Annotated in this window: 56 protein-coding genes and 1 tRNA gene (1 of these 57 cut by a window edge); 20 read left to right on the top strand and 37 right to left on the bottom strand. The window is 62.3% G+C overall.

Features of this window, described 5'->3' with window-relative positions; all coding sequences use genetic code 11:
* The first annotated feature begins 23 nt into the window (after positions 1–23).
* Complete coding sequence (locus FJ977_RS15400; RefSeq protein ID WP_019861565.1) at positions 24–1097, top strand: ABC transporter ATP-binding protein; 1074 nt, start codon at positions 24–26, stop codon at positions 1095–1097.
* On the opposite strand, the gene FJ977_RS15405 is transcribed toward FJ977_RS15400, so the two are convergent.
* The 5 genes from FJ977_RS15405 to FJ977_RS15425 all read right to left on the bottom strand — a co-directional run bounded on the left by FJ977_RS15405 (position 1061) and on the right by FJ977_RS15425 (position 6173).
* Entirely contained in the window at positions 1061–2371 is a 1311-nt protein-coding gene (locus FJ977_RS15405) for a flavin monoamine oxidase family protein (RefSeq protein ID WP_140772659.1), read from the bottom strand. The two genes, FJ977_RS15400 and FJ977_RS15405, sit on opposite strands and share 37 nt — an antisense overlap.
* Positions 2368–3444 carry an extracellular solute-binding protein gene (locus FJ977_RS15410; RefSeq protein WP_140772661.1) on the bottom strand — a complete coding sequence of 359 codons (1077 nt, stop codon included), beginning with the start codon at positions 3442–3444 and terminating at the stop codon, positions 2368–2370. The genes FJ977_RS15405 and FJ977_RS15410 overlap by 4 nt, the downstream gene beginning before the upstream one ends.
* A gap of 110 nt (positions 3445–3554) precedes the next feature.
* Entirely contained in the window at positions 3555–4637 is a 1083-nt protein-coding gene (locus FJ977_RS15415) for an ABC transporter substrate-binding protein (RefSeq protein WP_140772663.1), read from the bottom strand.
* A 48-nt stretch (positions 4638–4685) separates the two neighbouring features.
* Positions 4686–5351 carry a transcriptional regulator BetI gene (gene betI, locus FJ977_RS15420; RefSeq protein ID WP_244494125.1) on the bottom strand — a complete coding sequence of 222 codons (666 nt, stop codon included), beginning with the start codon at positions 5349–5351 and terminating at the stop codon, positions 4686–4688.
* Positions 5352–5378: 27 nt separating this feature from the next.
* Entirely contained in the window at positions 5379–6173 is a 795-nt protein-coding gene (locus tag FJ977_RS15425) for a methyltransferase domain-containing protein (RefSeq protein WP_140772665.1), read from the bottom strand.
* A gap of 277 nt (positions 6174–6450) precedes the next feature.
* Between FJ977_RS15425 and FJ977_RS15430 the strand changes: the two genes are divergently transcribed.
* Genes FJ977_RS15430 through FJ977_RS15445 form a run of 4 tightly spaced genes read left to right on the top strand, consistent with a single transcriptional unit; the run spans position 6451 to position 11160 of the window.
* Entirely contained in the window at positions 6451–8070 is a 1620-nt protein-coding gene (locus FJ977_RS15430; RefSeq protein WP_140772667.1) for an NAD(P)/FAD-dependent oxidoreductase, read from the top strand.
* Positions 8057–9637, top strand: coding sequence for an NAD(P)/FAD-dependent oxidoreductase (locus FJ977_RS15435; protein ID WP_140772669.1), 1581 nt, complete (start codon positions 8057–8059; stop codon positions 9635–9637). The genes FJ977_RS15430 and FJ977_RS15435 overlap by 14 nt, the downstream gene beginning before the upstream one ends.
* A gap of 3 nt (positions 9638–9640) precedes the next feature.
* Complete coding sequence (locus FJ977_RS15440) at positions 9641–10900, top strand: aminomethyltransferase family protein (RefSeq protein WP_140772671.1); 1260 nt, start codon at positions 9641–9643, stop codon at positions 10898–10900.
* A 2-nt stretch (positions 10901–10902) separates the two neighbouring features.
* Entirely contained in the window at positions 10903–11160 is a 258-nt protein-coding gene (locus FJ977_RS15445; RefSeq protein ID WP_140772673.1) for a hypothetical protein, read from the top strand.
* Positions 11161–11280: 120 nt separating this feature from the next.
* Here FJ977_RS15445 and FJ977_RS15450 read toward each other — a convergent pair whose 3' ends face one another.
* From FJ977_RS15450 to FJ977_RS15465, 4 genes are all read right to left on the bottom strand, one after another.
* Positions 11281–12339 carry a dipeptidase gene (locus FJ977_RS15450; protein WP_140772675.1) on the bottom strand — a complete coding sequence of 353 codons (1059 nt, stop codon included), beginning with the start codon at positions 12337–12339 and terminating at the stop codon, positions 11281–11283.
* Between the two features lie 144 nt (positions 12340–12483).
* A complete protein-coding gene (locus FJ977_RS15455; RefSeq protein WP_140772677.1) occupies positions 12484–12783 on the bottom strand; it encodes a GNAT family N-acetyltransferase in 300 nt (99 codons plus the stop codon).
* A 2-nt stretch (positions 12784–12785) separates the two neighbouring features.
* Complete coding sequence (locus FJ977_RS15460; protein WP_140772679.1) at positions 12786–13421, bottom strand: alpha/beta hydrolase; 636 nt, start codon at positions 13419–13421, stop codon at positions 12786–12788.
* Between the two features lie 4 nt (positions 13422–13425).
* On the bottom strand, positions 13426–14358 hold the full coding sequence (locus FJ977_RS15465; protein WP_140772681.1) for a VOC family protein: 933 nt from the start codon (positions 14356–14358) through the stop codon (positions 13426–13428).
* A gap of 203 nt (positions 14359–14561) precedes the next feature.
* Here FJ977_RS15465 and FJ977_RS15470 point away from each other — a divergent pair, with 203 nt between their 5' ends.
* Entirely contained in the window at positions 14562–16148 is a 1587-nt protein-coding gene (locus tag FJ977_RS15470; protein WP_181179844.1) for an alkaline phosphatase family protein, read from the top strand.
* Between the two features lie 78 nt (positions 16149–16226).
* On the opposite strand, the gene FJ977_RS15475 is transcribed toward FJ977_RS15470, so the two are convergent.
* Positions 16227–17543 (bottom strand): PRC-barrel domain-containing protein, encoded by a 1317-nt coding sequence (locus tag FJ977_RS15475; RefSeq protein WP_140772685.1) that lies wholly within the window; start codon positions 17541–17543, stop codon positions 16227–16229.
* A 283-nt stretch (positions 17544–17826) separates the two neighbouring features.
* Here FJ977_RS15475 and FJ977_RS15480 point away from each other — a divergent pair, with 283 nt between their 5' ends.
* On the top strand, positions 17827–18747 hold the full coding sequence (locus FJ977_RS15480) for a diacylglycerol kinase family protein (RefSeq protein WP_140772687.1): 921 nt from the start codon (positions 17827–17829) through the stop codon (positions 18745–18747).
* A gap of 92 nt (positions 18748–18839) precedes the next feature.
* Here FJ977_RS15480 and FJ977_RS35795 read toward each other — a convergent pair whose 3' ends face one another.
* Positions 18840–19013, bottom strand: a complete 174-nt coding sequence (locus tag FJ977_RS35795) for a hypothetical protein (protein WP_181179846.1) — start codon at positions 19011–19013, stop codon at positions 18840–18842.
* A 154-nt stretch (positions 19014–19167) separates the two neighbouring features.
* Between FJ977_RS35795 and FJ977_RS15485 the strand changes: the two genes are divergently transcribed.
* Positions 19168–20700: an HWE histidine kinase domain-containing protein gene (locus FJ977_RS15485; protein WP_140772689.1), complete on the top strand. Its 1533-nt coding sequence runs from the start codon at positions 19168–19170 to the stop codon at positions 20698–20700.
* Positions 20701–20730: 30 nt separating this feature from the next.
* Here FJ977_RS15485 and FJ977_RS15490 read toward each other — a convergent pair whose 3' ends face one another.
* The 3 genes from FJ977_RS15490 to FJ977_RS15500 all read right to left on the bottom strand — a co-directional run bounded on the left by FJ977_RS15490 (position 20731) and on the right by FJ977_RS15500 (position 22541).
* Positions 20731–21189 carry a hypothetical protein gene (locus tag FJ977_RS15490; protein ID WP_140772691.1) on the bottom strand — a complete coding sequence of 153 codons (459 nt, stop codon included), beginning with the start codon at positions 21187–21189 and terminating at the stop codon, positions 20731–20733.
* Positions 21190–21200: 11 nt separating this feature from the next.
* Entirely contained in the window at positions 21201–21527 is a 327-nt protein-coding gene (locus FJ977_RS15495; RefSeq protein WP_140772693.1) for a DUF883 family protein, read from the bottom strand.
* A gap of 252 nt (positions 21528–21779) precedes the next feature.
* A complete protein-coding gene (locus FJ977_RS15500; RefSeq protein WP_140772696.1) occupies positions 21780–22541 on the bottom strand; it encodes a Crp/Fnr family transcriptional regulator in 762 nt (253 codons plus the stop codon).
* Positions 22542–22692: 151 nt separating this feature from the next.
* On the opposite strand from FJ977_RS15500, the gene FJ977_RS15505 reads away from it, so the two are divergent.
* Complete coding sequence (locus tag FJ977_RS15505; protein WP_172352833.1) at positions 22693–23073, top strand: response regulator; 381 nt, start codon at positions 22693–22695, stop codon at positions 23071–23073.
* Between the two features lie 42 nt (positions 23074–23115).
* Here the strand turns inward: FJ977_RS15505 and FJ977_RS15510 are convergent, their stop codons facing one another.
* On the bottom strand, positions 23116–23667 hold the full coding sequence (locus tag FJ977_RS15510) for an RNA polymerase sigma factor (protein WP_010911883.1): 552 nt from the start codon (positions 23665–23667) through the stop codon (positions 23116–23118).
* 3 nt (positions 23668–23670) lie between these two features.
* Positions 23671–23874 carry a NepR family anti-sigma factor gene (locus FJ977_RS15515; RefSeq protein WP_056575812.1) on the bottom strand — a complete coding sequence of 68 codons (204 nt, stop codon included), beginning with the start codon at positions 23872–23874 and terminating at the stop codon, positions 23671–23673.
* 222 nt (positions 23875–24096) lie between these two features.
* Here FJ977_RS15515 and FJ977_RS15520 point away from each other — a divergent pair, with 222 nt between their 5' ends.
* The 6 genes from FJ977_RS15520 to FJ977_RS15540 all read left to right on the top strand — a co-directional run bounded on the left by FJ977_RS15520 (position 24097) and on the right by FJ977_RS15540 (position 27675).
* Positions 24097–24891, top strand: a complete 795-nt coding sequence (locus tag FJ977_RS15520) for a response regulator (RefSeq protein WP_064990804.1) — start codon at positions 24097–24099, stop codon at positions 24889–24891.
* Between the two features lie 207 nt (positions 24892–25098).
* Positions 25099–25263: a DUF1328 domain-containing protein gene (locus FJ977_RS15525; RefSeq protein ID WP_027031438.1), complete on the top strand. Its 165-nt coding sequence runs from the start codon at positions 25099–25101 to the stop codon at positions 25261–25263.
* Between the two features lie 188 nt (positions 25264–25451).
* Positions 25452–26486, top strand: coding sequence for a sensor histidine kinase (locus FJ977_RS15530; RefSeq protein ID WP_140772698.1), 1035 nt, complete (start codon positions 25452–25454; stop codon positions 26484–26486).
* A gap of 136 nt (positions 26487–26622) precedes the next feature.
* Complete coding sequence (locus tag FJ977_RS35800; RefSeq protein WP_181179848.1) at positions 26623–26799, top strand: hypothetical protein; 177 nt, start codon at positions 26623–26625, stop codon at positions 26797–26799.
* Positions 26800–26993: 194 nt separating this feature from the next.
* Positions 26994–27320: a hypothetical protein gene (locus FJ977_RS15535; RefSeq protein ID WP_140772700.1), complete on the top strand. Its 327-nt coding sequence runs from the start codon at positions 26994–26996 to the stop codon at positions 27318–27320.
* A gap of 109 nt (positions 27321–27429) precedes the next feature.
* Positions 27430–27675, top strand: a complete 246-nt coding sequence (locus tag FJ977_RS15540) for a YMGG-like glycine zipper-containing protein (protein ID WP_140772701.1) — start codon at positions 27430–27432, stop codon at positions 27673–27675.
* Between the two features lie 102 nt (positions 27676–27777).
* On the opposite strand, the gene FJ977_RS15545 is transcribed toward FJ977_RS15540, so the two are convergent.
* The 4 genes from FJ977_RS15545 to xylF all read right to left on the bottom strand — a co-directional run bounded on the left by FJ977_RS15545 (position 27778) and on the right by xylF (position 32923).
* Positions 27778–29418 (bottom strand): CHASE domain-containing protein, encoded by a 1641-nt coding sequence (locus FJ977_RS15545; protein WP_140772703.1) that lies wholly within the window; start codon positions 29416–29418, stop codon positions 27778–27780.
* Positions 29419–29567: 149 nt separating this feature from the next.
* Entirely contained in the window at positions 29568–30371 is an 804-nt protein-coding gene (locus tag FJ977_RS15550; protein WP_140772705.1) for an ATP-binding cassette domain-containing protein, read from the bottom strand.
* Between the two features lie 13 nt (positions 30372–30384).
* Positions 30385–31737 (bottom strand): sugar ABC transporter permease, encoded by a 1353-nt coding sequence (locus FJ977_RS15555; RefSeq protein WP_056576524.1) that lies wholly within the window; start codon positions 31735–31737, stop codon positions 30385–30387.
* A 145-nt stretch (positions 31738–31882) separates the two neighbouring features.
* Positions 31883–32923: a D-xylose ABC transporter substrate-binding protein gene (xylF, locus tag FJ977_RS15560; RefSeq protein WP_140772707.1), complete on the bottom strand. Its 1041-nt coding sequence runs from the start codon at positions 32921–32923 to the stop codon at positions 31883–31885.
* A gap of 271 nt (positions 32924–33194) precedes the next feature.
* Between xylF and FJ977_RS15565 the strand changes: the two genes are divergently transcribed.
* Positions 33195–34439 (top strand): ROK family transcriptional regulator, encoded by a 1245-nt coding sequence (locus FJ977_RS15565; RefSeq protein WP_140772709.1) that lies wholly within the window; start codon positions 33195–33197, stop codon positions 34437–34439.
* A gap of 338 nt (positions 34440–34777) precedes the next feature.
* Here the strand turns inward: FJ977_RS15565 and phoB are convergent, their stop codons facing one another.
* The 7 genes from phoB to FJ977_RS15600 form a co-directional block, all read right to left on the bottom strand.
* Positions 34778–35467: a phosphate regulon transcriptional regulator PhoB gene (gene phoB, locus FJ977_RS15570; protein WP_010911896.1), complete on the bottom strand. Its 690-nt coding sequence runs from the start codon at positions 35465–35467 to the stop codon at positions 34778–34780.
* A gap of 122 nt (positions 35468–35589) precedes the next feature.
* Positions 35590–36297, bottom strand: a complete 708-nt coding sequence (gene phoU / locus FJ977_RS15575; protein WP_140772711.1) for a phosphate signaling complex protein PhoU — start codon at positions 36295–36297, stop codon at positions 35590–35592.
* A 25-nt stretch (positions 36298–36322) separates the two neighbouring features.
* Positions 36323–37126, bottom strand: a complete 804-nt coding sequence (gene pstB, locus FJ977_RS15580) for a phosphate ABC transporter ATP-binding protein PstB (RefSeq protein ID WP_056575782.1) — start codon at positions 37124–37126, stop codon at positions 36323–36325.
* Positions 37123–37974 carry a phosphate ABC transporter permease PstA gene (gene pstA, locus FJ977_RS15585; protein WP_140772713.1) on the bottom strand — a complete coding sequence of 284 codons (852 nt, stop codon included), beginning with the start codon at positions 37972–37974 and terminating at the stop codon, positions 37123–37125. Before pstA ends, pstB begins: the two co-directional genes overlap by 4 nt.
* Positions 37975–37977: 3 nt before the next feature.
* On the bottom strand, positions 37978–38961 hold the full coding sequence (gene pstC, locus FJ977_RS15590; RefSeq protein WP_140772715.1) for a phosphate ABC transporter permease subunit PstC: 984 nt from the start codon (positions 38959–38961) through the stop codon (positions 37978–37980).
* 67 nt (positions 38962–39028) lie between these two features.
* Positions 39029–40084 carry a phosphate ABC transporter substrate-binding protein PstS gene (gene pstS, locus FJ977_RS15595; protein WP_140772717.1) on the bottom strand — a complete coding sequence of 352 codons (1056 nt, stop codon included), beginning with the start codon at positions 40082–40084 and terminating at the stop codon, positions 39029–39031.
* 532 nt (positions 40085–40616) lie between these two features.
* Positions 40617–44780 carry a PAS domain-containing protein gene (locus FJ977_RS15600; protein WP_140772719.1) on the bottom strand — a complete coding sequence of 1388 codons (4164 nt, stop codon included), beginning with the start codon at positions 44778–44780 and terminating at the stop codon, positions 40617–40619.
* A 216-nt stretch (positions 44781–44996) separates the two neighbouring features.
* Here FJ977_RS15600 and FJ977_RS15605 point away from each other — a divergent pair, with 216 nt between their 5' ends.
* Positions 44997–45317, top strand: a complete 321-nt coding sequence (locus FJ977_RS15605) for a hypothetical protein (protein ID WP_246683118.1) — start codon at positions 44997–44999, stop codon at positions 45315–45317.
* A 35-nt stretch (positions 45318–45352) separates the two neighbouring features.
* Here the strand turns inward: FJ977_RS15605 and FJ977_RS15610 are convergent, their stop codons facing one another.
* Together FJ977_RS15610 and FJ977_RS15615 are read right to left on the bottom strand one after the other, a co-directional pair.
* Entirely contained in the window at positions 45353–45589 is a 237-nt protein-coding gene (locus FJ977_RS15610) for a hypothetical protein (protein WP_140772723.1), read from the bottom strand.
* A 122-nt stretch (positions 45590–45711) separates the two neighbouring features.
* On the bottom strand, positions 45712–46665 hold the full coding sequence (locus tag FJ977_RS15615) for a DUF2865 domain-containing protein (protein ID WP_246683108.1): 954 nt from the start codon (positions 46663–46665) through the stop codon (positions 45712–45714).
* Positions 46666–46946: 281 nt separating this feature from the next.
* On the opposite strand from FJ977_RS15615, the gene FJ977_RS15620 reads away from it, so the two are divergent.
* The gene (locus FJ977_RS15620) at positions 46947–47162 is read left to right on the top strand and encodes a hypothetical protein (protein ID WP_140772725.1); all 216 of its coding nucleotides are present in this window, start codon (positions 46947–46949) and stop codon (positions 47160–47162) included.
* A 155-nt stretch (positions 47163–47317) separates the two neighbouring features.
* Here FJ977_RS15620 and FJ977_RS15625 read toward each other — a convergent pair whose 3' ends face one another.
* The 5 genes from FJ977_RS15625 to FJ977_RS15645 form a co-directional block, all read right to left on the bottom strand.
* On the bottom strand, positions 47318–47689 hold the full coding sequence (locus tag FJ977_RS15625) for a hypothetical protein (RefSeq protein WP_140772727.1): 372 nt from the start codon (positions 47687–47689) through the stop codon (positions 47318–47320).
* Between the two features lie 276 nt (positions 47690–47965).
* A complete protein-coding gene (locus tag FJ977_RS15630; RefSeq protein WP_140772729.1) occupies positions 47966–48865 on the bottom strand; it encodes a glutathione S-transferase family protein in 900 nt (299 codons plus the stop codon).
* A 28-nt stretch (positions 48866–48893) separates the two neighbouring features.
* Positions 48894–49475: a VOC family protein gene (locus tag FJ977_RS15635; protein WP_140772731.1), complete on the bottom strand. Its 582-nt coding sequence runs from the start codon at positions 49473–49475 to the stop codon at positions 48894–48896.
* Between the two features lie 914 nt (positions 49476–50389).
* Positions 50390–50785, bottom strand: coding sequence for a hypothetical protein (locus FJ977_RS15640; RefSeq protein WP_210243841.1), 396 nt, complete (start codon positions 50783–50785; stop codon positions 50390–50392).
* Between the two features lie 870 nt (positions 50786–51655).
* Entirely contained in the window at positions 51656–51892 is a 237-nt protein-coding gene (locus FJ977_RS15645; RefSeq protein WP_140772733.1) for a hypothetical protein, read from the bottom strand.
* A 1327-nt stretch (positions 51893–53219) separates the two neighbouring features.
* On the opposite strand from FJ977_RS15645, the gene FJ977_RS15650 reads away from it, so the two are divergent.
* Complete coding sequence (locus FJ977_RS15650) at positions 53220–53798, top strand: hypothetical protein (RefSeq protein WP_140772735.1); 579 nt, start codon at positions 53220–53222, stop codon at positions 53796–53798.
* Positions 53799–54055: 257 nt separating this feature from the next.
* Positions 54056–54832 (top strand): class I SAM-dependent methyltransferase, encoded by a 777-nt coding sequence (locus tag FJ977_RS15655; protein ID WP_140772737.1) that lies wholly within the window; start codon positions 54056–54058, stop codon positions 54830–54832.
* A gap of 214 nt (positions 54833–55046) precedes the next feature.
* On the opposite strand, the gene FJ977_RS15660 is transcribed toward FJ977_RS15655, so the two are convergent.
* From FJ977_RS15660 to FJ977_RS15670, 3 genes are all read right to left on the bottom strand, one after another.
* Positions 55047–55121, bottom strand: a tRNA-Glu gene (locus tag FJ977_RS15660).
* Positions 55122–55211: 90 nt separating this feature from the next.
* The gene (locus FJ977_RS15665; protein ID WP_140772739.1) at positions 55212–55619 is read right to left on the bottom strand and encodes a VOC family protein; all 408 of its coding nucleotides are present in this window, start codon (positions 55617–55619) and stop codon (positions 55212–55214) included.
* A 29-nt stretch (positions 55620–55648) separates the two neighbouring features.
* A protein-coding gene (locus FJ977_RS15670; RefSeq protein WP_140772741.1) for a fimbrial protein crosses the window boundary here: on the bottom strand, positions 55649–55776 show its final stretch. 256 nt of this gene lie beyond the right edge of the window; only the last 128 of its 384 coding nucleotides appear in the window; its start codon lies off the right edge, out of view — the gene reads right to left on this strand; the stop codon is at positions 55649–55651.

Raw genomic sequence — 55776 nt, forward strand, 5'->3', positions numbered from 1 at the left:
ATCGAGCCCAGTCCGATCGAGCGATGATCGAGATCCGCAACGTCACCCGCAGCTATGGATCGTTCAAGGCGCTGGACGATGCGTCCCTGACCATACGGGAGGGCGAATTCTTCTCGCTGCTCGGGCCGTCCGGCTGCGGCAAGACCACGCTTTTGCGCATGATCGCCGGCTTCGACAACCCGACCAGCGGATCGATCGCGGTCGGCGGCCAGCCGATGGAAGGCATCCCGGCCAACCGACGGCCGACCAACATGGTGTTCCAGAGCTATGCGATCTTCCCGCATCTCAATGTCGAGCAGAATGTCGCCTATGGGCTGAAGCGGCTGAAATTGCAGGGCGGCGAAGAGAAGCGCCGCGTCGAGGAGGCATTGGCGCAGGTTTCGCTGACCGGCCTTGGCAAGCGGCTGGCCACTGAACTGTCAGGCGGCCAGCGCCAGCGCGTCGCGCTGGCCCGCGCATTGGTGATGCGGCCCAAGGTGCTGCTGCTCGACGAGCCTCTGTCGGCGCTCGACAAGAAGCTGCGCGAGCAGATGCAGGTCGAACTGCGCCGCCTGCAGCAGGCCGTCGGCATCACCTTCGTGCTGGTCACCCACGACCAGTATGAGGCGCTCGCCATGTCCGATCGCATCGCCGTCATGTTCGGCGGCAGGATCGCCCAGGTCGCCTCGCCCAAGGAGATCTACCAGCGGCCAGTCAATCGCCAGGTCGCCGACTTCCTCGGCGGCATGAACTTCGTCAAGGCGGAGATCGTCGAGGAGAACGGCGCCTCATTGATCGTCGACACGTTGGGCTTCGGCCGCGTCAAGACCGACAAGCCGAAGGCCTTCGTGCGCAATGGCGGCGCCGCAACGCTCGGCATTAGGCCCGAGCGCCTGCGTGTTTTGTGGGACAATGCGACGGCAAAATTCGAGGTTGCCGGCAAGGTGGTCGAACGCCACTATTTCGGTGAGATCACCCATCTGATCGTCGAGATACCGGGTCTGGAAAAGCCGCTATCGGTGACCGAAACCAACGATTTCGGCGCCGACGACATTCCCGTCGGCACCCCGATCCGCCTTGCCTACGATCCCGAGGCGCTGGTGGCGATGGGGGATTGAAGCAGCGCCAAGATCTTGCGCGCCGCAATGCGCCCCGCGACGATCGCCCCTTCGACATAGCCGGGGAAAGACGGCGACAGTTCCGAAGCGGCGAAATGCACTGGCGGCGCACCCGCCAGAATCGTCCTCTCGGCATCCCTGGCCGTCACGTCGACGATGAGGTCGCTGTAGGCGCCGCCGCTCCAGCGATCCTGTATCCAATCGCGCGAACTGAAATCAAGGATATCGCTGGCATCCAGACCGAGCGCGTCCTGCAATCGTGCCGTCACTTCCGCACGAAGTGCCGTTTCGCTCAGCCCCCGCCAGCGCAGCGCGAGCGGTCCGCCGATGAAGACGACGAGCGCGGCATGCTGCGCATCCTTGCTGGCATCGCAGGCAAAGAGGCCCGGCAGGTCGCGCCACATCACCATGCCGCTCAAACCCTGCTCGCGCCAGAATGGCCTGGGATAGCGCACCAGGATCTTGATCACCGCGCCGCTTTCCCAGACGCCAAGCGCCGTCGCGAGTCTCGTCGGCAAGGCCGGTGCGAAATCAAGCTTCGCGGCCGTCGCCGGCGGGAGCGCCATCAGCACCTGGCGCGCTTCGATCACGCCATTGCCCGTGACGACGCGAACGCCTTGCGGCCCATGCTCGATGCGCGTGACCGGTTCGCTCAGCAACACCCGATCGCCGAGATCGCCAGAAAGATCCTCGGCCAGCGACTGCATGGTCTCGCGCAGGGAATATTGCAGTTCCGGCACTTCGTTGGTGATGCGGCGGTCATTGTCGATCAGGTACCAGAGCGGCACCTTGTCCATCGGCAGGCACCACAGGCCTTCGATCATCGAGCGGAAGGCCGTCTTGGCATCGATGGGATCATGCTGCTGTTCCAGCCAGGCCGCGACACTCATGCCTTCTATCGAAGGATCGCCCGGCTCGATGCCGTTCATGCGTTCGCGGATCGCCATCGCGCCGTGATAGGTCTGCTTGGCGTCCTTGGCCGGCATTGACGGATGGGTGATGAAATCTCCCTCGACATAGGTGGTGACGAATGTCTTGCCGCGTGCCTTCGCCAGCGCCATCACTTCCGGCATGTCCTCGCACAGGAACTGGCCGCCGCTGTCGATGCGCTCGCCAAGTCCGTTGCGGACCGCCTCGACCCGTCCACCGGCACGGTCGCGCGCTTCCAGCAGCAGGAAGCCTATGCCGGCCTGCTTCAACTCAAGCGCAGCCGACAGGCCGGTGAAACCGGCACCGACGATGACGACTTCGGTTCTTTCCAGTTCGCTCGTCAATAGCCGGCCTTGATCTTCTCGAACTCGTCGACCATGCGCTTCTTCAGTTCCGGCGCGACCGGCTGCTGGAACAGCGTCTTGTCGAGGAACTTGTCAATGTCGTCGAAGCCGCGCTCGGCCAGCACCTTGTGGTCGATCGCGGCCATGCCGGCGCTGTTGCCATGGCCGTAGCCGAATGTCGTGACCATGTATTTCGAAATGTCAGGCGCGTTGACCGCGTTCAGGAAATCATAGGCCTGGTCGAGCTTGCCCGGCGCGTCCTTCATCAGCACGTAGCCGCACACCCAGGTCGACATGCCTTCCTTGGTATCGCGGTTCATGGCGACGGGAACGCCTTGCCCGTTCATCGCGATCAGTGTCTGGCCCCAACCCCAGGCGAGGTCGACCTCATTGCCAGAAAAAGCCTGGTCGATATCGCTCGAGTCGGTCCAGTAGAGACGGATGTTCTTGTGCACCTGGCGCAGGAAATCGGACGCCTCCTTGAATTGCGCGTCGGTCATCTTGGTCCAGTCCTTGAGGCCTATCACCAGGCTCGCCAGCGCGTAGGCATCGTCGACATTGTCGCCGATGGTGACGCGGCCCTTGAATTTCGGATCGGCCAGGATCCGCAGCGACTGCGCCTGCTCGCCCGTCACATTGTCGGTGCGGTAGAGCAATGCCGTATTGCCCCAGTCGAACGGCATGAACCAGGCCTTGCCGTCCTCGGTAGTGGCGAGGTTTTTCATCGCCATGATGCCGGGATTGAGGTTCTTCCAGCCGGCAATCCGGGAGGTGTCGAGCGGCTGCAACAGCCCCGCATCGCGCCACTTCGCCACGCTTTGCGAACAGGGATGCGCGATATCGGCCTTGAAGCCCGCCCGCATCTTCTCGAAGGCTTCATCCTCGTCGCCAAAGAAGGCGAAGGTCGGCTCGGCGCCGTGTTTGGCGGTGTAGGCCGGATGCAGCAGCGGGTCCTCGTAACCGGACCAGTCGAACACCACGAGATCGCCGCCGCCTTCCGCCCAGGCATAGACCCCGCCGGCGCCGATCATGCAGGCGGCGGCAAGTGCAAGGCGGCGTAGCATTGGCGTCATGGCGAAACTCCCCCATCGCGAAAAGCTGCAGCGAGGTTAGGAGAAATCATCTGCTTTGGCGAGGGTCGTCCGCTGCACCGAGGCGGCAGCGGACGGACCGTGGAACGAACTCAGTACCCGGCTTTGATCTTCTCGAATTCGGCGATCATCTTCAGCTTGAGGTCGGACGGCAGCGGCGACTGGAACAGCGTCTTGTCGACGAATTTCTGCACGTCGTCATAGCCCTTTTCCTTCAGGATCGCCTGGTCGACCCCGGCCATGCCCTTGGCATTGGCCTGGCCATAGCCCCAGTCCTTGACCAGCACCTTGGCGGTCTCCGGATCGTTGACGGCGTTCAGGTAATCATAGGCCTTGTCGATATTGCCGGGCGCGTCCTTGAACAGCACGTAGCCGCAAACCCAGGTCGAGATGCCCTCATTGGTGTCCCTTACGGACTTGATGGGCACGCCTGCCTTGACGGACTGCACGGTCGCATCGTTCCAGGCCCAGGCGAGGTCGACCTCACCGCCCGACAGCAACTGGACGATATCGGTGGTGTCGGTCCAGTAGGAACGGACGTTCTTGTGCACCTGACGCAGGAAGTCGGACGCCTGCTTGAACTGGTCGTCCGTCATCGTGGTCCAGTCCCGCAGGCCGATGGCAAGGCTCGCCAGCGCATAGGCGTCGTCGACATTGTCGCCGATCGACACCCGGCCCTTGAACTTCGGATCGGCGAATGCCTTCAGCGACTGCACGTCCTTGGCGTCGATCTTGGAGGAGTTGTAGGTGAGCTGCGTGTTGCCCCAGTCCCACGGCATGAACCACGCCTTGCCGTCATCGGTCGTGGCGAGGTTTTTCATCGCCATGATGCCGGGATTGAGGTCCTTCCAGCCCGTGATCTTCGAGGTGTCGAGCGGCTGCAGCAGCCCGGCTTCGCGCCACTTCGTCACGCTCTGTGAGCAGGGGTGACCGAGATCGGCCTTGAAGCCGGAACGGACCTTCTCGAACGCCTCGTCCTCGTCGCCGAAGAAGGCAAAGGTCGGCGAATCGCCGTTCTTCTCGACATATTTCGGGTGGAAGCTCGGGTCCTCGTAGCCGGACCAGTCGAACACGATCAGGTCCTTGTCCGCGGCGACGGCGAACGCTGCCGCCGAAGCCGCAAGCGCGCCGCCCAGCGCCAATGTCAATGTCAGGCGTCGGCTAAGTTTCTTCATGCTGTTCCATCCTCTTTTGGTCTTGCCGGTCTTGGCGGCCGGCTGTTGCTAACCGTAGTGCTTCGGGAAGGCAGCGGCCAAAAAAGCATTGGCCGCCTGCAATGCTGTTTCGCGCGTTGTGTCCTCGGTGCCCATCATCAGCCGCAGCCACAGCCCTTCCAGCATGGCCGACAGCGCCAGCGCCATCACCTGCGGCTCATAGGCATACGCGCCGCTCTGCTTGAGTGCCGTGCAGAGATCGATGAAGACCTGCTGGTAATAATTATCGCGCGAACTGCTCAGCGCCTGATAGGTGGGCCGCGACTTGGCCTCGCCCCAAAAGGCCAGCCAGGCGGCGAGCTTGCGCTTGTTGCAGATCGAGCGGTCGAAGTCGGCCCACACCAGTTGCTGCAGCTGCCGTGCCGGATCGTCGCCTGCCTTCTGCAGCGCGGCGCGCCAATGCGCCGAGTACTCGTCATACATATGCTGCAGCGTCGCGATCAGCAGCTTTTCTTTGCTCTCGAAATGGAAGTTGACGATGCCACGCGAGAGGCCCGCGCCATCGGCGACATCGGCCATCGTCGTCTCGGCGTAGCCGCGCCTGGCCAAGGAATCGATCGTTGCCTCGATCAGCTGCAATTGACGGACCTCCTTCGAAGCCTTGCGGCCGCGCTTTTCGGCGTCGCTCTTTCGCGTCGTTTCGGCGAGAACGTCCCTGGCCTCGGAAGTCTTCATGGATGTGACGGTCTCCAGCATTGCCGGCTATCCAACCGGCTTCCAACCGCGCAGATGAGTGGGACGGTGCTCGCCACTGTCAAGCACCTTCTGCATTGCCTCCCAGGTCTTGATGTTCTTGTCGACATAGGCCGCGCCGACTGCGGCCGCGGCTCGAGCGTAGAGCGGTCCCTTGAGCCGTGCGAGTTCCCCGCGCGCCACCTCCCGGTACCAGGGGTTGCGGTCGCGCACGGTGATGTCGGCAAGGCCCGCGCTTCGCATCGCCTGCGCATAGCGCGCCGGCGATGCCATGGTGAAGGACAGACCTTCCGCCGCGACATAGGCCTTCATCTCAGGCGAGGGTTCGCCGTCATGCCCAATCATCCAGTTGGAAGCCGCAAAGACACCGCCCGGTTTCAGCACGCGAAAAATCTCGGCGAACAACGCGTCCTTGTCAGGCACATGCAGCAGCGCGTCCTTGGAGAAGACGACATCGAAGGAGCGATCGGAGAAAGGCAGCGATCCGGGAGGCGATTGAACGAAGCTGGCGCGATTTGCGAAGCCACGCGCCGCGGCTCGCCGTCTGGCCGCTTCGATCACCGGCTGTTCGACATCGAAGCCGGTGGCGTGGGCGGCGCCGTGATGCTCGACCAGATGCAAGGTGATGCCGCCGGAGCCGCAGCCGATATCGAGGATCGTCTTGCCCTTGAGCGAAAGCCCTTCGACCACCCGGTCGACCTCATCAGGGCCGCCCGGCGACAGGTAGCCCTCGCCCCACAGCGCCTCGAGGAAGCGGATCGCGGTGTCGTCATACTCCGGCTCGGCATCTGCCGTTTCGATCATCAGCCCTCGATCCCCAATCGATGATTGCCCAGTTCGAACGCCGGCAAAGCCTAGCGCATGTCCGGGAAAACGCAACATCGTTTGTTGAACATTCATTCAGAATGGCTGGACAAAACAGCCGATACCATGCCAAATTCCGCATATTCGGGAACAGATCACGCAAAAATGAACAGCGGGTCGTACAGGGCAATTCCAGGAAAAGCATGAGCGGTTTTCCCGGAAAGCCGCACAACTCTTTCCCCTGGGAATTGCGCGGAAACAAAGAGACTGGGCCACAATGAAAGCTTGGGACGCGATCGTCATCGGCGGCGGACACAACGGCCTGGTCAACGCCTGCTATCTGCAGCGCGCCGGGCTCGACGTGCTGGTGGTGGAGAAGAACGACTGGGTCGGGGGTGCCGCCACCAGCCGCGAGCTGACACCCGGCTTCCTCTACTCCAACTGCTCCTATGTCTGCTCGCTGTTCCGCCCCGAAATCATGCGCGACCTCGAACTGCCGCGCTTCGGCCTGCAGGTCATTTCCTATGAGGGCGGCGCGGTGTTCACCCGCGACGGCGACTACCTCGCCAACTACCGCGACCATGATGCGCACCGGCGCGAATTCGCCCGCTTCTCGAAACGCGACGCCGAAGCCTATGATCGCTACGCCCGCGACGTGACGCGGCAGTGCCGTTTCATCCAGCCGCTCTTGATGCGCACCGCGCCCGACCCGACCAGCTTCAAGCCGCGCGACCTCGGCGAGTTGCTCTATCTCGGCAGGAAGTTTGCCGGCCTGTCGGCGGAAGAAATGGCGCTGACGCTGCGCTTCTGGACCATGTCGATCTCGGAATTCCTCGACGAGTACTTCGAGACCGATGTCATCAAGGCCAACTTCGCTTTGTCCGGCATCATCGGCACGGCGCTTGGGCCGATGTCGCCCGGCACGGCCTACGTGCTCTTGCACCACTATATGGGCGAGGTCGACGGCTCGGTCGGCGCCTGGGGCTATGCGCGCGGCGGCATGGGCGCGGTCACCAAGGCGCTGGCCGCGTCGTTCAAGGCCTCGGGCGGCACCATCCGCACCGGCGCCGAGGTCGACCATGTGCTGGTCCAACGCGGCAAAGCCAAAGGCGTGGTGCTGGCAGGCGGCGAGGAGATCTACGGCAAGCTCGTCGTCTCCAATGCCGACGTGAAGCGCACCTTCCTGAAGCTGGTCGAGGAAAAGGAACTGCCCGACATTTTCCTGCGTCGGGTCAGGAACTTCAAGATCCGCGGTTCCTCCGGCAAGGTCAACATCGCGCTCGATTCGCTGCCCGAATTCCCGGCGCTGCCGAAGGATTCGCCGGTCTATCGCGGCGACATGCACTTCACCGATTCGATGGAACGCATGGAGCGCGCCTATGACGATTGGAAGGCCGGGCGATGGTCGGCCGATCCTTTCCTCGACATGGTGATCCCGACAACGCTCGACCCGACCATGGCGCCGCCGGGCAAGCATTTCATGAGCTGCTTCGTGCAATACGCGCCGCCCAAGGTGAACGGCCGCGAATGGACCGATGCCGATCGTGACGGCTTCGCCGAAAGCGTGATTGCGCAGATATCAGAGTATTCGCCGGGCTTCCGCGACCGCATCATCCACATGGAGGTGCGCACGCCGCGCGAGATCGAAGCCGAGGTCGGCCTCACCGAAGGCAACATTTTCCAGGGCGAACTGACCTTCGACCAGCTTCTGTTCAATCGCCCGGTGCCGGGCTACGCGCAATACCGCTCGCCGGTCGGCGGGCTCTATATGTGCGGCTCCTCTACCCATCCGGGCGGCGGCGTCATGGGCGCGCCCGGCCGCAATGCCGCCGCCGAAATCCTGCGCGATCTCGCCAAATCCACCTCGCATATGAGCCCAGCCCATGACGTCATTTGATGCACCAAAATGGGATGTGCTCGTCATCGGCGGCGGCCACAACGGTCTCGTCGCCGCCGCCACTCTGGCGAAAGCCGGCCGCAAGGTGCTCCTGCTGGAAGCGGTGAGCGAAACCGGCGGCGCCGCGCGCACCGAGCAATTCGCGCCGGGCTTTCGCGTCTCATCGATCGCCCATGTGCTGAACCGTCTGCACCCCGACGTGATGAAGACGCTGGAGCTGGAGAAGCACGGGCTAAAAGTCGCCCGCGCCGACTTCCTGCCGTCAGTGGCGCTGTCGAAAGACGGCCCAGCGCTGATGCTGCATGGCGCCTATGGCGAGGTGCTGACCGGCGCCAGCGCGTCCGAGCAATCCGCCTGGAAGGAACTGCGTGCGCAATTGCTGCGCTATGCCGGCATCCTGAAACCTTTCTTGTCGCGCCGCGCGCCCGATCTCGCCGGCATGTCGTTGCTGGAGACCGCTGCCCTCGGCCAGACCGCGCTGGCGCTGAAGAAACTCGGCAAGGAAGACATGCGCGACTTCCTGCGCGTGCTCTTGATGAACGTCGCCGACCTGCTCGACGAGCAGCTTGCGGACGACAGGCTGAAAGGCCTGCTCGCCTTCGATGCGACACTCGGCAGCCATCTCGGCCCGCGCTCGCCGACCTCGCTGCTCGGCCTCTACTATCGCCTCGCCGGCGAGATCGGCGGTGCGTCCGGCGCACAGATGCTGCCGCAAGGCGGTATGGGCGCCGTTGTCGCCGCCATCCGCGCGGCGGCGGAGATGGCCGGCGTCACCGTCCGGACATCGGCGCCCGTCGGAAAGATCATCGTCGAGAAAGGCCGCGCCGCCGGCGTCGCGCTCGACACCGGCGAGGAGCTGCGCGCCAGGACAGTCATCTCCGCCATCAATCCGGCGACAACTTTCCTCGACCTTGTCGGGCCGCGCGAGCTCGACACCGGCTTCGTGCGCAAGGTGAAGAACATTCGGATGAAAGGCGACGCGGCGAAACTCAATCTGGCGCTGGATCGGCCGCCGCAATTCAGCGGCGTCGATGCCGCCGGCCACAAGGGCAGGCTGGTCATCGCGCCCTCGCCCGATCATGTCGAGCGCGCCTTCAATCCATCCAAATATGGCGAATTCTCAGCCGAGCCGGTGATGGAGATCACCCTGCCCAGCCTCGCCGATCCGTCGCTCGCGCCTGAGGGAGCATGCGTGCTGTCGGCGGTGGTGCAATACGCGCCCTATGCGTTGAAGGAAGGCTGGGCTGCCGGCAAGCCGAAATTCCTCAAGGCGATCATGGCGCAGCTCGAGTCTTATGCGCCCGGCATCGGCAAGAGCGTTGTCCATGCCGAGTTGCTGACGCCGGCCGATATCGAGACGCGTTACCGCATGCCGGGTGGCCACTGGCACCACGGCGAATTGCAGGCCGACCAGATGCTGATCTCGCGTCCCATCTCGGGTTGGTCCGGCTACGACACGCCGCTTGAAGGATTGTTCCTAGCCGGTGCCGGCTCGCATCCCGGTGGCGGTGTCTCCGGCGCACCCGGCCTCAATGCCGCGCGGCGCATCATTGCGATGAAGAGGTAGGTCATGGCCCAGGCAACCAGGAAGAAGCCCGTTGCAAAGACCGCCAGTGCCGTCGTTTCCGCACGCATCGCCGCGCAAGGCCATTTCCGCACGCTGCGCCTCGGCACCCCGTTCCAACCGCACCTCGATACGCTGGCCAGGACTGAGGACTGGTACAACTGGGCGGGCTACCGCGCGCCGCATTCGCTGTGGGACGAGGAGCTGGAATATTTCGCCATCCGCAGCCAGGCGGCGCTGTTCGACATCTCGCCGATGACCAAATACCGGATCGAGGGGCCGGATGCCGAAGCCTTCCTCGACCGCGTGACCTTGCGCGACGTGACCAAGCTGAGACCTGGCCGTGTCCACTATACCGCCTGGTGTGACGACGAAGGTTTTGTCCTCGACGACGGCACGCTGTTTCGCCTGTCGCCGACGCGCTTTCGCCTGTGTTCGCAGGAGCGGCATCTGCCCTGGCTGCTCGACAGCGCCATTGGATTCGACGTCACCGTCGAGGAAGAAACCGAGGCCGTCGCCGGGCTCGCCCTGCAGGGGCCAACCTCCTTCGCCGTGCTGCGCGATGCCGGCTTCACCGGCGTCGAGAGACTGAAGATCTTCGACCTCGCCGAGTTCGCCCATGACGGCGGCACCGTCACCATCTCGCGCACCGGCTTCACCGGCGATCTCGGCTACGAGTTGTTTGTGACCGCCGACAAGGCGCTGAGCCTGTGGGATCGGCTGATGGCGGCGGGCGAACTGCGCGGCATCCGTGCCATCGGCTACACCGCGCTGAACCGCGCGCGGCTCGAGGCCGGGCTGATCGTTGCCAATGCCGACTTCACCACCGCCGAACATGCCATCCGCGCCGATCGCCTGCGCATGCCAGACGAGATCGGGCTCGGCTTCATGATCGATCCGGAGAAAGGCCACTTCAACGGCCGCCGTGCCATTCTCGAAGCGCGCGCCAAACGCAGGCTGCGCCATGTGCTGGTCGGGCTGGAGATCGAAGGCAACATCCCCGCCGAACACGCCATCGTCTACCACAAGAAAAGCCAGGAGGTTGGCCTGGTCAGCGCCGCCATGTGGTCGCCGATGGCCAAGCGCAACATCGCCATCGCCTCGCTGGCGCGGCCCTATGGTGATACCATGGTGGACGACCTCTGGGTCGAGATCTACGCCATGCGCGAGCTGCAATATCAGAAGCTGATGAAGCGAGCCAAGGTGGTGGCACGGCCGTTTATAAAACTCGACCGCCGCACCGCCAATCCGCCGGCGGATTTCTGACCATGGCCGACGAAGCGGACAAGCAGCAAGAAGATGGCGAAGCCGCCGAGCAGTGGGACCTGGTCAACACGCCGCTCGGCGAAAAATGGTCCGGCCGCACGCGCTACGCCGCTGCCATGTTCTTCTACAAGCGCGGCGAGATGAGCGCCGAGACACTCGAGGTCTACCGCATCTGCGCGCGGCTTGATTCTGAAGATCCGCTGCCGATCATCCGCGATCGCGGCGTCGGTAAGGATTGGCTCAAAAGGATGGGTGCTTAGGCTTTCCCATCACTCGTCATTCTGGGGCGGAGCAGGAAGCGAAGCGACGCGCGCAGACCCTAGGATGACGACTTTTGGGGCGCACCAAAGCCTCAATCTCGATCGTCCAGAATTGTCGCCTCAACCTATCGTGCGCTCAAGCATGCTCAACCAATTGCGGTAAGCGATCTTCTCGATCAGCGCCCGGCCAAAACCACGCTCGGCCAGCGCATCGATCAACTTCGGCAGGCCGGCGACGTCGCCGATGACGGCCGGGATCATGGCACCGTCGAAATCCGAGCCGAGGCCGACGCCATCCTCGCCCAGCGCCTGCAGCAGGGAATCGACATGGCGCACCATGATGTCGAGGCTGGTATCGGCATTCATGCGGCCGTCCTCGCGCAGGAATCCGGTGGCGAAGTTCAGCCCGACCATGCCGCCGGACTCGCGGATCGCGCCGAGCTGCCAGTCGGTCAGATTGCGCGAGTGGCCGCATATCGCATGCACGTTGGAATGCGTGGCGACCAGCGGCGCATCGCTGAGCCCCGCGACATCGCGAAAGCCTTTTTCGTTGAGATGCGAAAGATCGATCATGATCTTCAGCTCGTTGCAGGCCTTGACCAGCGCCTTGCCGGCATCGGTCAGGCCCGGGCCCGTGTCCGGCGAGGACGGAAAGCGGAACGGCACGCCGTGGCCAAAGGCATTTGGACGGCTCCAGACGATGCCAAGCGAACGCAGGCCGGCGGCATGCAGCACATCGAGCATGGTGAGTTCGGGATCGATCGCCTCGACGCCCTCGATGTGGAAGACTGCCGCAATCGTGCCTTGCGCCATGGCGTTGCGCACGTCGCCGGCACTGCGGCAGACGGCAAGCGCCCCGGCCCTTTCCAGCCGGAACAGGATCGAAGCCATCGCAATCGTCGAATTGAGCGCATCGGCGCGCGGCACCTCCGGCGGCAGCGGCTCGCTGTCGCTGGGTGCCAATGGCACGGCGCTTCGCCTGGCCTTCTCGACCGGGGGTGGGAAGATCGCGAACATGCCGCCGGCAAAGCCGCCGGCTTTCGCGCGCGGCAGGTCGATATGACCGCCCGATTTTCCCTCGATGAACAGCTTTTCGACGTCCGCGTTCTTGGACTGATAAAGGCGCAGCAACGTATCGTTGTGGCCGTCGAAGACGGGGACGAGGTCTGTTTCGGTCATCAGGGGATCATTCAGTTCGTTTGTCGGCACGGCGAGATATCATATCTAGGCAAGATATCCGGTCGCGGCAAATGACAAAGCCAACCGGCAGCGGGAGTTGCCCCTTTATCCCCCCGCTGCCGCCTGTCGACGAAGTGCGGCTCGCTACTGCTTCAGCACGTCGGCCCATTCCGGATGGCGGCGGAACTGGGCGTTGGCGAACGGGCAAAGCGGGATGATCTTCTTGCCCGCCGCGCGCGCATCCTCGACGGCGCGGGTGACCAGCCGAAGTCCGGCACCCTGGCCGCGAAACGCGTCCGGCACTTCCGTGTGGTCGATGATGATCTGGTGCTCGCCGATCTTGGTGAAGGTCATCTCGGCCTCGGCGCCACCGGGGCCGCGCAGGACATAGCGGCCCTTGGAGCCGCGGTCTTCCAATTCGATCTCAGGCAGTTGGTCGGGCATTTCTAAACTCCTTGAGCGACACCGGCAAATAACCGCCGCGCCGCTTCGATTTCATTTGGCCGCACTTCGTGCCCGCCTTCGTGCCACTCCACTGTGACATCGGCGCCGTCGGCACGCAAATAGGCTTCGAGCCGCGTCGTCAGGTTCGGCGGGCAGATCGGATCGCGCTTACCGGCGGTCAGCAGGATGTGTCGGCCGGCGAGGCTGCCCTCCACCTTCGGTTCGAACGGGATCAGCGGATGCATCAGCACCGTGGCGTCGAACAGTGCAGGCTCGGCGAACACCACCGAGGCCAGGATGTTGGCGCCGTTGGAATAGCCGAGGCCCAGCACCGCCGATGGCTTTGCCGCCCCGACATGGACTGCTTCGACATGCGCCTTGACGAACTCAGCCATCTTGCTCGTCCCTCGCGCCAGGTCGCCCATATCGTAGACGCCCTCACCGGTGCGGCGGAAGAAGCGCGCCGCGCCGTGTTCCGACACATCGCCGCGCGGCGAGATGATGGTGGCCTGGGGCATGAGATCGCGCCCCGGCGACAGAAGCTGGCTCTCGTCGCCGCCGGTGCCGTGGAAGACGAAAAGCATGGGGCCGCCCGGCGAACCGGGCAGCACCTTGTGGATGTAAGCGTCCTTGCTCATGGTCTCAGCCTTCCAGCTTCTGCAGATGCTGTTCGAGATAGGGCCTCAGATGCTGGTGCTGCGTCGGCAGCTTCAGCGCTTCGCCCAAATGCGCGGTGTCCTCGTCCCTGTCGAACCCCGGCTCGTTGGTGGCGACTTCGAACAGCACGCCGCCTGGCGTGCGGAAATAGATCGCCCAGAAGTAATCGCGATCGATCACCGGTGTCACCCCATAACCCGTATCCATCAACGCCTTGCGCACTTCGAGCTGCTTGGCGCGGTTCTCGACGGCGAAGGCGACATGGTGGACAGAGCCGGCGCCGAGGTCGGCGAAGGCCGCGGTCGGCAGCGATTCGATATCGACGACATCGGCGCCATTGCCGTTCTTCACGGCCAGCCGCCTGACATTGCCCGACTTCTCGATCTCCTCGTAGCCCATGAATTTCAAGAGCTCTTCGGTGGCGCCGCCATCCTTCAGCCGAAGCGCGACCGAATGGAAGCCACGGATCGCTTCGTCGGCCGGAATACCGCCCTTGACCCAGGGCGCACGGCTATCGGCCTTGGCCTCGACGAGCGCGAAACCGTCGCCGTCGGGGCCCGCAAATCTGAGCCGTTTCTCACCAAAGCTCTCCTCGCGGGAGACATCCGCCACGCCTTCGTCGGCGAAGCGCTTTTCCCAATAGGCGAGCGTGCCTTGCGGCACGGAGTAGACCGTGGTGCCGACTTCGCCGACGCCGCGGCGGCCCTTGCCGATGTTGGGAAACGGAAAATATGTCATCACCGAACCGGGCGTGCCGACCTCGTCGCCATAATAGAGGTGGTAGACATCAGGCGCGTCGAAATTGACTGTCTTCTTGACCCGGCGCAGGCCAAGCTTGTGGGTGAAGAAATCATTGTTCCGGCGCGCATCCCCAGCCATCGAGGTGACGTGATGGAGGCCCTTGATCTGGTCGAGCATTGTCTTGCTCCTTCCCTTGTGTTTGTGCGGCCCTCGCCGCTGTCCACGCCAATATGAGGACACCACCGCTTGCGGCAAAGGCGGCAAACACAGAATGGACTGTGCTGTAAAAGTGAACAATCAAAAGAGATTTGTTCACCAATTAGCTAACGAGAGCGGTCTTGCGCCATTGCCGGAAATCGTTTCCATGAGCGGCGTCGAACATGCAGCGAAAGGTATCGCGAGTGACAGGAAAAGCCAGGCGCCCCAACGTTCTCCTGATCACTTGCGACCAGTGGCGCGGCGATTGCGTGTCGGCCGCCGGCCACTCCGTTGTCAAGACGCCGAATGCCGATGCACTGGCCGGGGAAGGCGTGCTGTTCAAGCGGCACTATGCCGGCGCGGCGCCCTGTTCACCGGCCCGTGCCTGCCTCTACACCGGCCTCTACCAGATGAACAACCGGGTCTGCCGCAACGGCTCGCCACTTGACGCCCGCCACGGCAACATCGCTCTGCACGCGCGCGGCCTCGGCTACGATCCGACCCTGTTCGGTTACACCGACGTGTCGCTCGATCCGCGCCTCATGAGTTCAGGCGATCCGAGGCTGAAAAGCTATGAAGGCGTACTGCCTGGATTCACGGTGCGCCAACTGCTGCCCGAGCACCAGAAGCAATGGTTGTCCTGGCTGAAGCTGCGCGGCATCGATGCTAGCGCCGGATCTCCCGACATCCATCGTCCCGTAGACGAGGAAGGCGACGCCGACGCGGTGACTGAGGCACCGCCAATCTATTCGAAAGACCATACGCCGACGGCTTTCCTTGCCGGCGAGTTCATCCGCTGGCTCGGCGAGCAGGAGCAGGCCACGCCCTGGTTCGCGCATCTCTCCTTCATCAGTCCGCATCCACCCTTCATCGTCCCGGAGCCCTACAACACGCTATATGATCCGGCCGATGGCCCGGCGTTCCACCGGGCGGAGAGTTGGCGGGCTGAAGCTCAGAGCCATCCCTATCTCGCCTATGATCTTAGCCGCCAGAAACGCGCTAAGTTCCGTCCCGGCGCGACAGGCAGGGTGCACGACTGGAGCGAGGATGACTTCCGCCGCATCCGGGCGATTTACTACGGCATGATTTCGGAGGTCGACGCACAGCTTGGCCGCATCTGGCAGGCAGTCAAGGTTTCAGGCGCCTGGGACGACACCATCATCATTCTCACCTCGGACCACGCCGAAATGATGGGCGATCATTTCATGCTGGGCAAGGGCGGCTATTTCGACGGCAGCTACCACATTCCGCTGATCATTCGCGATCCGCGACATCGCAAGGCTGCCGGCACCAGCATCGATCGCTTCACCGAAGCGGTGGACATCTTGCCCACGCTTGTGGACCTGCTTGGCGAGCCGCCCAAACCGCATCTCGACGGATGTTCGCTGAAACCATTCCTGAGCGGCGGAACCCCGGCTAGCTGGCGCGATGCCGCGCACTGGGAATTCGACTTCCGCTCGATCGCGGGCGGCGAGGCCGAAGCGCATTTCGGCATTGACTCTCGCCAGTGCAACCTGGCGGTCATCCGGACCAAGAAGTTCAAATACGTGCATTTTGGCGGCGGCTTGCCGCCGTTGCTTTTCAACATCGAGGCGGACCCGGGCGAACTGACCAACCTCGCCAACAGCCCCGCACATCTGTCCACCCGTCTGGAATTCGCCGAGCGGCTTCTCGCCTGGCGGGCCGAACATCTCGACCAGTCACTGGCGCTGGCGGAATTGACGGAAAATGGCGTGGTTGGCCATGTCAGTAAGGCAATAGGGGAATAAGGCAGTAAGGCAGTATGTTTGGATATACCAGCACCGACGCCGCACCCTACTGCCCTACTGCCCTACTGCCCTACTGCCCTACCTCACAATCATCCGCTGCTGGTCGCGCTTCTCGGTATAGCTGCCCTTGTCATAGGCGGTTTGCGCCTGCAGCTGTTCCTTGGTGAAGGTCGTGTAGAGATACTTCTTGCCGTCCTTATCGGTCATGAATTTGAGATTATCCAGGCCAACCGCGACCTCCTTCCCGCCGATGCCCAGGAAGCCGCCGACGTCGACGATCACGGCATCGGTTTTGTTGTCGGGCGTCAGCACGACATCGCCGATCTCGCCGACCTTGGCATCATTGGCGCCGTAGACCGTGGTGCCCTTGAGGTCGTCGGCCTTGATCTCACCAACCGGCATCGCGGTCAGCGTGGACTTGTCGATGGCAGCCGTCTGCGTCTGGTCGGGAGCCGTCGCGGCCGGAGCCTCGGCTGTCTTGTCCGCCGGAGCGGCGGCGGGAGCCGTGGTCGTGGCCGGTGCTGTCGCCGCGGGCTCGTTGGAAGCCGTCGTTGCCGGCACCGGATCATAGGCCTTCCGGTTGAAATCCGGCTGCGCCTGCAACTCTTCCTTTGTCGTCTGCGCCACCAGCCAGCGGTCGCCGTTTTTCTCGGCCCACTGTGCCTTGCCGAAATCATAGGTGACATTCTTGGCGCCTAGGCCAAGAAACCCACCCACCCCGATAACCAGGGATTCGGCCTTGCCCTCCTTGGACAGCACGATGTCGTTGACACTGCCGATATTCTGCGCGTCGTCACCGGTGCCGTTGTAGACGGTCTCACCAATGATATTGGTGGCAAGGTTGCCGTCGGCGCGCTTCACCGGCTCAGCCGGGGTGGCATTCATGTCGACAGGTTTCTGCGCGGTATCCGTTGTCGCGGGAGCCGTGGGAGCTGTCGCATCCGTCGAAGCGGCTGGCGCCGGCGCGGGCCCATAGGGCTTGCTGTCGAACTCCGGATGCGCCGTCAGTTCTTCCTTGGTTGTCTGGGCAACCAGCCAGCGGTCGCCATTCTTCTCGGCCCACTGCAGTTTGTCGTAGTCGAAGGCGACATTTTTCGCGCCTACGCCCAGAAAGCCGCCGACGCCGATGACGACGGATTTCGCCATGCCATCCTTGTCGAAGACGACATCGCTGACCTTGCCGATGTTCTCGGCGTCGTCGCCCGTGCCGTTATAGACGGATTCGCCGATGATGTTGGTGACGATGCTGCCTTCCGCGCGCGGTACCGGAGCGGCTGCGGCCGGCTCCTGAACGGCGGCGGCGTCCGCCGGAGCCGGGGTGGTCGCGCTCTGTGCGAAGGCGCCGGTCGCGATCAGCGTTGCGAGTGCGGTCGTGGCAAAAAGGGTGCGGATCATGATAGTCTCTCCTCGTGCATGATTTCGTGCACGCCGCGCCCGACTGAACCGTCGCTGGGAAGATCGGGCGTGGCATCTCTACGGGTTCACAACGTCGTGACCATGCTGTTGTTCCGACAAAATTGGCCTGGATCCGGCGGCGAAAAAACACGGAGCGGTTGCACGGCGGCTTGAGACCATGCGCTGAATTGCATCGTTCGAATGGAACCTTTCCCATACCGTCACGTTTCAGCCTGCGGCTGGGCTCGCCCCGGCACATTTTGGCTGACAGACGGAGCGGGGCATGAAATTTGCGGCGGTGCTGAACCGGGACGGCGGCACCTTGCGCACCACCGACCTCGCCGCCCTTTCCGACAGGATGCGCCAGACGCTGGAGACGGCAGGCCATTCTCTCAGCATCGATGTCGTTGCCGGCAAGGACGTTGTGGAAACCCTCGACAGCGCTGCCTCGCGCCGCACCGTCGATGTCGTGCTCGCCGGTGGCGGTGACGGAACCATTTCAGCCGCGGCCGCCAGGCTGATGGGCAAGAAGAAGGCGATTGCCATATTGCCGGCCGGCACCATGAACCTGTTCGCACGCGGTCTCGGCATTCCGCAGTCGCTTGACGCCGCGCTGGAATCCTTCGCCGACGGCGAGATCATCGCGGTCGACATGGCCACGGCCAATGGCCAACCCTTCGTCCATCAGTTCTCGATCGGCATGCATGCCAAGATGGTGCAACTGCGCCAAGGCATGGAATTTGGGTCGCGCCTGGGCAAGATCGGAGCTTCGGCCAAGGCGGCGTGGGCGACGATCAAGAACCCGCCTGGGATGAACGTGACGCTCGGCATCGGGGACGCAGAGATGACGGCGCGCATAACAGGCATCGGCGTCACCAACAATCTGTTCGGCGAGGGCCACCTTCCCTATGCGGACAACCCTTCGGGCGGCGTGCTGGGCATCTACGTCACGGTGGCGCAGCAGCGTGCCGAACTGGTGAAGTTCCTCTTCAACGTGGCGCGCGGCAAATGGCGCGACAATGAACATGTCGAAATCCATCAGTCCGACCGCACTGTCCTGAAAATCCATTCCGGCAGCAGGAAGTTCCGCGCCGTCATGGATGGTGAACTGGTCCGGCTTGATCGTGAAACCACCATCGAGATCAAGCCTCGTGCGTTGAACGTCCTGGTGCCCGCCAGCATCGCCGAGGCAAAGGCCGCCTGATGCGATCCCCAACCATGACGGCCGAAAATCCGGAGCATTGTCTTGACGCCATCCCGGACGGAAAGCCGCTTCACGCTTTTCCCGCAATTGCCCTAGCCGCTCGGCGCGCTTCCCTGCTGCGTCGCCGGTGTCTTGGCCACCTCACCATAGATTTCGGCGATGCCCCAGGCAGCGATGGCCAGCAGCAGCGCGGCGATCAGGATGCGCAGGCCGTGCCAGCCCCATCGGCCCTGTCGCGCCTTGTCTTCGGGAATGATCTTGGTCATGGCCGATCCTTGTTTCGTTCTGCGCCTGTTGGCGCACTCGGCAAAACACGGTCGGGTAACGGTTCCCTGCTAGGATGGTTCCGGGAAAGCGAGCCCGTAGCGGGCCGGTGGTTTGGCAAGACGGCGAAGACCGGCATGGGCATTGGGGATTGGGGTGAATAGCAAGGCGGAAATAGGGACGAGCCTGCCGGCCGAGGTCGCGCGCTCGATAGAGGACCAAGACCGGCTGGCCGTGCTGCACGGGCTGGAGATGCTGGATACGGCGCCTGACCCGGATTTCGACCGCATCACCGGCCTTGCCGCATCCGTGATGCAGGTGCCGGTCGCCCTGGTGACGCTCGTCGATGTCGAGCGGCAATGGTTCAAGTCCTGCTTTGGGCTCGACGAGACCGAAACCTCGACCGACATCTCCTTCTGTGCCCACGCCATCGCAGCCGGCGACGATCCCATGGTGGTGACCGACGCGACGACAGACCCTCGCTTCAAGGCCAATCCGCTGGTCACCGGCAAGCACCATGTGCGTTTCTACGCTGGCGCGCCGATGCTCGTGGCAGGCGCCAGGATCGGCACGCTGTGCGTGCTCGACCGCAAGCCACATGCCTTTCCGTCACAGGCCAAGCTCGACCAGCTGAAGACGCTGGCAGGACTCGCCGCCAGCCTGTTCGCCTTGAAGGACGCGACCCGCAGCGGTGCCATCGCCGAGGCAGCACTTGCGCGCGAGGAGAAGCGGCGTGCCATCGCGCTCGAAGCGGCATCGCTGGCCAGCTGGGCATGGGATGTCCGCACGGACATCATCGAGTGCGATGTGCGATTGTCGGAATTGTTCAACCTGCCACGTTCGACCCGGCTGCGGGCACGCGACATCCTGACCGCCATCGATCCGCGCGACGTCTATCAGACCGAAACCCGCTTTCGCGACGCCTTGACCGGCAGCGACGACTATTTCGGCGAATACCGGGTGAAGGACTTTCATCCGCCGCGCTGGGTGGCCACGCGCGGCAGCGTCATCGAGCGCGACGGCGACGGCAAGCCGACGCTGATCTTCGGCGTCAACTACGACATTTCCGAACGCAAGCTCGGCGAAGAGCGGCAGCGGCTCCTGCTGCGCGAACTCAACCATCGCGTCAAGAACACGCTGGCGACCGTCCAGGCGCTGGCGACGCAGACCGTGCGTCATGCCCGCCAGCCGAGCGAATTCCTCGACGCCTTCGGCGCCCGGCTTCAGGCATTGGGCATCGCCCACAATCTCTTGTCCGACCGCGAGTGGCGCGGCATCGGCATCCGCGAACTCGTCCAGATCGAGATCAGGCCCTTTGACACCGACGACCAGCCGCGTATCGCCATCTCCGGCGCCGACCTTTTGCTGTCGCCCGACCAGGCCGTCGGCCTCGGGCTCATCCTGCACGAACTGGCCAGCAATGCGCTGCAATATGGATCGCTGTCGGTTGCATCGGGCAAGGTTGACCTCGGCTGGAAGACACAAGGCAGGAAGGGCGACCGGCGCCTGGTGCTGACCTGGCGCGAAAGCGGCGGCCCTGAAGTCGCCCCGCCGCAGCGCCACGGCTTCGGCTCGATTCTCATCCGCCGCAGCCTGGCCAAGGTCATTTCAAGCGAAGTCACCCATGAATTCCGGCCCGAAGGCGTCTTCGCCGAAATATCGATGCCGCTGGAAGATCTGTCCAAGTGACGGATCCTATCGAGGATCAGAGCGGCGGCGTCATGTCTCGTGCCCGCCATCCGGATCGTTGGGCTTCGTATTCTCGCGGTATATGGCATAGGCGGCGAGCGCCACGGCCGGGCCCAGAATCACGCCGAGGCCGCCCTTTCCCTTGAGCAAGGCCGGCAGCACGGCAAGTGCGGCCGTGATGCCGATCGCCTTCATGTCGGCGTTGCGCCGCCGCGCCTCGCGGCGGGCGCGGGCGCCGGACATCAAGCGATGGACGAGAAGAACGAGGCCGGCGATCACCAGGAAGCCGACACCGAAGCCAAGCGCCGCCGCGAACGATCCATAGCGGGCCGCGGCCCAGATATAGGCTGCCCCGACCAGAAAGCCGAGACCGCACAAAGCCGCCAGCGCGGCAAGCGCATAGATGATGGCCGCCGTACGCGCGCGGCGTATGGCGGCCATGGTTTCACCCGAGGCGAAACCCGAAAGCAGGGATGCCAGCAGTCCCATCTGGAGCGGATCTAGCGACGCGCGAGCAGCGCGAAGAGGAAGCCGACGCCCGCGGCGATCGCCAGCGACGTCACCGGCTTTTCGCGCACGCTCGCCACCATCTGTGCCTCGATATCCCTGGCATTGCCGCGCAGGCTGTCAAAGGCCGCTTCCCCTTGGGCACGCAACTGCTCGACACCCTCGGCCGCCGCGCGGCGCGCCGTGCCGTAGCCATGTTCGCCGGTCTTGGCCAACTGCTTGGTGAGCTTGTCGATATCGGCCTTCAACTGCTTGATGTCGGCTTCGAGGTCCGAATTCGTCCGCGCTTCGTTGGCGGTCTTTCCTGCGGCGGTTGCCATTGCTTAACTCCTTGTGATTGCTCGATTTCAAACGCGCCTTGCGTCTCAAGGTTCCGGTATCGGGATAAACTAGAGCAACTCCAGGAAAAGTGTGAAGCGGTTTCCCCGGGAAAAGTGCGTAGCACTTTCCCTGGGGAGTTGCGTCAAAAACAAAGAGATAGAGCAATTCGCTGTGTCCGTGAAACAGTAGCTGCTCTAGCCAAAACGCGCGCGGACGCACCAATCACCAGACCATGGCTAGAGGGCGTGTCGTCAGATCAGTGGGCGACGGCCCTCGCCCAACCCTTCCCAACCGGCGAGCTGCTTGAGCCCTTCAGTGTCGACCACCTCGCAGCCACCGTCCCGCCAAAGGATCAGCTTGCGGTCCATCAGTTTGCGGATCGTCTTGTTGGTGTGAACCAGCGACAGGCCGAGCGTATCGGCGATGTGCTGCTGCGTGATCGGAATCTGGATGGATTGCTTGCCGTTCAGCCCGACGACCTTGGCGCGGCTGGCTATGAAGGCAATCAGATAAGCGGCGCGCTCGATCGCGCTGCGGCGGCCGACGCTGAGCAGGTTCTCGTCCAGCATGCGTTCTTCGCGCGACGCGATCCAGGTGATGTCGTAGCCGAGACCCGGATGGTTGCGGTAGAGTTCGTGCAGATTGTCGCGTTCAAAAACGCAAAGCAGCATCGGCGACAAGGCCTCGACGGAATGCTGCATCTCCCCCATGACGCTGCCTTGCAGGCCGATGAGATCGCCGGGCATGAGATAGTTGAGAATTTGTCGTCGGCCGTCCGGCAACAGTTTGTAGCGGAACGCCCAGCCGGACAGTACAGTGTAGAGATGGGCGCTATGGCTCCCCTCCACGAGCACCGTGGCGCCCTTGTCGACCGCGAGTTCCCCCTTCTTGAACTTGCTGATGAAGGCCAGTTCCTGATTTTCGAACTCGCGGAAAACCGGCAATGGCCGTAAAGGACATTTCTCGCAAGGATATTGCCGGCTCGATGAAGCACGCCCGTTCTGCCCTGGCATTTCGACCCCTCTTCGAAAGCCTGCCGGTCAGCAGGCACCCTTAAACGTTTTGCCGGGATCGGAGTTCCAGGTTGAGGGCATGTCTTTTTTAAATGACAACACACCCAATTGCGATCATGACTCCCGGCGTTTCAAGGAGCCTTCACCTGTGATGCCCACATTGCTTGACGGATTGCGGATTCTTGTCCTGGAGGACGAATTCCTCATCGCCATGGATGTCGAGCAGCTTTGCCGCGACCACGGTGCGCGGGAAGTGGTGATAGCCCGAGACCTGGCCGAGGTCGACGGCGGAAAGGTCGCGATGCAGTTTGACGCGGCCATTGTCGATCTGATGCTGGGCGGCACATCGACGCTCGAATTCGCCGCCGGCTTGCGGGAAACAGGCGTCCCTTTCGTGTTTGCCTCCGGCTATTCGGATGCGGACGAGATCAAGGCGTCCTTTCCGGGGGTGAGGCTGGTCACCAAACCCTATTCAGGCGAGGATCTCGTCGAAGCGGTGGCTCGGGCCTACGGACGCGGCTCCGCGGGGTAAGATCGATACAGCTGCGTCCGAATTCGCTCTCTGAACCTTACGTCAATGCGCCGCGGTCCCCGTGACCTGAGCCGAGATCGCATCGGGACCATATTCGTCCTCGCCGGAAATCTTCAGGATTTCCTGCAGGCGCGTGCGGGCCCTGCTGACGCGGCTCTTGATCGTTCCGACCGCGCAACCGCAGATTTCGGCGGCCTCCTCGTAGGAGAAGCCCGATGCGCCGATGAGAATGATGGCCTCGCGCTGGTCTTCCGGCAATTGCTCGAGAGCACCACGAAAATCCTTGAGGTCGAGTTGGCCGTGCTGGGCGGGATGCACCGCGAGCCTCGCTGTCATGATGCCGTCGCTGTCCTGAACCTCGCGGCCGCGTTTGCGCATCTGCGAATAGAATTCATTGCGCAGGATCGTGAAAAGCCATGCCTTGAGATTGGTGCCGGGCTGGAAGCTCTCATGCTTGTCCCAGGCCTTGACCAGCGTTTCCTGGACGAGGTCGTCGGCCTTGTCGGCATTCTGCGTCAGCGACACGGCAAAGGCCCGCAAGCTCGGGATTGCCCCAAGCAGATCGGTCTTGAAGCCTTGGGAGACCGCTGCCATGCCTCAGTCCTTCTTCTGTGCGGGTTCGGTCTGTTCCAGCTGGCTGAGCAACTGGGCAAAGCGATCCGGCACATCGTCGGAGACCAGCTCGTCGTAATATTGTTTGAGTTTGCGTCCGATCTCAGAGTTCGGCCCCAGAGGGTCACCGACACCGTTCCGGCGCCTACCCTCGGCGCCAGCCAGAATATCTTTCGTCATGTCCTTCATTTCGCCCTTATATTCCCAGCGCTAGGCCGCTCATACTCAACTCAATACAAGGCAAGCGGCACCCTCGTCTGGTTGCCCATCCCGACACCAAACGCCGTTCCCGCCTTTTCGTTCCATATCGGCCGGAACTTTTTCGGAAAACCCGCGTTGTATTAGCGGGGCTTGCAATCAGCTTGACCTGCAATCCAGGCAATCACGTCATTCTGAGGGAGACGTTTTACCATGAGTTTATCCGCCACCATCGCACCGCATCTGCCATTCCTGCGCCGCTTCTCGCGCGCTGTCTCGGGATCGCAAGAGAGCGGCGACGCGCTGGTCGCTGCGATGCTTGAAGCCATCATCGCCGACGTCGACATCTTCCCTGAGGCATCGAGCGATCGCATCGCTCTGTACAAGGTTTTCGCCAAGCTGTTCACCTCCGTCGCCATCCGCGTACCGCAGGAACAGGCGCAATCGGCGTGGGAGCAGCGCGCCGCCGCCAATCTCAATGCGATCGCGCCGCTGCCCCGCCAGGCTTTCCTGCTGGTTGCGGTCGAAGGCTTCAGCGAGGACGAGGCGGCCGAGATTCTCGACGTCGGCGACCAGCAATTCTCCGAACTGCTTGCCCAGGCAAGCAATGAAATTTCCCGCCAGGTGGCGACCGACGTGCTCATCATCGAGGACGAACCGCTGATTGCCATGGACATAGAGGAGATGGTCGAGAGCCTCGGTCATCGTGTGGTTGGAACGGCGCGCACGCATGCCGAAGCAGTGACGATGTTCGGCAAGACACGGCCGAAGATGGTGCTGGCCGACATCCAGCTCGCCGACGGCAGTTCGGGCATCGAGGCGGTCAACGAGATCCTGTCGTCAACCTCGGTGCCGGTCATCTTCATCACCGCCTTCCCCGAGCGGCTCTTGACCGGCGAGCGCCCCGAACCGGCCTTCCTGGTGACCAAGCCGTTCAATCCCGACATGGTCAAGGCGCTGATCAGCCAGGCGCTGTTCTTTGACCGCCAGGCAAAGGCCGCCGCATAGGTTCGCTGTTTCCGGCACGAACATCAAAAAATCAAAGGCCGTTCGACGCGATGCGTCGGGCGGCCTTTTGGCAGCCGAGACCGTCATTCCTGAATTTCGCTGTCGGTTCCGCCTCTAACGGTTTGCAAGCATCGTCTTTTTCGGCAAATGGTGGAACAAACCGCATCCACCCACGTTTTCCCTGCACCATTCGGAAGGAGATGAACCATGCTTTACTGGGCGCTCGTATTTCTCGTCGTGGCAATCATTGCCGGCGCGCTTGGTTTCGGCGGCATCGCCGGCACGTCCGCCGGTATAGCGCAGATTTTGTTCTTCATCTTTCTCGCCTTCCTGGTCATTTCGCTCCTGGCCGGCCTGTTCAAACGGGCCTGAGGGCGAACACTTCGAGCGAACACTGGAAGCCGCACCCCTCAAACGGTTTCCAGCCACCGCCGGGCGGTATCCCTTCAAGGGACACCGTCCGGCGGACCGCTTTAGAGGGGCAGGTTCTCGGGACATTTCATTTTGGAACCCATTCTACAGTGAGCCGTTCAGCCTGAGTTGGGTGGACAGATAGACCGATGCGCTCCAGGACTGCAGATAAAACGGAAGGCGCACGGAGCGATGAAGTCATCGCCTTGCATCCGGCTGAAAGTGGCATGCAGCTTGGCCGAGCCCTTCTCCACGCACTGCACAATGCAGGCATTTCCGTCCTCTATCAGGATCGCGACATGAAGACCGTGTGGGCGCGCAACATGCGCGCGCCCTGGGCCTCGGACGATTCCGACGGCAACGGCATCCTGCCGGTGGCGCAGGCCGACCGGATCAGCGCCGCCAAGCGCGATGTGGTTGCGACCGGCAATCCGGAGCGCCTTGAAATCAGTGTTCCGGTCGAGAATGGCGTCCGCTGGTTTCAGATTTGGGTCGATGCCGATCGGAGCGACGCCGGTGACGTGCAAGGTGTCGTCACCACCATGGTCGAGACGACCGAGCAGAAGCGGCGCGAACAGACACTGACAACGCTGCTGCGCGAGGTCAGCCACCGCTCGAAGAATCTCTTGGCGATCATCCAGAGCATCGCGAGCCAGACCGGCCGCTATTCAGATGGCATCGGCGACTTCCTGACGCGCTTTCGCGGCCGGCTGCAGTCACTGGCCTCCTCCCAGGATCTGGTTACGTCCTCGAACTGGCGCGGTGCGGCGCTTCATGAACTGGTGACGAGCCAGGTTGGCCGCTATGGGACGAACACACCGCACAGCCTTCGCTTCCGGGGCGCCAATCCCTACCTCAATCCCAACGCCGCGCTTCATATCGGCCTGGCGATGCATGAGCTCGCCGTCAATTCGGTCAGCTACGGCGCCCTGTCCCGGCCGGATGGGTTCGTCGAAGTAACCGCCGATCTCAACACCGCCGCGACCGGTGAGGTTACACTCTCGCTGACATGGGCCGAAGCCGTCGGAGCCAATGGCGGTCGGAGGACGGAGAAGCGCTTCGGCAGCGTCGCGCTGGAGCGGGTGGTGCCGACATCCCTGGGCGGAACCGCGACCCTCGACATCGTGGATGGCCGCCTCGAATACCGCCTCGTCGTCCCACACAGCAATTTCGAGGCCCAGTGAGCGGCTTGCGGCAGCAACGATTTTAACCAACCGTTCACCATAAAAGCGGATGGTTTTTTACCCAGACACCGCCGGAACCTGTCCAGCCTTTGGACATTGTTGGCAGCAGGACTTCAGACGGTAGAGGAGGAATGTCTTGACGGTTGCCGACATCAACAGATTGGAACAGGCCGCCCGTATTTCGATGGGCGAATTTCTGGATGCCGAAGCCGCCGCGGAAACACTCCCTCATGTACGTCACGGCTTGATGAAAGGGATCGGCCTGACGCTGGCCGCTATAATACTCCTGGCCGCTCTGTTCCAGTTGACCTGACCGAAGTCCTGCTCGCCCTCCCCTGCGCTCTCGGCTGGACGTCACTACCTTGCCCCGGTCCCAGGCTTGCTGGTGGCAGCCTCTGGTCGTGCGGAAACCCAGTTCCTCGCACCGTCATTATTTGCGCGTCCTCGTGACCTGACAGGAACTTTTTGACGATGTGCGCCGTTGTTGTGGCGAGAGGACATCTCGTCATGGAACACATAGCCGCGTTGTTGCTGGTCATCGGCTGTTCGAACTCGATGGCCGATTGCCGCGAATTGCAGGTGCCCGTCAGTGTTTTCGCGACCGCCGATGAATGCACCGCTGAACGGCCATTCGCGATGGGTGACGTGCAAGGGCAGGCGCAGCATGTCGTCGCCAAATGCCTAGCGGTCGATCCCGCGCTTGAGGATGACTACGATCAAATAGTCTGGAATGTGCGCCCCGATGGCAGCCTCAATGCATCATTGGCGATTTCCAATGTGGTGATGGCATCGGCGGCGGCGCGCCCAGAAAAAGACTATCTTAGCCAACAATAAATTCGAGCAGCAAAGGCCGTCATTTCGTGCTAAATGGCTGCTGGACCCAACTAAGCTAAATGGCTGCTGGAGCCAACCAAAGTGTGGACACAAAGTGAGGAGTGACTCAATGCGGAAGATGATTATTGCGGTGGTTGCGGTTGCCGCTCTCAGCGGCTGCACCTCGACCGAGAAGGACGTGGCTGGCGGCACCTTGATTGGTGCTGGCATTGGCGGCCTGGTCGGCGGCGGCAAGGGTGCGCTGATCGGTGCGGCTGTCGGTGCCGGATCGGGCTTGCTGGTTCGCAACCTGCGCAACGGCTATTGCCAGTATCGCGACCGTCACGGCCGGATTTACACGGCCCGCTGCAACTAATTCGGCGATAGTCGAAAACTTCGATCCGGAGGCCGGCCACGCCAGCCTCCGGATTTTGCACGTATGGACACATTCCATCGCATTGGCGCGGCCATTTGGCCGTCAGCCCGCGAGCGGAATTCTTATTTCCACCTTCAAACCATCGGCCTGAAAATCGCGCTTGATCGTGCCGCGCAACTCGCGCGTGACGTTGAGGTCGATCAGCTTGGTACCGAATCCGGTCTCGGCGGGCGCCTCGACCTTTTTCTTCCCGGCCTCTCGCCAGTTCAGCGCCAGCGTCCGCTCGCGCCCCCGCCCTTCCAGCGACCAGTCCACTTTGAGCGCCCAGTCACTTCGTTGCGCATTGGCGGAATTGCCGGCTTCGCCATATTTCAGCGCATTGGTCGCCAGTTCATGGAAGGTGAGGCCAAGCGCCTGCGTCGTGGTTTCGTCGAGCAGCACCTCGGGACCCGTCAACAACCCCTCCGGCAGGTCCTTGCCGAACACCTGGCCAAGTTCGATGCGCAGGAGATCGGCCAGATCGGCCTTCTGCCAGCGCGAGCGCGTCAGCATGTCCTGGGAAGCGGCCATCGCCTGCAGCCTGGCCGAGAAGGACGCTGAAAACTCGTTGACGTCGGTCGCTCGCGAAGCTGTCTGCCGCGCGATCGCCAGCACCCTGGTGATCGAATTCTTGATGCGATGCTTCATCTCCTGCAGCATCAGGTCTTTTTCGAGCAGGCTCTTCTCGGTCGTCTCGTGCAAGCGCGATGCCGCCTCATAGGCACGCTCCTGATAGCGCGCCACCAGCGCGATGGCGCCTGCCGCCAGCAGGCCGAACAGCCCCAGCATCACCGGGATGGCGCGCGACGATGGCTGCGAGAAGGCGCTGGTCGGCCTGAACAATACCGTCCACGGCCGGCCGGCCACCGTGATCTTGCGGGTGACCAGCAGCCGATCGCCAAAGGACGAAGCCGGCGGCGTCTCCGACTGGAACAGGAGGTCGTCGCTGTTCACCGCGCCGTCATAGATTTCCGTGTTGACCGGCAATAGCGGCGCACGGCTCAGCGCGATCTGGAACAGGTCGCGGGCGCGGAAGGCCGCGTAGAGAAAGCCCGCGGTCGAGGATCGCGATGCGTTGATGACCTCGGGTGCTGTTTCGACGTTAAGCCGGACGAATACCAGGAAGCCGGTGAAAGTCTGCGTGGCGCCGGTGCCTTGGCCCAGTTGCAGCAGCCCGCTTGCGTGCTGCTGGTCATCGGCCATCGCCTTCTCGATCGCCGCGCGCCGCACTGGTTCGCTGAACATATCGTAGCCGATGCTGGCCTGGTTGGACGGATCCATCGGCTCGAAGAGCATGATGGGCGCGCGCCAGGGCTGCGTCGTCTCCGGATAGACTGGATGGCTGGCGCCAAAATCATGCAGGATGTCGCGTTCGACCGCCGCCTCATCGCCCGTCTTGACCAGCCCGAGGAAGCCGATGCCGCGCAGGCCGGCGAAATTGGTGTCGACATCCAGCGCGTTGAAGAACGCCTTGAACTCGCTCTGGGAGATGTCGCCATTGCGGGCGTCGAACAGGGCCTGCGTCGACCGCAGCAGCGACAAATGCAGATCGATACGGCTCTCGATCCGGTTGAGTGCGTCATCGGCCGCCGCCTCGAACTTGATGCGGGCGGCTTCCTGCGTCGCGAAATAGGCGAACCCCGCCATGGTCATGCTGATCAGCGCAACGGCGATGAACGCGACAATCGGAAAAAGTTTCTTCAACGGATGATGCGGTCCATGAGCAATACCGGACCTTTATGGGCAAGTCGCCGGGCCAACACAATGGCAAGGCCAACCCATCGCGATCACTGGCACATCACGTGAGCGGCAACGGGGACGTGCGGGAGAGCCATGCCACCCGCCGAAAGCCCTCAGGCGGCAATCTTCAGCGCACCTGGTCCAGGAATGGCGCCAGGGGGACACTTGCCCAGGATGATCATGCCGAGCACCTCGTCTTGTGTGACGTCGGTGGTGCGCGCGGTGCCGACGACCTGTCCGTTCTTCATCACGCAGACCCGGTCGGCCAGCTCGAACACATCATGGATGTCGTGGCTGATCAGGAAGATGCCGATGCCGTCGGACTTGAGCTGCCTGACCAGTTCACCGACCTGCGCCGTCTCTTGCGGACCGAGAGCCGCCGTCGGTTCGTCCATGATCAGGATACGGGCGTTGAACAGGATCGCGCGTGCGATCGCCACTGATTGCCGCTGTCCGCCCGACAGTTTGATCACCGGTTCCTTGAAGCGCTGGAAGCGGGGATTGAGCCGCCCCATCACCTTGCGCGCCTCGGCCTCCATGGCGACATCGTCGAGCGTGCCCCAGGCGGTCATCAGTTCGCGGCCAAGGAAAAGATTGGCGGCGGCGTCGACATTGTCGGCCAAGGCGAGCGTCTGGTAGATCGTCTCGATGCCGTATCTCTTGGCGTCGCGCGGGTTGGAGATCGAAGCCTCCTCGCCATTGACGAAGATCTGTCCGGCGTCGCGCTTATAGGCGCCCGACAGGATCTTGATCAGCGTCGACTTGCCGGCGCCGTTGTGGCCGAGGAGCGCCACGACCTCGCCCGGGAAAAGATCGATCGAGGCGTCGTCGACGGCCCGGATACCGCCAAAGGCGATCGAGATGTTGCGCATGTCGACCAGCGGCGTGCCGGCGGCGGAAGCGGTTTTGTCAGCCATGGTCTTTCTCCCCCTAAACCCGCTTGCGGTAGACGGTGTCGAGCCAGACGGCGATGACCAGAACGGCGCCGACGACGATGCTCTGCAGCGGCGAGTCGACGCCGAGCAGCACCATGCCGGACTGCAGCGACTGCATCAGCAACGCTCCGAGCATGGCGCCGATGATCGTTCCCGAGCCGCCGGCCAGCGATGTGCCGCCGATGACGGCGGCGGCGATGACAAGCAGCTCGTCCAATGTGCCAAGCACGTTGGTCGACGAGTTCTGCCGGGCAGACGAGATCGCGGCGGCGATCGTGGCCAACACGCCCATGATCATGAACACCTTCATGGTGATCCAGCGTGTGTTGATACCGGCCAGGTTGGCGGCCTCCGGGTTGCCGCCGATGGCGAAGACATAGCGGCCGAAACGGGTGCGGTTGGTGATGAAGGTCATGATCAGCCCGACGGCGATCGCCATCAGCACCGGGATGGCAATGCCGTGGGCGATGAACAGGCCACCCTCGGGTACGGTGATGTTGTTGGCGGCGGCGTATCTGTTCACGATGCCGATGGGCCAGGGATAGGAATTGGCCAGCCACACCGCGCCCATGATGACGGCGCAGGTGACGGTGCCGAGCAGCGTTTCGGCCCAGACCGGGCGCAACGGGAAGCGGAAGCGCTTGCGCTGCACCCGCCCGTTGAACAGTGCAAACACGACGGCGAGGCAGGCGACGATACCGACGATCCAGCTCCAGGTGGCGCCGATCGATCCGGCCGGGCCGCCGCCCATCAGCTGGAACGTGGCATCGAGCGGTGCCACGGTCTGGCCTGACGTGACCCACCAGGCGGCACCGCGCCAGACCAGCAGGCCGCCCAGCGTGACGATGAAGGCCGGCACTTCGAGATAGGCGATGATGAAACCCTGGAAAGCGCCGATCAGTAGCCCGAGCGCCAGCCCGATGACCAGCGCCAGAACCCATATCCACGGATTGCCGAGTTCAAGCCCGACGAACCGGACCAGGAAATGCACCTGGGCAAAGCCCATGACCATGCCGATCAGGCCCTCGGCGGAGCCGACGGACAGGTCGATATTGCGCATGACGATGACCAGCACCATGCCGCAGGCCATGATGGCAACAGCGGAGGTCTGCACCGACAGGTTCCACAGATTGCGCGGAGTGAGAAAGGTGCGGCTGTCGAAATCGAGCGGATTGACGCCCAGACGCAGACTCGAAATCACGTGCAGCCCGACCCAGATCAGCAACAGGGCACCGATCATGCCGAGCATGCGGGTGTCTATCTCGGTTGCCTTCAGGAACCGGGCGACCGCGCCAAGCTCCGACGCGCGCGCGGTGTCGACCTGCGGGTTGGACGTCGTGTCGGTCATGATTTCCTCCCACCGGCCGGCCATCCGGCACGGATGCCGGAACGCAGCCTAGAAGCTATCCGCCTGAGGCGGAAACACAAATCTTTTTGAGAAAACGCCGCGGCTTTTGGGCCGCGGCGTCATTGTCGAACAGTGCAGCGCCGTTCTAGTTGCAGGCCGCGACGCTGCCGGCGGCGACGCCCGCGCAGACTTCGTCCTTCTTGATCCAGCCGGCATCGATGACGAGATTGAGATTGTCCTTGGTGATGGCGACAGGGGTCAGGAACAGCGACTTGACGGTGTTGCCGCCAGGCGTCGTGAAGTCCTTCACCCCGGCGATGTCGGTCATCTTCTTGCCGTCGGCCAGCTGCGAGGCGATCTCGGCGGCATTCTTGCCGAGCTCGCGCGCATCCTTCCACACCGACACGGTCTGGGTGCCGAGCGCGATGCGGTTCAGCGCGGCATGATCGCCGTCCTGGCCCGACACCGGCACGGTACCGGCAAGGCCTTGCGCCGTCAGCGCCGCGACGACACCGCCTGCGGTGCCGTCATTGGCGGCGACCACGGCATCGACCTTGTTGTCGTTGGCGGTCAGGAACTGTTCCATGTTCTTCTGGGCGTTGGCGGGCAGCCAGCCGTCCGTATAAGCCTCGCCGACATTCTTGATCTTGCCGCTGTCGATGGCCGCCTTGAGCACTTCCATCGAGCCCGAGAACAGGAAATCGGCGTTCGGATCGGCACCCGAGCCCTTGATGAAGACATAGTTACCTTCCGGCTTGACCTTGAACACTGCGCCGGCCTGCAAGCGGCCGACTTCCTTGTTGTCGAAGGTCAGGTAGAAGACGTCCTTGTTCTCGATCAGGCGGTCATAGCCGACGACCGGAATGCCTTCGTCCAGTGCCTTCTGCACCGCCGGGCCGATCGCCGAGGCATCCTGCGCCAAGATGATGAGCGAGTTGGCGCCCTGCGAGATCAGGCTTTCGACATCGGTAAGCTGCTTGCCGGGATTGGACTGCGCATCGGCGGAAATGTACTTGTCGCCGGCGGCCTCGATCGCCTTCTTCATGGCGGCCTCGTCGGTCTTCCAGCGCTCTTCCTGGAAGTTCGACCACGAAACACCGATGACCTTGTCCTTCGCCTGCGCGACCGACGCAAGCGTCAGCGACATGGCGACACCCGCCAGGATGGCGGCCGTGAATCTCTTCATGATATCCTCCCTGCGCCGCGTATGGCGCGACCAAACTGACCCGAAGGCCGGCACAGAGGCTCTATTTTTTCGAGCCTCAAAAAAAATACTGATCCATCGTCGGAACGCTGTCAACATCGATTCTGATGGATCTTGAGGTGTCGTGGACTTTTTTTCGAGCCTCGCAATAAATAAATGACAGCGCCAGCCGCTTCTGCCAGTATTTGCCCCAGTCGCCGGCAGTGTTCGAGGGGCAGTCAGAACCGCGGCGACGGGGAGGATGTGGGAAAGTATGTCGGTCGGAATCCGCCACGACGATCTGCGCCGGCGCAACCGCGCCATGGTGATTGCGGCCGTGCGCCGGGCCGGCCAACCGTCGCGCACCGAGATCGCCGCGACCACCGGCCTCAGCCATTCGACCATATCGGCGATCTCTTCGGACCTGATCGGCGAAGGCATCCTAGTCGAGGGCAAGCCGAGCGAGGCCGGTGCGCTCAAACGCGGCAGGCCACAGGTCGGCCTCGGCCTCAACCCGGAGGCCGCGGCCATCATGACTGTGGTGCTGTCGCTGAATTTCCTGTCCGTCGCCGTCATCGACTATGCCGGCCAGGTGATATCGGAGGAACAGCGCCGGCTGGACACGCTGACCATGTCGCGCGAGGCGCTGATCGGTGAATGCGTCGCCATTGTACGGCGCCGCCTCGAGGATCCCGATATCGACGTGCGCAGCGTCGCCCGCATCGCACTGGCGATCCAGGGCATCACCGACACCGAGGCCAGGGCCATGCTGTGGTCGCCGATCACGCCGCAGACCGACATCGCCTTCGCCGACATACTGGAAGCCGAGTTCGGCATCCCGGCCACCATGGAGAACGACTGCAACATGATGGCGGTGGCGCTGCGCTGGCGCGACCCCGAACGCTACCGCGACGACTTCATCGCTATCCTTTTGTCGCACGGCATCGGCATGGGCCTGGTGCTGAAGGGCGAGCTGTTCACCGGCACCCATTCGTCGGGCGGCGAGTTCGGCCACATGATCCATCGGCCAGGCGGCGCGCTCTGCCGCTGCGGGCGGCGCGGCTGCGTCGAGGCCTATGCCGGCAACTACGCCATCTGGCGCAATGCCAGGCAGCTTGGCGAGGACACCGAACCGGTCGCCGACGTCAGCGACGCGCAGATGCGGGCATTGGCGACGACAGCGCGGGAACGCGCCGGGCCCGAGCGCGAAGCCTATCGCAAGGCCGGAGAAGCACTAGGTTATGGCCTCGGCAGCCTGTTTGCGCTGATCGATCCCGCCCCCGTGGCCATGGTCGGCGTCAGCGCCGCCGCCTTCGACCTGATCGAGCCGGCATTGCGCGAGGCGATCGCCCAGACCGCCGGCGGCCAGCACTCGAAATCGATTTCGTTCGACACCGAACCGAACGAGTTGCCCCTGATCCGCGAGGGCTGCGCCATGCGCGCACTGACCTTCGTCGATCAGGAAATCTTCGCGCCGGGCGTGCAGGCAAGAGGCAGTGCCGGGAAGAGCGTTGCCTGAGCTGGCATTCGTCGTTGATGCGGTAGACCCTCGCTTACTTGGAGATTGGCCGTCGTCATCCGTGGGCGGAGCAGGAGCGAAGCTCCGTCGCGGAGACCCTGGGATCCATTCCGTGACCTATGCCACGCAGTGCAACGGAGCAGGATTTGCGCCGTGGCAACGCTTTGAGGTCGCGGCATGGATCCTTGGGCTGCAGAGCAGCCCCAGGGGTTCGCGCCGCGTCGCTGCGCTCCTTGCTCGCCCAAGGATAACGAAGCCATGAGCGTCTCAGCCAATTGTCAATGCGTGTGACCCGGGAGTGGACACAGTCAACCTATCAACGCTTCCGCCTCAAGGCTCTAATCTTCCCTGATCGCGTAGCCTGCCCCACGGATGGTGCGGATGACGTCGGGCATGCGGCCATTGTTGACCGCCTTGCGCAGGCGGCCGACATGCACGTCCACGGTGCGCTCGTCGATATAGATCGTCTCACCCCAGACATTGTCGAGCAGTTGGCTGCGCGAGAAGACGCGGCCGGGATGGCGCATCATGAATTCGAGCAGGCGGAATTCGGTCGGCCCGAGCCGGATCTCGCTCTTCTTGCGGTAGACCCGGTGCGATTCACGGTCGAGCACGATGTCGCCGACCTTGAGCACGCTGGACAGCACTTCCGGCTTGGCGCGGCGCAGCAGCGCCTTGACGCGGGCCATGAATTCCGGCGTCGAGAACGGCTTGACCAGATAATCGTCGGCCCCTGTGGAGAGCCCACGCACACGGTCGCTTTCTTCACCCCGCGCGGTAAGCATGATGATCGGCAGCCGTTCGGTCTCGGGCCGCATTCTTAGCCGGCGACAGAGTTCGATGCCGGACACCGCCGGTACCATCCAGTCGAGCACCAGGAGATCGGGCACGTTCTCCTGCAGCCGGATTTCGGCTTCATCGCCGCGGGTTACCACCTCGACCTGATAACCTTCCGATTCCAGATTGTAGCGGAGGAGCACGCCGAGCGGCTCCTCGTCCTCCACCACCATGATGCGTGGTGCGATCATTGACTGGTCACCTCTAAAGCAATCCCAGGAAAAAATGTGTAGCGGTTTTCCATCCTGAATTGCGTGAAACAAAGAGATAGAGCGGTTCGGCGTTTCCGCGAAACGCTGAACCGCTCCAACGCTCAAGCCGCCGGCGCCGACATCGCCGTCTCGTCCTGTTTGGGGCGGTTGGCGGGCAGTTGCGTGCCGGTCAGGACATAGTACGCGTTCTCGGCGATGTTGGTCACATGGTCGCCGATGCGTTCGAGATTCTTGGCGCAGAACAACAGATGCGTGCAAGCGGTGATGTTGCGCGGATCCTCCATCATGTAGGTCAGCAATTCGCGGAACACCGAGGTGTACTTGACGTCGATGCGTTCGTCGTCGGCGCGCAGCTTCGCAAGCGCGGCGGCGTCGCGCGCCGCATACTCCTCGATCACGCCCTGCACCTGGATCAGCACCAGCTGCGCCATGGCGTCGATGGAATGCGACAGGTCGCGCGGCGTTGCGTTGAGACCGACGGTGCCGACGCGCTTGGCAATGTTCTTGGCAAGGTCGCCAATGCGTTCGAGGTCGCCGGCCATGCGGATCGACCCGACGACATGGCGCAGATCGTCGGCCATCGGCTGGCGCTTGGCGATCAGCGTGATGGCGCGATCGTCGAGTTCGCGCTGGCGTGCATCCATGATGGCGTCGTCGGAGACCACGCGCTGTGCCAGCGCGTTGTCGGAATTCAGCAGCGCCTTGGTGGCGCCGCCGACCATCGAGCCGGCGAGATCGCCCATGTCGCTGATCAGCCTGCTGATCTGTCCGAGATCCTCGTCGAAGGCTGCGACTGTATGTTCGGCCATGATCCTGGTCCTCGTATGCGTGCGATCAGCCGAAGCGGCCGGTGATGTAGTCTTGCGTGCGCTTCTCGCGAGGCGACGTGAAGATCTTCTCGGTGCGGTCGAATTCGACCAGTTCGCCCAGATACATGAAGGCGGTCTGCTTCGAGACGCGCGCCGCCTGCTGCATGTTGTGGGTGACGATGACGATCGTGTAGTCGGCCTGCAGCTCGTCGATCAGTTCCTCGATCTTGGCGGTCGACAGCGGATCAAGCGCGGAGGCCGGCTCGTCGAGCAGGATGACCTCCGGCTTCACCGCCACCGTGCGGGCGATGCACAGCCGCTGCTGCTGGCCGCCCGACAGGCTGAGGCCGCTGGCATTGAGCTTGTCCTTGACCTCGGTCCACAAAGCGGCGCGCTTCAGCGCCTGCTCGACACGACCGTCCATCTCGGCCTTGCTGATCTTCTCATAGAGCCTGACGCCGAAGGCGATGTTCTCGTAGATCGACATCGGGAACGGCGTCGGCTTCTGGAACACCATGCCGATCTTGGTGCGCAAAAGGTTGAGGTCCTGCGAGCGGTCGAGAACGTTCTGGCCGTCGAGCAGCACCTGGCCCTCGGCGGTCTGCTTGGGGTAGAGCTCGTAGATGCGGTTGAAGACGCGCAGCAGTGTCGACTTTCCGCAACCGGAAGGGCCGATGAAGGCGGTGACGCTGCGCTCGGGCAGCGACAGCGTGATATCCTTCAGCGCCTTCGATTGGCCGTAGTAGAAGTTGAGGTTCTTGACCTCGATCTTGGCCTTGGCCGCCGCCTCGGCGGCGATCGTCATGTCTGGAGACAACATCTGGCTCATTTGTCCTCTCTGCGTCCGGTCAGGCTGCGCGCAAAGATGCTGAGCGCGAGAACCGTCAATGTGATTATGAGTGCGCCGGTCCAGGCCAGCTGCTGCCATTCCTCGTAGGGACTGAGAGCGAACTGGAAGATGGTGACAGGCAGGCTGGCCATCGGCGCGTTGAGATTGCTGGACCAGAACTGGTTGTTCAGCGCCGTGAAAAGAAGGGGGGCGGTCTCGCCGGAGATGCGGGCGATGGCCAGCAATATGCCGGTGACGATGCCGGAAAGCGCCGCGCGATAGGCAACCGAACGGATGACCACCCAGCGCGGCGCGCCGATCGCGGTGCCGGCTTCGCGCAACGCGTTCGGCACCAGATTGAGCATGTCCTCGGTGGTGCGCACGACGACCGGGATGACCAGGATGGCCAGCGCGACGGCCCCGGCGATGGCCGAGAAATGCCCCATCGGCCGCACCATCAACTCATAGACGAACAGACCGATGATGATCGATGGCGCCGACAGAAGGATGTCGTTGATGAAGCGCACCACGGTGGTGAGCTTCGAGAAGCGTCCGTACTCAGCCATGTAGGTGCCGGCCAGCACGCCGATCGGCGTACCGACGATGATGCCGATGATGGTCATCACGATGCTGCCGTAGATGGCGTTGAGCAGGCCGCCGGCGTCACCGGGCGGCGGAGTCATTTCCGTGAAGACCGACAGCGAGACCCCCGACAGGCCCTTGTAGAGCAGTGCGCCGAGGATCAGCGCCAGCCAGGCGAGCCCGATGCCGGCGGCGATGACGCACAGCGTCATCATCACGCCATTCTTGCGCTTGCGGCTTTGGTGAAGCGATGTGGCTGTCGACATCGGTCAGGCTCCCGTGCGGGCATCGATGCGCATCAGCATGTAGCGTGCGATGGCAAGGATCAGGAAGGTGATAACGAACAGGATCAGGCCGAGCGCGACCAGCGAGGAGGTGTAGAGATCGCCGACGGCTTCGGTGAATTCGTTGGCGATGGTCGCCGAGATGGTCGTTGCCGGCGCGAACAGCGACGTCGAGATGCGGTGCGCGTTGCCGATGACGAAGGTCACCGCCATTGTTTCACCAAGCGCGCGGCCGAGAGCCAGCATGACGCCGCCCATGATGCCGATGCGCGTGTAGGGGATGACGACCCGGCGCGTGACCTCCCAGGTCGTGCAGCCGATCCCATAGGCCGATTCCTTCAGCACCGATGGCACCGTGTCGAACACGTCCTTGGTGATCGAGGTGATGAAAGGCAGGATCATGATGGCCAGGATCATCGCCGAGGTGAGCAGGCCGATGCCATAAGGGGGGCCGGCGAACAGGCTGTTGAGGCCCGGAATACCGTGGAACACGCTGATGATGAAAGGCTGAACGGTCGTCTGCAGGAACGGTGCCAGCACGAACAGGCCCCAGATACCATAGATGATCGAAGGGATGCCGGCCAGCAATTCCACCGCCATGCCGATCGGGCGCCGAAGCGGGCGCGGGCAAAGCTCGGTGAGGAAGATAGCGATGCCGATGCCGAGCGGCACGGCGATCAGGATGGCGATTGCCGAGGTGATGATGGTGCCGTAGATCGGGGCCAGCGCACCGAACTTCTCCGTCACCGGGTTCCAGCTTTCGCTGGTCAGGAAGGAAAAGCCGAAAGTCGACAGGGCTTGCCAGGAACCGGCAAATAGCGAGATCGCGACGCCGCCAAGCAGCACCAGCACCAATATCGCGGCGGCGCGGGTTGTCGCGTGGAAGATTGAGTCGGTCAGCGCGAACCGTCGAACGGTGGCATCGCGGGAACCTCTGACGGCTGGCAAGGCTTCCTGGACAGCGCTCATGTCAAGCTCGGCTCTTTCAGGTTGAGGGAAAAGGAGCGCCACGGTCGCGGCGCTCCTTAGGAAGATGTTACTCGCCGGCGTAGACGGGCTTGCCGTCGGCCTGGATGTCGGCCTTCCACGACGCCTTGATCAGGTCGACGACGCTGTCGGGGATCGAGACATAGTCGAGCGCCTTGGCGGTTTCCTTGCCGTCCTTGTAGGCCCAGGCAAAGAACTTCAGGGCTTCGCCGGTGGTCGCGGCATCGTCCGGAGCCTTGTGGATCAGGACCCAGGTGGAGGCGGCGATCGGCCAGGTGGTGTCGCCGGGCTCGTTGGTGATGATGACGTTGAAGTTCTTGGCAGCCTTGAAGTCGGCATTCGAAGCGGCGGCGCCGAAGGATTCGAGCGACGGCTCAACGACCTTGCCGGCAGCGTTCACCAGCTTGGAGTAGGAAAGGTTGTTCTGCTTGGCATAGGCGTATTCGACGTAGCCGATGCCGCCGTCGGTCTGCTTGACGGTGTTGGCAACGCCTTCGCTGCCCTTGGCGCCGACGCCCGTCGGCCACTCGACGGCGGTGTCTGAACCAACCTTGTCCTTCCAGTCGGGCGAGAGCTTCACCAGATAGTCGGTGAAGTTGAAGGTGGTGCCCGAACCGTCCGAACGATGCACGACGGCGATCGCGGTCGACGGCAGGGTGAGGGTGGGGTTCAGCGCCTTGATCGCGGCGTCGTCCCAGGTGGTGATGGCGCCGAGATAGATCTGGGCCAGCGTCTTGCCGTCGAGGACGAGCTCGCCCGGCTTGACGCCGGTGAGGTTGACGATCGGAACGATGCCGCCCATCACCATCGGGAACTGCACGAGGCCGTTCTTTTCCAGGTCGGCGTCGGACATCGGCTTGTCGGTGGCGCCGAAGGTCACGGTCTTGGCGATGACCTGCTTGATGCCGCCGCCCGAACCGATCGACTGGTAGTTGAGGCCGATGCCGGTGTCCTTCTTGTAGGTGTCGGCCCACTTGGCGAACACCGGGTAGATGAATGTCGAGCCGGCGCCGGAAAGGTCAGCTGCCATTGCTGCGGAAAGGGTGAAGGTAGACGCCGTAGCCATTGCAATCGCAACGGCCGCCGAGCGGATGAAATGTCTCATGTGGCCTGCTCCTGTTCGGAAGATGGTCTCTCGGCGCCATTCCTAACCGGCGCCCGCTGAGGCCAATAGCCTTCGATTATAACAGTCGCATGACAGTTTCGTGTCAGCCCGGTAACGCGTCACAGGCCCTGGCAAAGGCGGTGGCATCGAGCGGTCGCGGCCAGATCCGAGTTTGCTCTCGGAATCAGTGACTTGGCCCATCCGCCAGCTGGAGCCGCCGCCGGATTCGACGGGGCTTTCTCAGGGGAAGAAAATCCGGACGGGAGCGCGTTGCTCAAGGCCAGAGCGTGTCGTGGCCGGGCCATCGCCAAAAACAGGTCCGTTGGGGTAGGTTGACGCTGCTTCTTTGCCGGCGGTCGCTGCTCCCGCCCGTAACTGCAAGGGCGGAATTCAATTTTGCCATTGTCTCGGCTGGGCGCCGCCTTTGATATGGTGCGATCGCACCATAGTCATTGCGCGCGGGCGCAGCGGCAAATCCGCGATTGATTCCCTTGGCTTGCCTCTCACATCCCTGGAACCAGGCAACGCGATGCTATCCCGCGTTGCGCTGGACCTGGCGGCCGGCGCCGATCCAGCGCTCGACCTTCTCCAGCAGGGCCCTGGGGCTGATCGGCTTGGGCAGATAGTCGTCCATGCCCGCCTCCAGGCACCGCTCGCGATCGCCTTTGAGCGCATGCGCGGTGACGCCGACGATCGGCACATGCGTGCCGGTTTCCTGCTCCAGCCGGCGGATCGCGGCGGTCGCCTCGAGCCCGCTCATCTCCGGCATCGAGACATCCATCAGGATCATGCACGGATTGAGCTTGCCGAAGGCGTCGAGCGCCTTGCGGCCATTGCCGACGATCTCGAAACCATAGCCGGTTTCGCCAAGGATCTGGGTGAAGACCATCTGGTTCACCTCATTGTCCTCGGCCACGAGGATGTCCAGCCTGTGTCCGCCCTCGCCGGTGGCAGGCAGCCTGGGGCGAACCGGTGGCGGCTGCAATTGCGCGCGTTGTTCGTACAATGCCAGCGGCGGAGAAGCGCCAGGCCCCTCGCCCGCGAGTGGCTGGGCGGCGTGGACATCCGTGGCGTGGCGATGGCGCTGTATGGTCGCGACCAGCGTCTCCAGGAGCACCGAGGAACGCGCCGGCTTGATCAGCTGGGCGTCGATGCCGAGATCACGGTAGCTGGTGTTGGCGAGCGACTGGTCGACCGAGGTCAGCATGATGATGGGCGTGTCGGCGAGACCTTCGGTGTTGCGCACGATGCGCGCCATTTCGGCGCCGCTCATCTCAGGCATCTGGTAGTCGAGCACGACGCAGTCCACGGGCACGCCGTAGGCGGCGGCCGCGATCAGCACCTTGAGGCCTTCGGCGCCGCTTTCGGCCGCGCAGGAATCGAACGTCCACGAGGTCATCTGCTCGGTCAGGATGGCCCGATTGACGGCATTGTCGTCAACGATCAGCACCCGTGCGCCCGTCACGTCCACCGGCATGATGCGCTGGCCGTTCTGCTGTCCGGCCCTGGGCAGCGTCACGGTGAACCAGAAGGTCGAGCCCTTGCCCTCGGCGCTCTCGACACCGATCTCGCCGCCCATCAGGTCGACCAGCCGCGAGGTGATGGCAAGGCCAAGCCCGGTGCCCTCGTGCCGCCGTGTCGAAGAGGTGTCGACCTGGCTGAATTTTTCGAACACCAGCTTCAGTTTTTCCTCAGGAATGCCGATCCCGGTGTCGGTTACCGAGATCGTCAGCCTGGTTCCGGTCGGGACCCTCTCGCCGGTCACGTCGACCAGCACATGGCCTTCATCGGTGAATTTGACCGCGTTGCCGAGCAGGTTGGTGACGATCTGCCTGATGCGGCCAACGTCGCCGATGAACAGGTTTTCGAGCCTTGGCTCGACGCGCACGATAAGCTCGAGGTCCTTTTCCTTGGCACGCGTCGACACCAGCGTCGCCACATCCTCGATCGCCTCGGCAAGGTTGAAGGGCGCCGGATCGAGCACCATCTGGCCGGCATCGATCTTGGAGAAATCCAGGATGTCGTTGATGATGGTCAAGAGCGCGTTGCCGGACTTGACGATGATGTCGGTGAACGTCTTCTGCTTCGGATCGAGATTGGACTTGGCCAAGAGTTCCGCCATGCCCAGCACACCGTTCATCGGCGTGCGGATTTCATGGCTCATATTGGCGAGGAATTCCGACTTGGCGCGGTCGGCGAGCACGGCGCGCTGGCGCGCCTCGCTGAGCTCCGCCTCGCGCATCTTCAGCTCCGTGATGTCGGTGGTCGATCCGATCAGGTAGAGCGAACCGTCCGACGCGATCATCGCGCCCTTGCGCGCGAACTGGTGGCGCACGCTGCCATCGGGGAGCGTCACGCTCTCCTCGATCTCCTGGGTTTCGCCGGTGCGCAGCACGGCCAGATCGCCGGCGATGAAGGCTTCGCCATCCGGGCCGAAGATCTCGACATCGGTCTTGCCGATCGCCTCTTGCTTGCTGAAGCCGGTGAGGTCGCACCAGCCCTTGTTGACATAGAACTGCCTGAGGTCGGAGCGCTTGGCGTAGATCGACACCGGCACATTGTCGATCAGGCTGCGGAACACCTCGTTCTCGCGCATGCTCTCTTCCAAAGCCCGCTCGCGCGCCTTGACGTCGGTGATGTCCGTGCTGGAGCCGACCAGATGCACCGATCCGTCCGTTGCCACCAAGCGGCTCTTGCGCGTCATCAATTGCCGCACCGTGCCGTCGCGATGGGTGACGGGTTCCTCGACCTCGCGCACGGCGCCGGTCGCCACGACATCGCTGTCGTCGTGGCTGTAGCCTTCCGCTTCCGCGGCGCCGAACAGCTGGCGGTCGGTCCGGCCGATGACGTCTTCCTTGGCGAGGCCCGTGATCGCGCACCAGGCCTTGTTGACGAATTCGATGCCCAGGTCCTGCGCCTTGATGAAGGCGGCCACCGGCAGCTCATCCATGACGTGCCGGAACAGGTCGATCTGGCGCATGGAATCGCGCAAGGCCGCTTCGCGGCTCTTGATATCGGTGATGTCGACGCGCACGCCGATGAATGTGCCGTCATCGGTGCGCATGTCGTAGACCTGATACCAGCGTCCATCGGCATTGAGGCGCTCGTAGGAAGAATTCGGCAGCCGGTAGCGCGCCAATATGCTGTCGAGCCAGCGTTCGGGTTCGGATTCGTAAAGCCCGTCGATCCCGCTGTCGCCGCTCGAGCGGAAATAGCCCACGGAATGGCCGAATTCCAGCGCCTCGCGGAAGCTCCGGCCGGGCTGCCAGAAGGGCTTCAGCGCCGGCAGCGTTACCTGCAGCTTGTGGTTGGCGAAGACGAACTTGTCGTCGCGATCGTAGATGATCACGCCGGCCGGCAGCGATTCCAGCACGCTGGCGAGATGCTTGCGCGCATCCTGCGCCTCGGTCTCGCGCCGTTTCATATCGGAAATGTCGAAGAGGAAGCCGGCGACATAGTCGCGGCCGCTTGGCATACGGACGCGGTTTTTCCTGACAATGCGCGAACGAGCGGCGCCTTCATCGTCGAAATTCTCTTCGACTTCATAGATTTGTCCCGTCGACAGGACTTCCCGTTCGCTGCGTTCGAAGAGCGCGACCTGGGTCGGCCCGAGGAAATCGCCTCCGGGTCTGCCAAGCATGGCTTGCGGTGTCTGGCCGAACAGGTTCGCGAACGCCTCATTGACGAAGACGAACCGGAGATGATCGTCCTTGACGAAAATCGGATCCTCGACGGCGTTGATCACCGCCTCCGCGAGCCGCGCCTTTTCCAGCGCATCGGCGAGCTCGGCGTCGCGCAGCCTCAGCTCGGTGATGTCGTAATAGGTCAGCAGTCGCTTGCCGCCCGACAAGGCGGTGATGGAAAACAGCATCGTCTTGCCGTCGGCATGGCGGAACTGGCGTGCCGAGACGCTGCCGGCACGGATCTCATCCAGCCGGCTGGCGAGATAGCGCTCCCATTCCGGCTGGGCGATATCGCCATAAATGCCGTTGCGCCGATTGATCTCCATCAGCAGGCTGAAGGGTGCGCCGACGGCCACATCGCCTTCCGACATCTTGGAGATGTCACGATAGGCCTTGTTGATGATCAGCGTGTCGAGCTTCGCGTCGAGAAGCACGATCCCCATGCGCATGGCGTCCATCGTCCGCTCGAGATCGGCAAGATGCCCGGCCGTGTCGCCGCCGACTGGCGGTTCCTGCCTTGGCTCCATGTCGTCGAACGCGATGTCTTCGAACGCGCTGGCCAGTGCGGTGACATTGCGGCCTATGCCGCGATAGCCGGCAAATTTCCCTTCGCTGTCGAACCGTGGGAAGCCTGAAGTCAGCACCCAGCGACAGCCGGCGCGGCCTCCCTTCAGTTCATAGACGAAGTCGCGGAAAGGCCGATGCGCCTCCAGATCCTCCAGATGCGTAGCCGCGCTGCGCTTGCCTTTCAGGACCTGGTTCAGGAAATCGAAGCGGAACCGGCCGAGCACATCAGCCGGGTCGATACCGGTGGCCGCCTGATAGGTGGGTGAAAGCCAGGAGAATCGCAGTTCGGCGTCGGTCTCCCAGATCCAGTCCGAGCCTGCCTCGACCAATTGGCGAAGCGCGTCGGCCGAATCCATGTCCGCGCACGCTGGCGCGTCACCGTGATGCACCGCCTTGCCGGACCCACGCTTGCCGCGCGCACCGATTGCTTCGTCCGCTTCCGCCATGCTGTCCCCACCCCGAAAATCAAGGTCGAACCCTCCCTCCGCGGTTCGTCGGCGGAATGTGCCCGAGAAGCATTAACGATCCGCTAACCTTAACGGCACGACCGGCACGCTGCGCCTGCGTTATTCCGCCCGGTTGTCGGGCGCGCCCCGGCCGCGTTATAAGCCTATGCAGGGGTGTTGCTAATGTACGGACGGATAGGGCCTTTCTTGCTGGGCGTGACACTGCTTTTCGGCAGTGGCTGTTCGCGCAGCTATGACGGCACGGTCGTCATCCCGCGGCCGCTCGACGCCAGGCGCTTCTGGGAACGGCCGCCCCCGAATGTCGATTACGCGCCGCAGGTCGACAATGGCGCCTTTCCGGTGCCGCCGCAGCCGCCCGCACAATTTTCCGAACGCAGGATTTCGAAACCTGCCGTCCATAGACGACACCAGACGAGGCTTTCACCGCCGTCTCCCGCGTCCTCTGAGCCGGAAAAACAACTGGCGTGCAGGAACGTTAGCGCACCCGGCCAGCGAGTCCGCATGGTCTGCGACTGATCCCTGGAAGCACAACCCGAAGTCGCGGACAGGCCCTATAGTGATGCCGCGCCTTTCTTCGGCTCCTTTGCGCCCAGCTTGTCGAGCGCGAACCGAACCTGGCGCAAATCGTCCTGCCAACCATCATTATCACCCATCGAGCTCTCCGATGCCGCCCGTTGCAGCCCACGTGCCTCGGATTCGATCTCACGCAACTCGGCGATCTTCTGTTCGGTGGACAGGGATTCGTCCTCGACGATTTCCTGCACCCGCATTTCCCGGAACGTGGCCATGGCGTTTCTCCTGGCTGATGTCGATCACAACGCCGTGAGCGCCCCTCTGTTCCAGCTGGCCTTGCTGCCGCGCCGGCGGCTCGCTGCAAGCTGTATCCGCGGGATGGGAAGAAAGAAGCGGTTTATTCCGCCGGGAAAAAGGCCGGGCCGACCACGCGCACCGTCCGCTTGCCGGCCTCGATCGACTGCAGTTGGGCAACACCCGGGGCTTCGGTGCCGGATTGCGGGATTGCCGCGACACCGCCGAGGTCCGGCTTCGGCTGAGGCAGGGGAATGATGGCATTGGACATGTTTGTCGGCGTCACAGTCCTTGCCCTGAGTTCGGCAACACGCTGATAATAACGTTTGACGTCGCAGGCCTTGAAATTTGCATCGTCCCGGTAGCGGAAAGCCGACGGCAGTTCGGTGTAGGATTTGCGCGTATCAAGCGCGACCATCTTTTCGGTCTCCAGACTGGCATCGCTCAACGTGTACAGATCGACGGCCGGATCATCGCAGATATAACGGCACTGATCGGCCGTTTCCTTGAGATCCCCGCTGCCGGCGAATTGCGACTTTGGCGCCGGGAAGAAATATCCATCCGACAGGCGCACGCAAAACAGCATCGCATTGCCGACATACGTTGCTCCACCCGCTGCGGATTGGGTCTTCGGTGCCGAACGCTGTTCCCTTGCCCCGGTGCAGCCCAGCGCCGCGAAGCGTGCTTGCAGGCCTGAAATGTCTCGGCTGGAACTGGACGCGGCCGCCATCTGGCGCTGCACCTCCGTCCGGTTTCTGGCAAGGTCGGCGCAAGCGTTGAAGAAGCCGCCCGTGGTACTTTGCGCCGTGCACCTGCGCTGCCTCTCCAGGCCCTGGATTGCCGCAAGCTGGCGGCGCAGTTGCGCCAGTTCGGGGCTCACACCCCCGCCGCGGCCGCCGGAAAGCAACTGGCCTTTGATCGCGCTGCAACTATCCGCATGGGAAGACGTCGTGCCGAGTGCAAAGGCGGCCACCGTCACCAGCGCCACCATCATGAGAAGCCGGAAACGGATCATAGCGACGACACTGTCCCTGTTGCTGACGGCGTGGGAAGGCATTATTTCTACTTGGGCAATCTTCGACTAAATGAGCTATACCTAATACTTAAGACTTTCCGATCTAAACAGATTTCTATCCAGTGTAGTAGAAGGGCCCCTGTAAATTCGGTATTACATTTTTATTTCAAGATTGAGACGAACCGGAAAACAAATGCGGCCAGACCGGCGGCTGTCGACGTTGACGGGCCATGGTCTCTGGCGAACGATCAATCCGGCGTTACCGGTGCATGGCGCTGAAACCTTTGCCTGACTGCGGCGTTGATGGGCAAAGGAGAACGCAGATGTCGATCCACTTCACGGTATCGGAACTGACAAGGAACCTTTTTCATTCCCTCGGGCTGGATCACGAGCGCGCCCCACGACCGCTCAATCCCGAGCAAAATCTGTTGCTGGAATGCTATCTGGCTGGACAAATTCCGGAATCGGCCTGGAGCGACTATGTGTTCGAAACACCGGACCTGGCCCGGCATGCCGAGGTACGGCGCCTGAGCCATTGAGCCGTTGATTTTGAAGAACCGGTCTGGCGGGGTCTGAAAGCCCTGACAGTCATCTGCTGTTTGAAAGCATTCCCTCGCCCACTGACGAGGTTGCGAATCCACATGCCGCCATTTCTTGCTACCGCTCCTTCCTACTGAGAAGCCGGCGGTAACTGCTATTGCTTCGGGGAAGTCAGTTGCAACGTGAAGACGTTGCCGGCAATGCCCTGCGCCAAGGCCGGTGACAAGGTCAGGGGCGTGCAATTCTTGACGGCGGCAATGGCCGCGTCGATGAATGCCTTGCGCGCCTTGTCATCGCCGGCGACCTTCGCGGCGGTCGGCCGTGGCGGACCGATCAGCGAGCCGTCGCGCTTGAAGCTGAAGCTCAGGGTGACGATCGAATTCCCTGCGTCCGCCGGCGGCGTCCAGCACGCCTGGATCGCGGCCCCGACATCATCCATTGTGGTGAGCGTTGCGGCCCGCGATGGCAGAAGCGTCCCGGCAAGCATTCCACCGGCGATCATCAGCATTGCCGCCACGCATTTCATCGCAAACCCTCATCTCACTCCAGGCCGGCATTCCAGGCCGGATTCGCTGAAAGGGATGTTAGAGCCAACGTCGACGATGACAATATCCCGACGCGAAAAGTTGATGCTCCGGGTTTGCCGGATCACCGTCTCGCTATGTCCCGGCATGGGGCTCGGAAAAGCAAAAAGGCCGGCACGGAGCCGACCTTTCCTTTCACCGATATTGCGCCAGTACATCCGTGGTCGCGCGGCGAATTCCTGACAGTAGACAGGGCTTTGGTTAATGAATCCTTAACGTCAGGCCTTCGCCTGCGATCTCACATAGGCGATATAGCCGCGCACGTCGCCGGCCGGCTCGGCGTAGGCCTTGCCGAGCTTCTTCTCGATTGCCGCCATATATTCGGTCGCCCATTGCGGCAGCGCGTAGTCGATGACCGCCAGGAACTCGAGCGTCGCCGCCAGCCGGATGTCAGCGATCGACGGGTTCTTGCCACCGATGAACGGCTTGCCGTCCCTGAAGAAGCTATGGAAAACCCCCAGCGGCTCGGCGATCGCCGCCATCGCGGCCTTCTGCGCTTCGGACTTCTTGTCGGGATGGGCATCGCTGTGGCCGACCTCGCCGGCATATTGCGGAAACCCCAGCGCCGGATATGTGGCGCGCGCCACATAGGGGTAGAGCGTGCCGATCAGGTAGAACATGGCACTGTCGACCATCGCCCGCCTGGCCGGCGCCTTGGGGTAGAATTTCTCCAGCCCGTACTTGTTTGCCAGATACTGCATGATGGCGCAGCTTTCCCAAAGCACGCCCCTGGGCAGCCCCTTGTCCTCGATCATCGGCGTCAGATGCGCCGGATTGCGCGCCATGTAGTCGGGCGAGCGCGTGTGACCCCAGGCGTCCGTCTCGGCGGCATCGAACCCTGCCGCGCGCGCAAATACCCGCACCGTCATGTTGTTGACGCTCGGCTTCAGCATGCTGAGCTTCAGCGCCGGCTTTTTCGCTGCGTTGGCCTTCGCGGTCTTCGGCGCCGGCTTTCTGGCTGCCGGTTTTGCCGCGGCTTTCGCGGCCGCCTTCGGCGCGGCTTTCGCTGCTGCCTTCACCGCCGGCTTCGCGACTGCTTTCGCGGCAGGCTTGGCGGCGGCTTTCGGCTTTGCCTTGGCAGCCGGTTTCTTCACGCTCTTGGTCGCTGTCTTTGCCATTGTTTTCCTCCCTCTGTCTTGTTGGCCGTCAGTATGGATTCTTCGGCGCCCGGTCGTCCGACAAGGTCGCGCGGGAGCTTTCGACAAGCGCCTGGATCGCGTCGGCAAGATGCACCTCGGCGATGTTGTAGTCGCCGCGCGCGACGCGCAGCCTGTGTGCCTGCATCAGCACGTCGGCATGGGTGAAACCCGCCGGCGGCTCGAAGCGGTAGGAGGCGAGTTCGATCAGCAGGCCTAGCGGATCCTCGAAGTAGATCGAATCCATGAAGCCGCGATCCTTGACGCCGCTGTGCTTGATGCCGCGCTCGTCGAGCCTGGCGACCGCCTGCAGGAAGGTGACGCGCGACACCGCGAACGCGATATGATGCACGCAGCCCGGATCGGTCGGCGTGCGCCGCTTGACCGGCGTGCGGCTCTCATCGGTGAAGACGGTGATGAGCCGGCCGTCGCCGGGATCGAAATAGAGATGGCTTTCGCTGGCCTTGTCGAGGTTGGGCTGCTCGAAGATGAACGGCATGCCGAGCACGCCTTCCCAGAAATCGATCGAGGTCTGGCGCCCGGCGCCGACCAGCGTGATGTGGTGGACGCCCTGCGATTGCAGTTTCTGCATTGGCCTTCTCCCTACGGCATCGTCTGCCCGTCAGGATCTGCCTGGCACCCGGCATTCCGCGCGGCGCTTCAGCCGTGCCTCGAAATCCATGACGTGATGCTAATGCAATCAGTGACGCCGCGCCAGAAGCGGCACGAAGGACGAAACCGCTCTGGCCGCAAAAGCCCGCGGGATCTCTTCAAGGGATGGCGACACGATCGCGACGCGAAAGCCGTCCGCATCGCGTGCGGCCGAAGCAATGACTAGGCGACGGCCCTGAGCTCGGCTTCCGCAAGCATCCCAACGCCGCCACATTCGGTGCAAATGAGGGTCTTCCCCGGGCAACTGGTCTGATGTGTCCCTTGTGGGCAGCAATGCCCTTTCGATGCACTCCATCTGGAGCAATCGAAAACCTTGCCGCCGCCATGGCAACGCGGGCAAATCATCTTCAGTGACGCCATTCCAACTCTACCGACCCAAAAATCCGCACTGCCGCGGATACTACCCCCGGCACCGCAAGTAACAGAGATTGCTGCGCTTTCAAGCGCCGCCGCCTGACTTAAATTGGGTGGATTGAAGGCTTTAAGCCTTCGGGCCCTCGGAAATTTTGCCAATCCCCTGGCCAGGCGCGATCCGCGCGGATGCGTGCCCGGGTGTCGTCCAGGCCCTCTCCATTCTTCCTCCCTATTCTCAGAGCAGGATCGCCACGAAATGCGGATAGGGTTGCTTCTTTCATCTATTCGGCCGATGCGCCAACTCATCCTGAGGACCATGTTGAAGGTGATCCTACGGATCACAGAGCAGTCGGAAGCCAGTCCCTTTGCGACTACTCCAAGGCCCGCCTGACTCCCGGTCGGCGGGCCTTTCCCATGCCAGGCAACCAGGACGGTCTCGGGGCGCAGGCACGGATAGTGGCGCAGCCGGAACCGCCTCGATCAAAGATTGAAGACGTGCGAGGCGATCAGCCCGGCCAGCAGCACGCCCGCAAGGAGAGCGATGATCGAGGCGAGGAACCAGCGCAGCGTGACCCGATAGACCGGCTCGTCGTCATCGCTTGGGAGCAGCGAACGCCACAGTGCGACGAGTTGCAGAACGATGGCCAGCGCGAGAAGGAGCGTCGCCAGGATCGAGGCAATCGTCCATCCGCCATCAGCTTCGAAATTCCAGTACCGCAGGAACAGCAGCGAAAATCCGAGCAATACGGTGATCGCAGAGATCACACCTTGTCGGTAGCCGCCGGGCAAGGGAACCCTGCGTGCCTCGATTGCCTGAAAAGCCGGCTCGATGGCCTCGTTGGGATGGCCGTCCTGGCGCTTGGAAGGGTCGATCACGAAGGCAACATCGAGTTGGCAGGCCCCTGGAGGTCGGCGCAGTTTCCCCGTTCAATCCACGCGAACGAGGAAGCCTTGCCGCTGTCATCATCATCCTTGTGCCTTCGTCGCGCAAGGTGAGTGGCTCGATGCCATCGACAGTCATATCTACCCGTGCCCCTACTGCGGACAGAAAGTGGATCAGCGCGACTTGGCGAGGTATTCTGGCACGAGGCGTCGCGTCATAAGCCGTCGGCCCGCAGAAAGGGCAACGATCTCGAGTTCGGAAGATGGCGACAAAAACGAGGAAGGCCCGTCAGCCGGAGCCGGCGGGCCACGATTTAGGCCCACAGCGATTACGTGGGCTCAGTGTCGATCGGCGGCGGACACGCCAACTGAGCCACAACGCTCGACAGTTTCTCAGGGCTGGTCTGTTCCGGCTTCTTGGAAGCGACAGCCGCTGGTCCATTAACCACTGTCATGGATAGCGTGGACCCAAAACCCAGGTTGAACGGTTGGGCTATATGGAAAATCACCAGCATAGATTTTATTGCCATATCGAGGCTGACGGATCATGGGGCGTATGGGACTGCGTCGGCAACAAGCCAGCAAGATTGGGCGCCGGAGACCTGATCGGATGCACTGCGCAGAGAGCTGAAGTTGCGGAACAGGTCTTGACGAGTATTTACAGCGGCGGGCTCGATGCACTCGCAGTTCGGATCGCCGGGATTGTCCGCTAGCGGTGTCGCACGCACCAACGGTGCATCTGTAACGAAAGCCCGCCACCACGGAGGCAGTGACGGGCTCTTGTTTGTCAGCTCGATCGAGGGGACGCCCGAGCTCCCGAAGAACTTCGCCGAGCGTAATCGGTTCCAACAACAAGCCCGTGCGTTAACCGCCGTTGGCAGGCGGTGCCGGAGCTGGCGCCGCTGGCGCAGGTGCTGCTGGCTTTGCCGGAGCCTCAACCTTGGGCGCTTCAACCTTTACGTTGATGTCCTGCCCGTTGCCGCCGTGGATATTGATAACGCCGGTGAAGAACAACAAAACAACAATTGCGATGATTGCGAGAACAATGGCGACGGCAGTGCCGCCGCCCCCCGAGTTTACAACAGTTGGGCCGTCCGCCATGACTTTCCTCTCCAATTTTCCATTTACAACGGTTGAGCAACGGCCCCCGCACATATGCGTTCCGCTGTGAGGCTAAGGTCCGGGAAGCCACCCGACTGAAGTCCTGCGCCGCAACCGGAGCCTGGCAAGCACGTTAGAATCGCACCTGGCGCAGCCCCTCGGTGGAGCGCGCAAACCCCTGTTGTGGATGTGGCTTAGTGGTGACTGTCGTGAGATTTTTGGAAGCGGGGCAACCAGCGAGTTTTGTCGAGAGAACGACAGTCCATGACGGCGAAAATCAAGCCGCGAATGACAACAATTCCCCCGCTCCTGATATCTCCTCAGCCTTGGACCTCCTTTCGTCGGAAGACGATAAGATGGCGGACCTCGTCAGACGAACCGAGAGACTTGGTGTTGTCGTTGTCGTAGCCATGGCAATTGGCTTGGTCGTCGTGCCAGCCCTGTGCTTTGCATTGAGCTGCGGGATATAGCGTGGATTAGTTCAACGGATAGATTGCCGACGTGGTCCATCTTCGCGTGGCCTCAGGCAACTGTGTATCGGCCCGCACTGGCCGCCAATCCACAAATCGAAGGCCCGCCGCCTCATTCGCGAAGCGACGGACCTCGTCCACCCCTACACACTTCCGATCGCAATTGCGGTGCCAATCCAACATGCCTCATTCTGGGACATGCGTCCGGCGTGGTAGCAAGCTGCGCGTCTGGCGAAGCTTGGAAATCCAGGGCGCCTCTCTGACACAATATGCTTCAAGGTGTTTATTCGCATTTTAACTAATGTAGACCATTATCATACGGACGTTCTATCGACGCGGGGGCGAAGTGGAATGACCGACCTTGCAGAAGAGGGTGAACTTCCAAGAACCTATCTGCCAGCACGCTGGCGGACGTTGGCTCTAGCGACACTGCGGTTCGTCCCACCGATCATTTCGGTGGTATGCGCCATCTTGGTTGGCTATTTCACCTACGCAACCGCCTACAGAAGACCTCCCGCCGACATCTCTGCGCTGGCAGTGTCAATATTAAAGTCCAGCGACGCTTCACCGGAAATGAGAGATTGGGCGGCGGACGCCCTAGGGCTACAGACCGACATTCCAATGCCGGCGAAATCCATCCGACCGAATTGAAGAACGGTGGAAAGCACCCGTTGAGACCTAACGCTTCGCCGCAGTCACCAGCAGGCTGTCGCCGCTGGGTGTAGCCGGCTTATCCGTAACATCTCCCCGTCCTCCATTTGCATGCTTCGCGAATATTAGAGCGGCGCATATATTCGCCGGTCCGCGCCCAGTGTGCCGGGACGATATTCAGTCATTTGTCGTGGGGGATTGGCACAATGTTTGAATGGGTTTCGAACTTTCTCGAGTCCCACGTTGCCAACCAGATTCAGCCTGGCATAGACGTCGCAAACATTGTCGCGGTGGCGTTCCTGCTTGCGGCCTTTGTGATTTCATACAAAGAATATCGACGAGATAAAAGAAGAACCCAAGATGAAAAAGAGAGAGATATAAGAATTAATGAACTCGACAAGCAGATTAGCAGGGAATCGTCGGCCAAATCACTCTATAATGATTACCTTAAATTGTACTTGAAGTTTCCAGGTCTATCCATGGGGAAATACAGAAAGGGCGATGATGTAGACGAGGACAGGTATGACACTTTCGTTTCTATAATGCTATCCGCTTTCGATGAAGCAATAAATTATACAGAAGGTGATTATTATTTTCAGATTCTACGTGACCAGCTATTTCGGCATGGTGAATACATCAGGCCACTTCTGCATAAGGATGTCCCTGATGCTGACAACTATAGGGGAATATACTCAACCAAGTTTCTTGCACTCGTCGATAGAGCGTATGACGAGATCGATGTGAATATTGAAAAATCGGCCACGACCTCGCCATCGGGCTCCTAGAGCTTGCTCGCCGCCTATCTGCGCGTAGCCGACGCGCTCGCGGTACAAGGCTGCCGCACACCCACCCAAGGCTTCTGTGACGTACAAGTTGCCGGCTTGATCCATTCTCTGTGGCTGCCGGCCTCACACCCTTGAAGAGCGCCCCCCTTACGACCCCTCATTCCTTACGCATTTGTAAGGTCTGCGTCGTGTGAAAGCATGAAGATCGATTGTGAAGAGTGACCTCTATTCGCGGGCCGAGAAAGGAGATTGTCGCGATGGATGGTTCCGATGTTTATGTGTTGGACGAGCGGTCATGCGAGCCGGGCGCTTATAGCGATTACCGATCAAGCCATCAGAACGCTGGCTACGGCAACAGTTACTTGAGAACTTTCTGTTCCGGCTACTATGCTGCGTTGTGGTCGCGTATCGAACGCCCCCTCGTCGAGAGCATTCTCAAGCCTCTTGCCGGGCCGGACCGCAGCTGTCTCGACTTCGCGTGCGGCACAGGTCGCGTGACAAATGTTGTAGGCCCACTGTTTGGCGTGGTGGTTGGGGTCGATGTCTCCCAATCCATGCTTGCTTGTGCGCGGGTTCCGGGGACAGTGACGCTGGTGAAAGCCGATCTGACGGTCTCCCCGCTCCCCAGAAGATTCGACGTGGTTACGGCTTTTCGATTCTTCTTGAACGCTGAAGACACTCTTAGGAAAGACGCGCTTTTGGCTATTCATGAGCATTTGAACGAGGGCGGGTTGCTGGTTTCCAACATCCACATGAACGCATCCTCGCCAATGGGGCTGGTCTATCGCTTTCTAAACCAATGTCAGGGACGCGTCGTGCGCAATACGCTGAGCGTCCAGGCATATCGCCAGATGCTCGTTTCCAATGGCTTCGTCGTCGAACAGGTCATCGGTTACGGGTACTTGCCGCGGCCCGGATGGCTGCTACCAAGGCTTTGCGAAATGTTGGTCGGGCCCATTGAGACGATAAGCAGGAGAGCCGGTGTCCCGGAGCGCTTTGCCCAAAACTTCTTGGTGGTCGCGAGAAAACGCTAGTCGAGCCCCATAGAAGCGGACCCGGAAGGTGGCCCACTCCGCCGGCAACTCGGAGAGTTGCACATTTGGGGATACCTGTTCGGTGACGGCCACGGCTTTTCTCGGTAGGGCGAAAGCACATGTCCACACTTTCAGCCGTCAGAACTATGCCCTGATGTGGCGAGCCACGGGGCGGCACGTCTATGACTTCTACTGCAATGGCGATTGAAATCGTTGGTACGCCCAAGGGGAATCGAACCCCTGTTCCCGCCGTGAGAGGGCGGTGTCCTGACCGCTAGACGATGGGCGCGTTCAAGAACCGGCGATATAGGCTGACGGCCAGGAAAAAGCAACTGGGGTTCGGCGGCTTTACCAGATTGAATGAAAAGACGCCCGCGCTTTACCGTTTCGGCTCGATCAGGTCCCAGAGATTGCCGTGGAGATCGGCGAAAACAGCCACCGTGCCATAGGGTTCGAAACGCGGCGCCTCGCGGAATTCGACCCCCTTTTCCAGCATCGCCGCATGGTCACGGGCAAAGTCGTCGGTTTCGAGGAACAGGAAAACGCGGCCGCCGGTCTGGTTGCCGATGCTTTGCCTTTGCGCCTCGTCCGACGCCTCGGCCAGCAGCAACCGGGCGCCTTGCCCGTTGGCCGGCGCCACCGTCACCCAGCGCTTGCCGCCGCCGAGATCGACATCCTCGGTGAGCAGGAAGCCCAGCCGCCCGACATACCAGGCGATCGCCTCGTCATAGTTGGCGACGATCAGTGCCACGGTCGCGACACGGCGATGTTGGGCAAAACCCTTCATGCCTTGGGCCTGCTCGTTGTTGCGGCCTGTCATTTGTTGCGAACAGCGAAACGGCCGATCAGGCGGCGCTCGCCAATGTCATAGACGAAGATCGTTCGGCCGCCGTCGGCAAGTTCGGCATCGATCGAGATGCGATTGCCGGACAGCGACTGGCTGA

The organism is Mesorhizobium sp. B2-1-3A (assembly GCF_006442655.1).
Taxonomy (GTDB): Bacteria; Pseudomonadota; Alphaproteobacteria; order Rhizobiales; family Rhizobiaceae; genus Mesorhizobium.

Bases quoted from the DNA above. Each gene is read 5' to 3' on its own strand.
- FJ977_RS15400 (WP_019861565.1), top strand. From the start codon at position 24: ATGATCGAGATCCGCAACGTCACCCGCAGCTATGGATCGTTCAAGGCG.
- FJ977_RS15410 (WP_140772661.1), bottom strand. From the start codon at position 3,444: ATGACGCCAATGCTACGCCGCCTTGCACTTGCCGCCGCCTGCATGATC.
- FJ977_RS15415 (WP_140772663.1), bottom strand. From the start codon at position 4,637: ATGAAGAAACTTAGCCGACGCCTGACATTGACATTGGCGCTGGGCGGC.
- betI (WP_244494125.1), bottom strand. From the start codon at position 5,351: ATGAAGACTTCCGAGGCCAGGGACGTTCTCGCCGAAACGACGCGAAAG.
- FJ977_RS15425 (WP_140772665.1), bottom strand. From the start codon at position 6,173: ATGATCGAAACGGCAGATGCCGAGCCGGAGTATGACGACACCGCGATC.
- FJ977_RS15430 (WP_140772667.1), top strand. From the start codon at position 6,451: ATGAAAGCTTGGGACGCGATCGTCATCGGCGGCGGACACAACGGCCTG.
- FJ977_RS15435 (WP_140772669.1), top strand. From the start codon at position 8,057: ATGACGTCATTTGATGCACCAAAATGGGATGTGCTCGTCATCGGCGGC.
- FJ977_RS15440 (WP_140772671.1), top strand. From the start codon at position 9,641: ATGGCCCAGGCAACCAGGAAGAAGCCCGTTGCAAAGACCGCCAGTGCC.
- FJ977_RS15445 (WP_140772673.1), top strand. From the start codon at position 10,903: ATGGCCGACGAAGCGGACAAGCAGCAAGAAGATGGCGAAGCCGCCGAG.
- FJ977_RS15450 (WP_140772675.1), bottom strand. From the start codon at position 12,339: ATGACCGAAACAGACCTCGTCCCCGTCTTCGACGGCCACAACGATACG.
- FJ977_RS15455 (WP_140772677.1), bottom strand. From the start codon at position 12,783: ATGCCCGACCAACTGCCTGAGATCGAATTGGAAGACCGCGGCTCCAAG.
- FJ977_RS15460 (WP_140772679.1), bottom strand. From the start codon at position 13,421: ATGAGCAAGGACGCTTACATCCACAAGGTGCTGCCCGGTTCGCCGGGC.
- FJ977_RS15465 (WP_140772681.1), bottom strand. From the start codon at position 14,358: ATGCTCGACCAGATCAAGGGCCTCCATCACGTCACCTCGATGGCTGGG.
- FJ977_RS15470 (WP_181179844.1), top strand. From the start codon at position 14,562: ATGCAGCGAAAGGTATCGCGAGTGACAGGAAAAGCCAGGCGCCCCAAC.
- FJ977_RS15475 (WP_140772685.1), bottom strand. From the start codon at position 17,543: ATGATCCGCACCCTTTTTGCCACGACCGCACTCGCAACGCTGATCGCG.
- FJ977_RS15480 (WP_140772687.1), top strand. From the start codon at position 17,827: ATGAAATTTGCGGCGGTGCTGAACCGGGACGGCGGCACCTTGCGCACC.
- FJ977_RS35795 (WP_181179846.1), bottom strand. From the start codon at position 19,013: ATGACCAAGATCATTCCCGAAGACAAGGCGCGACAGGGCCGATGGGGC.
- FJ977_RS15490 (WP_140772691.1), bottom strand. From the start codon at position 21,189: ATGGGACTGCTGGCATCCCTGCTTTCGGGTTTCGCCTCGGGTGAAACC.
- FJ977_RS15495 (WP_140772693.1), bottom strand. From the start codon at position 21,527: ATGGCAACCGCCGCAGGAAAGACCGCCAACGAAGCGCGGACGAATTCG.
- FJ977_RS15500 (WP_140772696.1), bottom strand. From the start codon at position 22,541: ATGCCAGGGCAGAACGGGCGTGCTTCATCGAGCCGGCAATATCCTTGC.
- FJ977_RS15505 (WP_172352833.1), top strand. From the start codon at position 22,693: ATGCCCACATTGCTTGACGGATTGCGGATTCTTGTCCTGGAGGACGAA.
- FJ977_RS15510 (WP_010911883.1), bottom strand. From the start codon at position 23,667: ATGGCAGCGGTCTCCCAAGGCTTCAAGACCGATCTGCTTGGGGCAATC.
- FJ977_RS15515 (WP_056575812.1), bottom strand. From the start codon at position 23,874: ATGAAGGACATGACGAAAGATATTCTGGCTGGCGCCGAGGGTAGGCGC.
- FJ977_RS15520 (WP_064990804.1), top strand. From the start codon at position 24,097: ATGAGTTTATCCGCCACCATCGCACCGCATCTGCCATTCCTGCGCCGC.
- FJ977_RS15525 (WP_027031438.1), top strand. From the start codon at position 25,099: ATGCTTTACTGGGCGCTCGTATTTCTCGTCGTGGCAATCATTGCCGGC.
- FJ977_RS15530 (WP_140772698.1), top strand. From the start codon at position 25,452: ATGCGCTCCAGGACTGCAGATAAAACGGAAGGCGCACGGAGCGATGAA.
- FJ977_RS15535 (WP_140772700.1), top strand. From the start codon at position 26,994: ATGGAACACATAGCCGCGTTGTTGCTGGTCATCGGCTGTTCGAACTCG.
- FJ977_RS15540 (WP_140772701.1), top strand. From the start codon at position 27,430: ATGCGGAAGATGATTATTGCGGTGGTTGCGGTTGCCGCTCTCAGCGGC.
- FJ977_RS15550 (WP_140772705.1), bottom strand. From the start codon at position 30,371: ATGGCTGACAAAACCGCTTCCGCCGCCGGCACGCCGCTGGTCGACATG.
- FJ977_RS15555 (WP_056576524.1), bottom strand. From the start codon at position 31,737: ATGACCGACACGACGTCCAACCCGCAGGTCGACACCGCGCGCGCGTCG.
- xylF (WP_140772707.1), bottom strand. From the start codon at position 32,923: ATGAAGAGATTCACGGCCGCCATCCTGGCGGGTGTCGCCATGTCGCTG.
- FJ977_RS15565 (WP_140772709.1), top strand. From the start codon at position 33,195: ATGTCGGTCGGAATCCGCCACGACGATCTGCGCCGGCGCAACCGCGCC.
- phoB (WP_010911896.1), bottom strand. From the start codon at position 35,467: ATGATCGCACCACGCATCATGGTGGTGGAGGACGAGGAGCCGCTCGGC.
- phoU (WP_140772711.1), bottom strand. From the start codon at position 36,297: ATGGCCGAACATACAGTCGCAGCCTTCGACGAGGATCTCGGACAGATC.
- pstB (WP_056575782.1), bottom strand. From the start codon at position 37,126: ATGAGCCAGATGTTGTCTCCAGACATGACGATCGCCGCCGAGGCGGCG.
- pstA (WP_140772713.1), bottom strand. From the start codon at position 37,974: ATGTCGACAGCCACATCGCTTCACCAAAGCCGCAAGCGCAAGAATGGC.
- pstC (WP_140772715.1), bottom strand. From the start codon at position 38,961: ATGAGCGCTGTCCAGGAAGCCTTGCCAGCCGTCAGAGGTTCCCGCGAT.
- pstS (WP_140772717.1), bottom strand. From the start codon at position 40,084: ATGAGACATTTCATCCGCTCGGCGGCCGTTGCGATTGCAATGGCTACG.
- FJ977_RS15600 (WP_140772719.1), bottom strand. From the start codon at position 44,780: ATGGCGGAAGCGGACGAAGCAATCGGTGCGCGCGGCAAGCGTGGGTCC.
- FJ977_RS15610 (WP_140772723.1), bottom strand. From the start codon at position 45,589: ATGGCCACGTTCCGGGAAATGCGGGTGCAGGAAATCGTCGAGGACGAA.
- FJ977_RS15615 (WP_246683108.1), bottom strand. From the start codon at position 46,665: ATGCCTTCCCACGCCGTCAGCAACAGGGACAGTGTCGTCGCTATGATC.
- FJ977_RS15620 (WP_140772725.1), top strand. From the start codon at position 46,947: ATGTCGATCCACTTCACGGTATCGGAACTGACAAGGAACCTTTTTCAT.
- FJ977_RS15625 (WP_140772727.1), bottom strand. From the start codon at position 47,689: ATGAAATGCGTGGCGGCAATGCTGATGATCGCCGGTGGAATGCTTGCC.
- FJ977_RS15630 (WP_140772729.1), bottom strand. From the start codon at position 48,865: ATGGCAAAGACAGCGACCAAGAGCGTGAAGAAACCGGCTGCCAAGGCA.
- FJ977_RS15635 (WP_140772731.1), bottom strand. From the start codon at position 49,475: ATGCAGAAACTGCAATCGCAGGGCGTCCACCACATCACGCTGGTCGGC.
- FJ977_RS15645 (WP_140772733.1), bottom strand. From the start codon at position 51,892: ATGGCGGACGGCCCAACTGTTGTAAACTCGGGGGGCGGCGGCACTGCC.
- FJ977_RS15650 (WP_140772735.1), top strand. From the start codon at position 53,220: ATGTTTGAATGGGTTTCGAACTTTCTCGAGTCCCACGTTGCCAACCAG.
- FJ977_RS15655 (WP_140772737.1), top strand. From the start codon at position 54,056: ATGGATGGTTCCGATGTTTATGTGTTGGACGAGCGGTCATGCGAGCCG.
- FJ977_RS15665 (WP_140772739.1), bottom strand. From the start codon at position 55,619: ATGAAGGGTTTTGCCCAACATCGCCGTGTCGCGACCGTGGCACTGATC.